Origin of the sequence: Chryseobacterium sp. KBW03 (assembly GCF_003852415.1) — a bacterium.
Classification (GTDB): domain Bacteria; phylum Bacteroidota; class Bacteroidia; order Flavobacteriales; family Weeksellaceae; genus Chryseobacterium; species Chryseobacterium viscerum.
In genome coordinates, this window is record NZ_QAJO01000004.1 from 228,736 (window position 1) to 286,406 (window position 57,671).

At 36.7% G+C, this 57,671-nt stretch carries 49 protein-coding genes (2 of these 49 only partly in view); 32 read left to right on the forward strand and 17 right to left on the reverse strand.

Features of this window, described 5'->3' with window-relative positions; translation table 11 throughout:
* From DBR39_RS09060 to mfd, 5 genes are all read right to left on the reverse strand, one after another.
* A protein-coding gene (locus tag DBR39_RS09060; RefSeq protein ID WP_124532403.1) for a hypothetical protein crosses the window boundary here: on the reverse strand, nt 1-798 show its 5' portion. It extends 78 nt beyond the left edge of the window; 798 of the gene's 876 nt are visible here — the first part of the coding sequence; its start codon is at nt 796-798; its stop codon lies off the left edge, out of view.
* Nucleotides 799-950: 152 nt separating this feature from the next.
* Entirely contained in the window at nt 951-1,688 is a 738-nt protein-coding gene (locus DBR39_RS09065) for a hypothetical protein (RefSeq protein ID WP_124532405.1), read from the reverse strand.
* An 8-nt stretch (nt 1,689-1,696) separates the two neighbouring features.
* Nucleotides 1,697-2,515: a hypothetical protein gene (locus DBR39_RS09070; protein ID WP_228447801.1), complete on the reverse strand. Its 819-nt coding sequence runs from the start codon at nt 2,513-2,515 to the stop codon at nt 1,697-1,699.
* A 2-nt stretch (nt 2,516-2,517) separates the two neighbouring features.
* On the reverse strand, nt 2,518-3,339 hold the full coding sequence (locus tag DBR39_RS09075) for a hypothetical protein (RefSeq protein WP_124532408.1): 822 nt from the start codon (nt 3,337-3,339) through the stop codon (nt 2,518-2,520).
* 375 nt (nt 3,340-3,714) lie between these two features.
* On the reverse strand, nt 3,715-7,083 hold the full coding sequence (gene mfd, locus DBR39_RS09080) for a transcription-repair coupling factor (RefSeq protein WP_124532410.1): 3,369 nt from the start codon (nt 7,081-7,083) through the stop codon (nt 3,715-3,717).
* Nucleotides 7,084-7,328: 245 nt separating this feature from the next.
* Here mfd and DBR39_RS09085 point away from each other — a divergent pair, with 245 nt between their 5' ends.
* The 20 genes from DBR39_RS09085 to DBR39_RS09180 all read left to right on the forward strand — a co-directional run bounded on the left by DBR39_RS09085 (nt 7,329) and on the right by DBR39_RS09180 (nt 33,368).
* The gene (locus tag DBR39_RS09085; protein WP_124532412.1) at nt 7,329-7,724 is read left to right on the forward strand and encodes a hypothetical protein; all 396 of its coding nucleotides are present in this window, start codon (nt 7,329-7,331) and stop codon (nt 7,722-7,724) included.
* A 181-nt stretch (nt 7,725-7,905) separates the two neighbouring features.
* Nucleotides 7,906-8,199, forward strand: coding sequence for a hypothetical protein (locus DBR39_RS09090; protein WP_124532414.1), 294 nt, complete (start codon nt 7,906-7,908; stop codon nt 8,197-8,199).
* A 136-nt stretch (nt 8,200-8,335) separates the two neighbouring features.
* Nucleotides 8,336-9,835 (forward strand): GH3 auxin-responsive promoter family protein, encoded by a 1,500-nt coding sequence (locus tag DBR39_RS09095; protein ID WP_124532416.1) that lies wholly within the window; start codon nt 8,336-8,338, stop codon nt 9,833-9,835.
* A gap of 69 nt (nt 9,836-9,904) precedes the next feature.
* On the forward strand, nt 9,905-10,267 hold the full coding sequence (locus DBR39_RS09100; protein ID WP_103232018.1) for a hypothetical protein: 363 nt from the start codon (nt 9,905-9,907) through the stop codon (nt 10,265-10,267).
* A gap of 92 nt (nt 10,268-10,359) precedes the next feature.
* Nucleotides 10,360-11,595: an MFS transporter gene (locus tag DBR39_RS09105; protein ID WP_124532418.1), complete on the forward strand. Its 1,236-nt coding sequence runs from the start codon at nt 10,360-10,362 to the stop codon at nt 11,593-11,595.
* A 301-nt stretch (nt 11,596-11,896) separates the two neighbouring features.
* The gene (locus DBR39_RS09110) at nt 11,897-12,499 is read left to right on the forward strand and encodes a hypothetical protein (RefSeq protein ID WP_124532420.1); all 603 of its coding nucleotides are present in this window, start codon (nt 11,897-11,899) and stop codon (nt 12,497-12,499) included.
* 103 nt (nt 12,500-12,602) lie between these two features.
* Nucleotides 12,603-14,672, forward strand: coding sequence for a T9SS type B sorting domain-containing protein (locus DBR39_RS09115; RefSeq protein ID WP_124532422.1), 2,070 nt, complete (start codon nt 12,603-12,605; stop codon nt 14,670-14,672).
* Between the two features lie 102 nt (nt 14,673-14,774).
* Entirely contained in the window at nt 14,775-16,922 is a 2,148-nt protein-coding gene (locus tag DBR39_RS09120; RefSeq protein ID WP_124532424.1) for a T9SS type B sorting domain-containing protein, read from the forward strand.
* A 155-nt stretch (nt 16,923-17,077) separates the two neighbouring features.
* Nucleotides 17,078-18,667 (forward strand): replicative DNA helicase, encoded by a 1,590-nt coding sequence (gene dnaB / locus DBR39_RS09125; RefSeq protein WP_124532426.1) that lies wholly within the window; start codon nt 17,078-17,080, stop codon nt 18,665-18,667.
* 66 nt (nt 18,668-18,733) lie between these two features.
* Nucleotides 18,734-19,210, forward strand: a complete 477-nt coding sequence (gene rnhA / locus DBR39_RS09130) for a ribonuclease HI (RefSeq protein WP_124532428.1) — start codon at nt 18,734-18,736, stop codon at nt 19,208-19,210.
* A gap of 164 nt (nt 19,211-19,374) precedes the next feature.
* A complete protein-coding gene (locus tag DBR39_RS09135; protein WP_124532430.1) occupies nt 19,375-21,633 on the forward strand; it encodes a lectin-like domain-containing protein in 2,259 nt (752 codons plus the stop codon).
* Between the two features lie 161 nt (nt 21,634-21,794).
* Nucleotides 21,795-24,053, forward strand: coding sequence for a gliding motility-associated C-terminal domain-containing protein (locus tag DBR39_RS09140; protein ID WP_124532432.1), 2,259 nt, complete (start codon nt 21,795-21,797; stop codon nt 24,051-24,053).
* A gap of 121 nt (nt 24,054-24,174) precedes the next feature.
* Nucleotides 24,175-24,801 (forward strand): NAD(P)H-dependent oxidoreductase, encoded by a 627-nt coding sequence (locus tag DBR39_RS09145; protein ID WP_103232003.1) that lies wholly within the window; start codon nt 24,175-24,177, stop codon nt 24,799-24,801.
* A 31-nt stretch (nt 24,802-24,832) separates the two neighbouring features.
* Nucleotides 24,833-26,404, forward strand: coding sequence for an L-aspartate oxidase (gene nadB, locus DBR39_RS09150; protein WP_103232002.1), 1,572 nt, complete (start codon nt 24,833-24,835; stop codon nt 26,402-26,404).
* 14 nt (nt 26,405-26,418) lie between these two features.
* Nucleotides 26,419-27,051, forward strand: coding sequence for a hypothetical protein (locus tag DBR39_RS09155; protein ID WP_124532434.1), 633 nt, complete (start codon nt 26,419-26,421; stop codon nt 27,049-27,051).
* 10 nt (nt 27,052-27,061) lie between these two features.
* The gene (gene nadC / locus DBR39_RS09160; protein WP_124532436.1) at nt 27,062-27,922 is read left to right on the forward strand and encodes a carboxylating nicotinate-nucleotide diphosphorylase; all 861 of its coding nucleotides are present in this window, start codon (nt 27,062-27,064) and stop codon (nt 27,920-27,922) included.
* 208 nt (nt 27,923-28,130) lie between these two features.
* Nucleotides 28,131-30,725: a TonB-dependent receptor gene (locus DBR39_RS09165; RefSeq protein WP_124532438.1), complete on the forward strand. Its 2,595-nt coding sequence runs from the start codon at nt 28,131-28,133 to the stop codon at nt 30,723-30,725.
* An 86-nt stretch (nt 30,726-30,811) separates the two neighbouring features.
* Complete coding sequence (locus tag DBR39_RS09170) at nt 30,812-31,252, forward strand: hypothetical protein (RefSeq protein ID WP_109737796.1); 441 nt, start codon at nt 30,812-30,814, stop codon at nt 31,250-31,252.
* A gap of 67 nt (nt 31,253-31,319) precedes the next feature.
* Nucleotides 31,320-32,312 (forward strand): aspartate-semialdehyde dehydrogenase, encoded by a 993-nt coding sequence (locus DBR39_RS09175; RefSeq protein WP_103231998.1) that lies wholly within the window; start codon nt 31,320-31,322, stop codon nt 32,310-32,312.
* Nucleotides 32,313-32,369: 57 nt separating this feature from the next.
* Nucleotides 32,370-33,368: a cation diffusion facilitator family transporter gene (locus DBR39_RS09180; RefSeq protein WP_124532440.1), complete on the forward strand. Its 999-nt coding sequence runs from the start codon at nt 32,370-32,372 to the stop codon at nt 33,366-33,368.
* 31 nt (nt 33,369-33,399) lie between these two features.
* Here the strand turns inward: DBR39_RS09180 and DBR39_RS09185 are convergent, their stop codons facing one another.
* The gene (locus DBR39_RS09185) at nt 33,400-33,837 is read right to left on the reverse strand and encodes an exosortase F system-associated membrane protein (protein WP_124532441.1); all 438 of its coding nucleotides are present in this window, start codon (nt 33,835-33,837) and stop codon (nt 33,400-33,402) included.
* A complete protein-coding gene (gene xrtF, locus DBR39_RS09190; RefSeq protein ID WP_103231995.1) occupies nt 33,824-34,354 on the reverse strand; it encodes an exosortase family protein XrtF in 531 nt (176 codons plus the stop codon). The genes DBR39_RS09185 and xrtF overlap by 14 nt, the downstream gene beginning before the upstream one ends.
* Nucleotides 34,355-34,594: 240 nt before the next feature.
* Here xrtF and DBR39_RS09195 point away from each other — a divergent pair, with 240 nt between their 5' ends.
* The 6 genes from DBR39_RS09195 to DBR39_RS09220 all read left to right on the forward strand — a co-directional run bounded on the left by DBR39_RS09195 (nt 34,595) and on the right by DBR39_RS09220 (nt 39,037).
* Nucleotides 34,595-35,614 carry an aminoglycoside phosphotransferase family protein gene (locus DBR39_RS09195; RefSeq protein WP_124532443.1) on the forward strand — a complete coding sequence of 340 codons (1,020 nt, stop codon included), beginning with the start codon at nt 34,595-34,597 and terminating at the stop codon, nt 35,612-35,614.
* A gap of 105 nt (nt 35,615-35,719) precedes the next feature.
* Nucleotides 35,720-36,136 carry an RNase adapter RapZ gene (locus DBR39_RS09200; protein WP_124532445.1) on the forward strand — a complete coding sequence of 139 codons (417 nt, stop codon included), beginning with the start codon at nt 35,720-35,722 and terminating at the stop codon, nt 36,134-36,136.
* Between the two features lie 68 nt (nt 36,137-36,204).
* The gene (locus DBR39_RS09205; protein WP_124532447.1) at nt 36,205-36,918 is read left to right on the forward strand and encodes an NDP-sugar synthase; all 714 of its coding nucleotides are present in this window, start codon (nt 36,205-36,207) and stop codon (nt 36,916-36,918) included.
* 9 nt (nt 36,919-36,927) lie between these two features.
* Nucleotides 36,928-37,680 (forward strand): TIGR00730 family Rossman fold protein, encoded by a 753-nt coding sequence (locus DBR39_RS09210; RefSeq protein WP_124532449.1) that lies wholly within the window; start codon nt 36,928-36,930, stop codon nt 37,678-37,680.
* A gap of 58 nt (nt 37,681-37,738) precedes the next feature.
* On the forward strand, nt 37,739-38,209 hold the full coding sequence (locus tag DBR39_RS09215; protein ID WP_228447802.1) for a DUF6702 family protein: 471 nt from the start codon (nt 37,739-37,741) through the stop codon (nt 38,207-38,209).
* A 276-nt stretch (nt 38,210-38,485) separates the two neighbouring features.
* Entirely contained in the window at nt 38,486-39,037 is a 552-nt protein-coding gene (locus tag DBR39_RS09220; RefSeq protein WP_124532453.1) for an inclusion body family protein, read from the forward strand.
* Between the two features lie 50 nt (nt 39,038-39,087).
* Here DBR39_RS09220 and DBR39_RS09225 read toward each other — a convergent pair whose 3' ends face one another.
* From DBR39_RS09225 to DBR39_RS09235, 3 genes are all read right to left on the reverse strand, one after another.
* On the reverse strand, nt 39,088-39,585 hold the full coding sequence (locus DBR39_RS09225) for a hypothetical protein (RefSeq protein WP_124532455.1): 498 nt from the start codon (nt 39,583-39,585) through the stop codon (nt 39,088-39,090).
* A gap of 160 nt (nt 39,586-39,745) precedes the next feature.
* Nucleotides 39,746-41,152: a DUF5689 domain-containing protein gene (locus DBR39_RS09230; protein ID WP_103234715.1), complete on the reverse strand. Its 1,407-nt coding sequence runs from the start codon at nt 41,150-41,152 to the stop codon at nt 39,746-39,748.
* A gap of 26 nt (nt 41,153-41,178) precedes the next feature.
* Nucleotides 41,179-44,055 carry a carboxypeptidase-like regulatory domain-containing protein gene (locus DBR39_RS09235; protein WP_124532456.1) on the reverse strand — a complete coding sequence of 959 codons (2,877 nt, stop codon included), beginning with the start codon at nt 44,053-44,055 and terminating at the stop codon, nt 41,179-41,181.
* Between the two features lie 252 nt (nt 44,056-44,307).
* Between DBR39_RS09235 and DBR39_RS09240 the strand changes: the two genes are divergently transcribed.
* Both DBR39_RS09240 and DBR39_RS09245 read left to right on the forward strand, forming a co-directional pair.
* Nucleotides 44,308-45,498 (forward strand): endonuclease, encoded by a 1,191-nt coding sequence (locus tag DBR39_RS09240; RefSeq protein WP_124532458.1) that lies wholly within the window; start codon nt 44,308-44,310, stop codon nt 45,496-45,498.
* A 51-nt stretch (nt 45,499-45,549) separates the two neighbouring features.
* Entirely contained in the window at nt 45,550-45,969 is a 420-nt protein-coding gene (locus DBR39_RS09245) for a DUF6146 family protein (protein WP_124532460.1), read from the forward strand.
* 72 nt (nt 45,970-46,041) lie between these two features.
* On the opposite strand, the gene DBR39_RS09250 is transcribed toward DBR39_RS09245, so the two are convergent.
* Together DBR39_RS09250 and rho are read right to left on the reverse strand one after the other, a co-directional pair.
* Entirely contained in the window at nt 46,042-46,638 is a 597-nt protein-coding gene (locus tag DBR39_RS09250) for a superoxide dismutase (protein WP_103234070.1), read from the reverse strand.
* A 196-nt stretch (nt 46,639-46,834) separates the two neighbouring features.
* Nucleotides 46,835-48,658: a transcription termination factor Rho gene (gene rho / locus DBR39_RS09255; protein WP_124532463.1), complete on the reverse strand. Its 1,824-nt coding sequence runs from the start codon at nt 48,656-48,658 to the stop codon at nt 46,835-46,837.
* A gap of 143 nt (nt 48,659-48,801) precedes the next feature.
* On the opposite strand from rho, the gene DBR39_RS09260 reads away from it, so the two are divergent.
* From DBR39_RS09260 to DBR39_RS09275, 4 genes are all read left to right on the forward strand, one after another.
* Nucleotides 48,802-49,191 (forward strand): DUF4293 domain-containing protein, encoded by a 390-nt coding sequence (locus DBR39_RS09260; RefSeq protein ID WP_103234068.1) that lies wholly within the window; start codon nt 48,802-48,804, stop codon nt 49,189-49,191.
* A 169-nt stretch (nt 49,192-49,360) separates the two neighbouring features.
* Nucleotides 49,361-50,281: a M28 family peptidase gene (locus DBR39_RS09265; RefSeq protein ID WP_124532465.1), complete on the forward strand. Its 921-nt coding sequence runs from the start codon at nt 49,361-49,363 to the stop codon at nt 50,279-50,281.
* 235 nt (nt 50,282-50,516) lie between these two features.
* Entirely contained in the window at nt 50,517-52,355 is a 1,839-nt protein-coding gene (locus DBR39_RS09270) for an ABC transporter ATP-binding protein (protein WP_124532467.1), read from the forward strand.
* Between the two features lie 19 nt (nt 52,356-52,374).
* The gene (locus DBR39_RS09275) at nt 52,375-52,722 is read left to right on the forward strand and encodes a DUF1801 domain-containing protein (RefSeq protein ID WP_124532469.1); all 348 of its coding nucleotides are present in this window, start codon (nt 52,375-52,377) and stop codon (nt 52,720-52,722) included.
* Between the two features lie 50 nt (nt 52,723-52,772).
* Here the strand turns inward: DBR39_RS09275 and DBR39_RS09280 are convergent, their stop codons facing one another.
* The 5 genes from DBR39_RS09280 to DBR39_RS09300 all read right to left on the reverse strand — a co-directional run.
* Entirely contained in the window at nt 52,773-54,554 is a 1,782-nt protein-coding gene (locus tag DBR39_RS09280; protein WP_148089913.1) for a hypothetical protein, read from the reverse strand.
* A 235-nt stretch (nt 54,555-54,789) separates the two neighbouring features.
* A complete protein-coding gene (locus DBR39_RS09285) occupies nt 54,790-55,110 on the reverse strand; it encodes a helix-turn-helix domain-containing protein (protein WP_124532473.1) in 321 nt (106 codons plus the stop codon).
* 1 nt (nt 55,111) lies between these two features.
* Nucleotides 55,112-55,525, reverse strand: a complete 414-nt coding sequence (locus DBR39_RS09290; protein ID WP_124532475.1) for a recombinase family protein — start codon at nt 55,523-55,525, stop codon at nt 55,112-55,114.
* A gap of 102 nt (nt 55,526-55,627) precedes the next feature.
* Nucleotides 55,628-56,620 carry a helix-turn-helix transcriptional regulator gene (locus DBR39_RS09295; RefSeq protein WP_124532477.1) on the reverse strand — a complete coding sequence of 331 codons (993 nt, stop codon included), beginning with the start codon at nt 56,618-56,620 and terminating at the stop codon, nt 55,628-55,630.
* A 438-nt stretch (nt 56,621-57,058) separates the two neighbouring features.
* Nucleotides 57,059-57,671, reverse strand: the 3' portion of a protein-coding gene (locus DBR39_RS09300; RefSeq protein WP_124532479.1) for a phosphatidylserine decarboxylase family protein. It continues 44 nt past the right edge of the window; only the last 613 of its 657 coding nucleotides appear in the window; its start codon lies off the right edge, out of view; its stop codon occupies nt 57,059-57,061.

Below are 57,671 nucleotides of genomic sequence, written 5' to 3' on the forward strand. Positions count from 1 at the left end.
CTGAGCTGTATTAACAGGTGCAGCTGGTGACGGTAATTCTATGAACATTGACGTAGGGTTGTTCGGAGAAATTTTGTAGAAATTAATCGGAGTGATCAGACTTCGTGCAATGAAATATACTGATGGAAGGGTAGAATATGGACTTTTCTGAGCATCATAATTTTGAAAGCTGTACTTGCTTACTGCTGCTGTAGTCATATTCGGGTTTCCATTGATATCTAATATTCCTTTGGAACAAACCACCTGGATTACATTGTTTCCGTTATACACAAAACTATAGTCTATAAACCTGTTATAAGCGCTGATACCTCCTTCTTTTCTTTTCTCCAGAATTTTGGTAAGCTTACTCGTTACCGAATCATAAGTAAATGCATAATCACTTACAACAGAAGCTGATGGAGTTGCCCCAGTTGCTGTAGAAGTAGCATTATAAATCTTTTTACCTGTATCATCAGGAACAATATTGAACTCATAAGCAAGACTGGATGTTGCAGAGCTTACAAATTTAATTTTAGTGATATTTTTGTTGGTATATGTTACCGTTCCTGTATAATAAGCACTACTGGAAGTAGATTCATCTTTAAATACTGCGGTCTGTAAATCCCCCGTTCCGGCAGTAGTAACGTATTCTTCCTGAGAAACATTATTTGCAGTGACTTTTGCTAAAACTTTTTTAGGTGGCGGTCCGCCATCCGGATTAGGGACAGATTCTGTAGGATCTGAGGTAGTATTACATGCTGTCAGCAGTCCTAGAAAAGCAATACCGGCAAACATTTTAAGAAAATAGTTTTTTACCATATAGAATTTTTTTAGCTTGTTCAAATATAATTCAATTTTCGATAATACACTTCACTTTATCTGAACAAATTCACAAGAAATAGAGTTAATCAACAAAAAAAATCTAAAAACATAACGTTTTTAGATTCTTAATTATTGTATTATTATGAAAATTAATAAGGCTGTAGTATAGATGTTGTCAAAACAGACTGTGACATATCACTATTGAGGAAAGTAGTATTAACGGCCCTTCCTATTCCTACTGTTGCTTGTGAAATAGCTCTTTTAATACAGGCTACTTTAACGCTGTAGTTATTTTTAGGGAGAAGGTCAGTAAGAGTAGCATTGAGATTAAAAATTTTATAAGCCCCTGCATCTCCAAGCAATACATCCGTCCTTACGGCTCTGAGTTTATCATCAACAAAAACTCCACAGGCAAAACTAGCAGAATTGGCTCCTGTTTTCTGTACAGTTGTTTGGAATGAAAAAGTGGCTTTATTCGTACCATTGGTCACAGAGAAAGTATCCACAGTTCCTGTAAGTACAGTCCAGTTACCCGTCAATGCATCTCCATCATTATAAGGAGTAGTTGCCCCATTATCACCTGAGAAACTGACTCCGGTCTTATCTGCAACGGTATTGATTGAAAACACAGACATACTTCCCTGCCCGTCAGCAATTTTTATCGATTTCCAATCATTGGTATTTAAATCTGTATTATTATGCAGAATATTACCTGCTGTTCCGGCAGATCCTTTCAAGACATCAGTACCTCCCGTTCTTAATTCTTTTCTAATACTAAGATCTCCATTCACATCCAGCATATTGCTCGGAGTTGGAGTATTAATACCCACCTGAGCGGTAGCTGAAACAGCCAATAAAAGAGAGGTTACAAATAGTATTTTTTTCATAATCTGCTTTAGTTTATAATTGTGTTAAACACCTCAGGAACTTCATATACATCTACTTTAAGAGATGACTGTGCAATAAAGTCATTGATATTAGAAAATACATTAATTCCTATCGTAAGTTTATTATTCGAAGCTCCGTAAGAACCCAATCTTGTACAGGCAACATCTACAGTATGATTTCCCTGGGAAAGATTATCTACAATCCCGATTTGGGTATGAGTAAGAAAAGGATATGAGCTCGTAATAGCCTTTAAATTTCGTTGTCTTAAGTTGACCAGTTTATTGTCTACAAAAATACCACAAGCATAGTCTATTGAAGTATCAGTTGTACCTGCTGCTCCAAAATCGGCCTGCACTACGGTTTCAAACTGGAAATAAGCCTTACTCTGGCTGCTAAATACACTTATTTGCTTTGAAAGACCAGTTATTCTTTTAAAATTCGGAAGGCTGTTCAGGTCTTTTCCTTTAGTAAGTGTAGCTCCTCTTGATGAGAAACCTATTGTAGAATCGTCGGCAGATGTAAATGAAATCCCTAATTTATCTGAAAAAGAGTTGTTGTAGATCAGATAAAATTTATTCGGTTCATATTCAGGAATACGAAGTGACTTCCAGATCGGAGCATACCCTTCTCCCTGAGAAACAAGAAGCTGATCATTATTTCCCAGAAACACCGAATTATCAGTAGCATTAAGAACAGCAATTTTGTTTCTGAAATTCACATCTCCGTTTACGTCCAATTTTGCTTTAGGAGTGTCTGTTTTTATTCCTACCTGAGCTGTTGCCAAAAGTCCTATGGTAAAAAGCAGCGTTGATAATAGTTTTTTCATCATTAGTTGTTTTTATAACTCACATATTCAATAACATCCACTTTCATGGTAGATTCCAATGTAAATGCACTGGAAACTCCACTTGAAGTTTCTACATTACGCCCGATTGCAAATTCTGAGGCCAAATTTGATGTATCAATCTTTCTGCATGCAATTTCAATATCATGAACTCCTATGGGAACATTCTGCTCGGTATAATTAAGGGTAAAGATATAGTCCTGAAGACCATTTTTTCCACTATTGTTGTTAGAAGCGATTCTATCCGGACGTACAGCTACCAATAATCCATTTCTGAAAACACCACAAGTAAATCTGATATTCTCTATAGTGGTAGAAGTAGGCGCTTTTATTTCAATTCCTGTCTGAAACTGATAAGTAAGCCTGTTTTTTCCGTTTTTGATCGTAAAAGTATTTTTAAGACCATTAATTTTTTTCCAATTTCCTTTTGTAGCATCAGTGACATTATCTCCAACTTTATTTGTGTAGACGTTATCACCGGCAACACCATTGGTAAGTGATATAACACCCACCTGATCTGATGACAGATAAGAATTGATCAGCTTATACTGTCCCTCTTCCATAAAGGAAACGTTCAAAGATTTCCACACTGGCGGTAAACCTTCACCCTGAGAAACCAAAACCTGGCCGTTTAACCCGGCACTTCCCGCCTGATCTGAAGTCCCGCCTACTCTAAGTTCTTTTCTTAAGGTGGTTTTTCCATTCACATCTAGAATAGATTTTGGTTTCGCAGTGCCAATTCCCACCTGCGCGTTGACATAGAAAGAAAGAAATCCAGCCACGCAGCAATATATAAGTTTTTTCATAATTAAGGACTGCAAAGGTACGCAATGATGCCTTAAAAATTCCAGTTATACATTCATAAACCTATAGAAATAAACACATTAGAAGATAGAATAAATAATACGCAAAAGTAGAATTATTTCTACATAACTCTACTTTTCATGTTTTAAAAAATCAGTTTAACATCTCAAACCCTTACTGTACGGGGATTTACAGGATATTTTTAATCATTAAAAAGTGATTTCACACCCCTCAAAAGTACTATAACTCTCTATTACAGGAGTATTCCCTAATAAAAACATGATAACAATCACAAAAAAAGTCTATGAAAATTTTAAAATTCCATAGACTTTTCATATTTTTTTACAAATTTGTTTACAATAAACAAAAGTTATAATTTAATTATGACCAATAATAGCTTTCAGCAACATATTAACCTCATCTACATTTTTTACTCTTTCTTTCCTCATCATCAGCTGGTTACCTTCTTTCCCTGACTTTTCCTTAAGCTGGGCCTCTGAAGGATTTCGGGTTAAGTAATTAATGATATGCCTGAATCTATCTGTCTGATAGAACTTATCCTGGGGGTTTCCAGGGAAATACCCCAAGAATACTCCGTTTTTCATCACAATCTTCTCAAAACCAATATCTGCTGCAAGCCATTTCAGAGAAACACTTTTCAAAAGGTTTACCGCTTCTTTGGGTAACGCCCCAAAACGGTCTACTAATTCAAGTTCAAATTGATGAAGATCCGCTTCATTATTGATTTCCGCAATTTTCTGATACAACAATAATCTTTCTTCCGTATTGGAAATATAAAAGTCTGGTAACATCAATTCTAAATCAGTATCGATATTGACATCCTTCACAGATTTGAAAAGTTTCTGTCTGTCTTCTTCATTATCAAACAGGTTTTCAAAATCAGCATCATCTTTCAATTCTTCCAACGCTTCCTGCATCAGCTTCTGATAGGTTTCAAATCCCATTTCATTGATAAACCCGCTTTGTTCCGCTCCCAAAAGGTCACCGGCACCACGGATCTCAAGATCTTTCATCGCAATCTGGAAACCGCTTCCCAGATCAGAAAACTGCTCAATTGCTTCCAGACGTTTTCTGGCATCTGAAGTCATCATATCATAAGGAGGAGTAATCAGGTAACAAAAAGCTTTTCTGTTGCTACGCCCTACCCTTCCTCTCATCTGGTGCAGGTCTGCCATCCCAAATCGTTGGGCATCATTGATGAAAATAGTATTGGCATTCGGAACATCCACTCCACTTTCTACAATGGTAGTGGAAACAAGAACATCATATTTCCCTTCCATAAAATCCAGCACATTCTTTTCCAGCTGCTTCCCTTCCATCTGCCCATGCCCTGTGATGACTCTTGCATCCGGAACCAGTCTCTGGATAAGCCCCGCAATATCTTTCAGATTTTCAATCCTGTTGTTAATAAAGTAAACCTGACCATCTCTCTGAAGCTCATAAGAAACGGCATCACGAAGAATTTCTTCATTAAATCCAATCAGCTGTGTATCTACAGGCTGTCTGTTTGGCGGAGGTGTTTTGATTACGGATAAATCTCTTGCAGCCATCAAAGAAAACTGCAAGGTCCTTGGAATAGGAGTTGCCGTAAGCGTAAGCGTATCAACATTATTTTTAAGTGTCTTCAGCTTATCCTTTACCGAAACCCCGAATTTATGTTCTTCATCTATAACCAGCAAGCCCAGATCCTTAAATTTAACAGAACTGCTTACCAATTGATGGGTACCAATAATGATATCTACTTTCCCATCTTTCAGGGCGCTTAAGGTTTCTGATTTCTGTTTAGCCGTCCTGAATCTGTTGACATAGGCAACATTTACCGGAAAATCTTTAAGCCTTTCTTTAAAACTTCTGTAATGCTGAAAAGCAAGAATTGTTGTAGGAACCAATATGGCAACCTGTTTACCATCTGTTGCAGCTTTAAATGCCGCACGGATCGCAACTTCTGTTTTACCAAAACCTACATCACCACAAACAAGCCTGTCCATAACCGTGTCTGCCTCCATATCTTTTTTAACATCTACGGTAGCCTTTTCCTGGTCCGGAGTGTCTTCATAAATAAAGCTGGCCTCCAATTCATTCTGCAGATAAGAATCCGGAGTATAGGCAAAACCTTTTGCTGTTTTCCTCTGGGCATATAATTGAATAAGGTCAAAAGCAATCTGCTTTACTTTAGCTTTTGTTTTCTGTTTTAAGGATTTCCAGCTTGGAGATCCGAGTTTGCTCAAAACAATCTCTTTTCCATCCGGTCCGTTGAATTTCGAAATCTTATGCAAAGAGTGAATACTTACATATAATAAGTCTCCGTTTTTATAAGTCAGTTTAAAGCATTCCTGAATTTTACCATCATTATTTACTTTCACCAATCCCATGAATTTCCCGATTCCATGGTCAATATGAGCTATATAATCCCCTATTTTCAATGACATCAGGTCTTTCAGGGTAAGCTGCTCTGATTTAGCAAACGTATTTTTAGCCTTATATCTCTGATAACGGTCAAAAATCTGGTGATCTGTATACACCAGCAATTTGTGCCCGTTGTCTACAAATCCTTCGTGCAGCTCAGACTTAAAACTCTTAAAAGGAAGTTCATTTTCGAGCTCTTCAAAAATAGATTCCAGTCTTTCTTTTTGTTTTTCTGTTGAAAAGGAAATCCAGGTATCAAATCCTTCGTTCTGCTTCTCTTCAATATCTTCAATCAGCAGTTCAAAGTTTTTATGAAAAGAAGGCTGAGGAATCTGTTCCATTTTAACTTCTGTAACTTCTTTCAACCCTTCAATCATCATTCCTCCAAAATCAACCGTCTTAAATTTTTTATAGTCAAATAAAAATTCCTGATCAGAAATAAAAAGCTCCTGCGGAGTTCTGTGGGCTATATCTTTATTTAATGTATCATATTTCTCAAGAGATTTCTCGTAAAATGTCCTGATCTTCTGCATTCCTATCATTCCGTTTTTGGAAATCACAAAACTTCCTTCAGGCAATAACTGCAGCAGTGATACTCTGCTTCCCGTTACGGAAAAGTTCATATTGGAAACCAATTGAAAATCTTTTACTTTATCTACAGAAAGCTGAGTTTCGATATCAAAGGTTTTGATACTTTCCACTTCATTACCAAAGAATGTTATTCTATATGGCTTTTCGTATGAATAGGAAAATACATCTACAATCCCCCCTCTTATAGAAAATTCTCCAGGTTCGGAAACGAAATCAGCCTGCTGAAAATGATAATGGTTAAGAAGCTCATCTACAAAATCAAAATCCAGCTGATCGCCTACTTTTATATGATGGGAAATGGCTTTAAAATCTTCTTTTTTCAATACTTTTTCAGACAGAGCTCCGGCATAGGCTACAATAACTTTCGGAGATCTCCCGGAATTGATCTTATTTAAAACTTCAGTTCTTAAAACAAGATTGGCGTTCTGTGTTTTCTCAACCTGATAAGGCTCAAGATGGGTTGCCGGGAAATACAACACTTTTTCCTTTCCCAGAAGGTCTTCCATCTCTGTATTGGCATACAACGCATCCTCTTTATCATCTACCAGATAAAGAATATTTTTCTTTTGAACCAAAAAAAGCTCAGCTACAAAAATAGAAACTGAAGATCCGGCACTTCCTTTTACGGCAATATGCTGACTGTTTTCTAACTGGGTAAAAATTTCTTTCCCGAACTCTTTCTGCATAAGATCTGGAAGAAACTTTTCGTTGATGGATTTTAACTGCATAAATAGTAATGGTATAAACGACAAAAGCGATTTCGGGAGTTTTCCGAAACCGTTGATGGTATACAAAGGTACGGATAATTTTTTCTTTGATTAAAAAAGGGAGAGACTTTCAGATTTAAAATGAATGACTTAGCTCAATAATCTTAATTTTTTACAAATTTATGTAATAACCCGTTAAAAAAATTCAATAATTCCCCCATGGCATGGTGTTTGGCCATTTAAACCTAACCAAACATTTAAGTATTATGAAAAAAGCAATGAAAATCCTGGGAGTTATGATGCTGTTCCTATTTACAGCATTATCTTTTTCGTCGTGCAGCAAAGATGACGACCCTGTAAATAACGAATTCTTTGCAGGAACCTATAAAGGAAAGATTTCCTATAATGACGGTGGCTCTACCAATATCAGTACAGATAACGGAAGTGTATTTGTAACAAAGATTGCCAGCGGTACCAAGTATAATTTCGCTTTCTCAAACAGCATTCCGGATCTTAACGGAATAGAGTTTAATCAGGAAGGCGATCATACTCTTGTGATGATAGGTTCTACGGGAACTTCTTATATCAGAATTGACAACAATAATTTAAAAATCCTATTTGCAAAAGATGGCAAAACGTGGACAGCAAACTGTACACGCTAGCCATGTCTATTTATATATTATTACTTAGCCCGTTTTCACTCTGAAGACGGGCTTTTTTATTGTCAATCAACCGTTTTAATTTTTTTTTAAGCTGTAATAAACTTTAGTTAAGGTTAAAAATCTCATTTTTTTAGCCTGCTTTTTGTATATCTTTATTCAGCAAAAAACAAACAGTATTCTTATGAAAAAATTATTATCTGCAATGTCATTAATCTTGGGATTAGGACTTGCAACTGCTCAGCAGACTGCTCCCGCTACAAGCGCCAAAGCTCAACCTCCTGTAAAAACTACAGTGAAAGCCGCTAAACCTGCAGAAGTAAAAGCTGCAAAACCAGCGATGGATGCCAAAGCAGCAAAACCTGCCCAACCCGCTGTCAAAATGAAAAAAGACGGCACTCCGGACAAAAGATATAAAGAAAACAAACACGTAAAAAAAGACGGTACTCCAGATAAAAGATACAAGGAGAACAAATAAGCATAACATTAACATATAGTTGTTATTTTCATAATCAAATTTCGAAAAGCCGATGGAACTTGTTCCATTGGTTTTTTTTATGTGAAGCTTCGCAAAAAATGATTCCAGATTCTCTACTTATTTATAAATTTGACCCATGTTAAACTTCTTCAAGAAAAATGCAGCGCTTATCTGGGCCAAGAAACATGTTCAGAAAGCGGAGGACTTCAAAAAAAATGCTGGGAAAAACCAGGAGGATTTATTGCTTTCTCTAGTGAATACGGCTCAAAAGACACTTTTTGGGCGGGAACATGATTTTGAAAACATCCATTCTGTAAAAGAATTCCAAGACAGAGTTCCTGTTGCCGACTATGAAGATCTGAAACCTTATATTGAAAGAGTAAAAAAAGGGCAGTCCAATATTCTATGGACAGAAACTCCGGAATATTTTGCCAAAACTTCGGGAACGACTTCCGGATCCAAATACATTCCGATTTCTAAGGAAGGAATGCCTTTTCAGATTGCAGGTGCCCAAAGTGCTCTTTTTCATTATATCAGCAAAAAAGACAACGCTGATTTCGTCAACGGGAAAATGATTTTTCTACAGGGCAGTCCTGAACTGGAAGAAGTCTTTGGAATAAAAACCGGAAGATTATCTGGTATTGTAGCCCATCACATCCCCAATTATCTTCAAAAAAACCGACTGCCAAGCTGGGAAACCAATATGATTGAAGATTGGGAAGCTAAAGTGGACAGAATCGTTGAAGAAACAGAGCGTGAAAACATGACCCTGATTTCCGGAATCCCGCCATGGCTGATTATGTATTTCGAGAAGTTGACTGAAAAACATGGTAAAAAGATTAAGCAACTGTTTCCTAATCTGCAGCTTATTGTAACCGGAGGGGTCAATTACGAGCCTTATCGCGATAAAATGGAAGATTTATTGGGCGGAAAAGTAGATATTGTTCAAACTTTTCCGGCTTCTGAAGGTTTTTTTGCTTTTCAGGATGACTATACAAAGGAAGGGCTTCTATTATTGACCAACCATGGAATTTTTTATGAATTTATTCCTCTGGAAGAATATGGCAAGCCTGGAGCAAGAAGATTAACTTTAAAAGAAATTGAACTTCATAAAGATTATGCGCTGATTCTTACTACCAATTCCGGGCTTTGGGCTTATTCTATCGGAGATGTTGTGAGATTTATCAGTAAAGATCCGTACAGGGTTCTGGTAAGCGGCAGGACTAAGCATTTCACTTCGGCATTTGGAGAACATGTGATTGCTTTTGAGGTGGAAGAAGCGATGAAAGCGGCCCTTGAAAAGCATCCGGCACAGATTACTGAATTCCATCTTGCTCCACAGGTAAACCCTGGAGAAGGGCTTCCTTACCACGAATGGCTGATTGAATTTGAAAAGGAACCTGAACATTTAGAAGCATTCAGAGATGAACTGGATCAGCAGCTGAGAGCAAGGAACACTTATTATGATGATTTGATTTCAGGAAATATTTTACAGAAACTACAGATTTCCAGACTCAAAAAGAATGCTTTTCATGAATATGCCAAATCCCAGGGAAAATTGGGAGGTCAAAACAAGACTCCAAGATTGGCTAATGACAGAAACATTGCAGATCTCTTAGAAATTTACAAATTTTAATCACATTTTTTCAATTCCAAAAACGTATATTCGAAAAAAATTATAAATTTGAAAAACTAAAAGAAAATAATGAAAGCATCTGTACTGTTAAAATCATCTTTATTAACGTCTTTATTTGTTATTACATCTTGTGCTACTACAAAATACAGCGATGATATTTCAAAAAACAATTATTCTAATCTGGAAGCCGGCAAGGTATATAAGGTTACGATGAGAGACGGCTCTCCGAAACAGACCATATTATTCAGAAATGTCGTTGGTGATAATCTTGTAGGTACAGCTGGTAAAAAAGACAGTACAGAAGTGGTTATCCCTAAATCGAATGTAGCGGCTGTAAAAGACAGAAGAAAAGCAAGAATTGCTGCTGGAGCTACAATTATCGGAGCTGCTGGTGTTGCAGCCATTGTAATCAGTTCTTCAAGAGCTGACTAAAATAGATTTTATCTTTCAGGATATATTTAATATATCTTTCAGAAATCAACATATGAATAGTCCTAAATAAATTTTTAGGGCTATTTTTGTTCATGATTTCCTTTACCCCGTTACAAACATTACAAAATGTTGAGTTTAGAAATCTTCTCACCGGGAGATTTTTCATTGTTTTAGCTTTCAGAATGCTGGCCACTTTATTAGGATGGTGGGTGTATCAACTAACAAAAGATCCTTTTTCAATAGGCCTTATCGGGCTTTCGGAGGTAATACCTGCTGTAAGCTGTGCGCTGTACGCCGGACATGTTATCGACATGAATGAAAAAAAGAAGCTGCTTCTTATCTGCAATTATGCTTATATTTTTCTGATCGGACTCCTGTTGATTCCTGCGTTTCTGGATGTAAAAATGCATTTCACTGGACATCAGATCACTTACTATATTTATGGGGTCATCTTTTTTACAGGAATAGCAAGAGCTTTCATCGGTCCCATTGTTCCTTCTATGATTCCTAAAATTGTAAAAAAGGAAAACCTTCCCAATGCTGTAACGCTGAATCAGGCAACATTCCTGATATCTTCTGTATGCGGACATGCTATAGGGGGTATCCTTATCGGATATATTGGAGTAAAATGGACCTTAGTTGCTATTTTAGCACTAATATTTGTTGCTTCCTTATTTTTCTGGCAGCTTCACAAGCAGTATTCCGAGTACAAAAAAGAAACAGTCAATGTTGTGGAGAGTATGCGTGAAGGAATTTCCTATATTTTTAAAACTAAAGAAATCTTAGGGGCTTTATGCCTTGATATGTTTGCGGTACTTTTTGGTGGTGCGGTAGCAATGATTCCTGTATTTGCTACGGATATTTTAAGTTCGGGGGCTGAAGGTTTCGGGTTACTGAACGCGGCTTCTGATATTGGATCCATGTGTATCATTACTATTTTATCTATCGTTCCTCTTCGAAAAAATCAGGGCAAGATCCTTCTTGCCGTTGTGACCGGATTTGGGTTTTGCATCATTGGATTTGGCTTATCCAAACTCTATTGGTTATCGTTCATGTTCCTTGTGATGAGTGGAATGCTTGACGGAATTTCTGTGGTCATACGAGGCACCATTGTACAGCTAAAAACACCTGACCATATAAGAGGGCGTGTTCTTAGTGTCAATTCAATTTTCATTATGTCCAGCAATGAAATGGGACAGTTCGAAAGTGGAGTTATGGCGAAATTACTGGGTGTTGTTCGTTCCGTTGTATTTGGAGGATGCATGACTGTTTTGGTGGCACTACTTGTAGGAAGCACCAATCCTAAACTAAGAAAAATGCAATACTAACATAGTATCGGTCAATATGTTTCAAATTTCATTTGAAATTATCCATAATCCGAAATACTTAAAATCAGAATAGAACGTTTTCTATTCTGATTTTTCTTTTATACGTGTTTTTTTCAAATGTATTCAAGGATTAAATCTTAAATATTCAGATAAAACATCAATATCTTTACGATCTTGATATAATTATACCAAAAAATAAAATACAATATTAAAAACCAATACATTAGTTTCATTAAATATATCTTAAAATCTTTAATTTAACGTTAATAATTTTTTATATTTGTTCCATAAAATATCCCCTATGAATAAACTTTTACTAATTTTGAGCTTTTTAGTGACTGGTTCACTAATGAATGCTCAATTTTTTTCAGATCCAACCTTACAGCAAACTGCTTTGCAGCTCGATAACGCAAAGACAGACAGTGACTACGATACTGTTTTCAAAACATTTTCTGAAGCAAAAACTTCTGAAAAGTGGAAAGCTAATTACTATGCTGCTGTTTCTATGTATCTTAAGACACAGTATTTGTTGAAATATACAACAAACAGACCTATGGCTGAATCTAATGAGGCTGCAGGAAAATTTGCAGCACAGGCTCTTGCTTCAGAAAAAAACAACGGAGAAATCAATACGCTTTTGGGGCTTATTAATACCCAAAAAATCAGAATAACGGCTGCTGCAGAACCTCAGAAGACTCTGAAAACAGCTATTGCATATATGTCGAAAGCAGCAACTCAACTTAATGATAATCCTAGACTTACATTCCTGAAAGCTGAGATAGCCGAATTGTCTAACAATAAATTGGAAGCTGTAAAACTGCACCAAAAAGCAGCGAATGAAATTAATGCAGCCAATCCATCATCTACTTCTCCAAGCTGGGGCAAGCAAGTGATTAGCCAATAAAAAAGAGAGCGACATTACGACAATACTATTCTCAAAAATGGTATAAAAGTGATAAAGCTCATTTAATCATCAACGTTTTAATATTTGTTTAAAACCTTATCCTATGAAAAAAACACTACTCATTTTCTTAATAATATTCTCACGTATTCTATATGCGCAGTCTGACTGTGCAACAGCTATGGCTGTCTGTGGTAACACAGATATTTCATACACCCCGAATGGTTACGGAGACACTCTGGAAACCATTGGCGGATGCCTTAGTAACGAAAGATACTCAGTATGGTATACTTTTACCATTGCTACAGCAGGAACGCTTACATTCGAAATTATTCCCAATGATCTGGGCAATGATTATGACTTCGCAGTATTCGGCCCTAATAAAACATGTGCCACCAGAGGTACTCCACTCCGCGGTTCTTATGCGGTATCCCCTGGTATCACAGGACTTAACATGCCTTCTACGGACTTATGTGATTTAGTGGGTGGAGACAGATGGGCAAAATACATCGATGTATTACCCGGAGAAACCTATTATCTGATTGTAAACAACCATAGTGAATCTGCAAATGGTTTTAAGATGTCATGGGGCGGAACCGCTACACTATCTTCTCCTTTCTCTGATCCTAATATACAGCCACATCCATTTATTCCACCAGGAATACCGGCTGCAAACCCAGCAGACCCAAGAGAAGTTGTTATCTGTACAAATCCTGCTACTTTTGATTTTGCTTCATTATCAACAGGAATTCTTAATGGCAATCCTAACTTCACCGTTACTTACCACACAAGCCAAAATGATGCTTTAACGGCAAACAACCCGATCACAGGACCTCAAACAGTAACTACTACAGGCGTATATTATTACAGTATCAGCTATACTGATCCGGCGAATGCAAACAACCCGATCAATAAGTGTAGACAAATGGGCACCTTTAAATTTAAAGATGGAACCATTACAGCTGCAGATGTTACTTTAACCAGCTGTAATAATAACAATGCGGGAACTGCAACTTACGATCTTACAACAGCAAATGTTATTGCAGACCCAACCGTAACAAAAAAATATTACCATACTTTATATGATCTGAATAACTCAATCAATGAGATTACAAACATCTATCAGTTTGTTTCTGCAGAAGGTAAAATATATGTAAAAGTAACTTCTGCATTTGGATGTACTGATATTGCAGAAATTACGCTTAAGTTTTATCCGCAAATCATTGCAAAAGATGCTGAGCTAAGATCATGCTTTATAGAAACTAATCCTTCTACAGCTTTATTCAACCTTAACAGCGCAGCTGTAATTACACCACAAGCTGGTATCACGAAGAAATTCTTCCCTTCATTAACCGATGCAATAGATTCAACTAATGAGATTTTAAATGCAAATTATATTGCACCAAACGGTGTAGTATATGTGAGAGTATCTGACACCAGAGGATGTTATGTGGTTGTGAAAATCGGCTTAACAGTAATTCCTCCTGTGACATCAAGCGTTCTGAAAGATAAGATCATCTGTATGGAAGATACTACAACTCTTGATGCAGGACCTGGTTTCAGCAGCTATGAATGGAGCACAGGAGCAACGACTCAATCCATCAAAAATGTCGGCGTAGGAATTTACTGGGTAAAATTAAAGACCGGAGAATGTATTGCTACTCAAAAAGTAACAGTATATCCTTCTGAGCAGCCGGTAGTAACAGGCATTGAGGTATCCAATACTACATTAACGATTAATGTTATAGCAGGTACACCGGATTACCAGTATTCTATGGATAAAATTGTATGGCAGAACTCCAATACATTCTCTAATGTAGCAAGAGGAACTTACAAGGTATATGTAAAAGATGCTTACGACTGTGAACCTATTGAAGTTACCGTAGTAGTTCCTAACCTTGTCAATATGATTACTCCAAACGGAGATGGTGTGAATGATGTGGTAGATTACTCTGCTATGGCAGACAAACAGAGTCTTGTATTGAGCATTTTCGACAGATACGGAACAAAAATCCACCAGGGAGATAAATCCAACGGATACAAATGGGACGGAACTATCGCAGGTAAGAAAATCCCAACAGGTACCTACTGGTATTCTGTAACATGGAATGAAAATGACAAAAAGAATACTCCTTTCAAGTTTTCAGGCTGGATTGTTGTAAAAAACAGAGAATAACCAAATAATAATATTAAAAGCCGCTTTGGCGGCTTTTTCTTTTACAAAATGTGATAAAAATTTATTGATCTTCAATTTTGTTTAACAAAAATAGTTTTAACAATGAAAAAAATACTACTTCTTTTTATTTTATTGGTAACACAAATGGCTTACTCCCAGTCGGATTGTGTCACAGCAATTCCCATCTGTGGTAACTCTGACATTTCTTACACCCCTTCAGGGCCTGGAAATATTATAGAAATTCTTAACCAAAACGGAGGGTGTCTTAGTACCAATGAAAGATATACCGTTTGGTACACTTTCACAATATCCACACCAGGTACACTTGCATTTAAAATAAAACCTAACGACCAAACAGATGATTATGATTTTGCAGTCTATGGGCCAACCGCAAACGGATGTGCATCCTTACAGAACGCGAGTCATGTCTTCATACAGCCAATAAGATGTAACTATAGCGGAACTCCAGGAGATACAGGTCTGGATCTTGCTCTTGCTCCACCTGCAGTATTCCCTACCAATCCTCCCGGTAATACAGCCAGTATGAACAATGGTAAATGGAGCCCTTATATGGATGTGTTAGTAGGCCAGACCTATTATTTGGTCATTGACAACTTCAGTAGATCTGTGAATGGTTTTTCTTTAGAATGGACAGGTACTGCAAGCTTAAGCTCTGCATTTAACGATCCGGTTCTTTCTCCTTACCCATTCATCACTCCGGGAATTCCAGGAGCTACTCCTAATGATCCTAGCCAGGTGATGGTTTGTGCGCTACCTACGCAGTTTGATTTTTCAACACTTACTGCATCTATCATTAATGGCAACAGTTCTAACTTTAAGGTTACTTATCACAAAACGACCAATGACGCTCTTACAGGAGAAAACCCTCTTACAATAGCAACTGTAGACGCGGTAACAACATACTATTACAGAATTGTATATAAGGATCCGGATAACCTGAACAACCCTATCAACGGATGTTTCATAACAGGGAAATTTAAGTTTGTTAATGTAGGTATCTCAGCAAACGCGGCTACTTTATACTCTTGTAATAATAACGGAGCAGGTACTGCAAAATACAATTTGACAACAGCCAATGTATTTGGAGGAACCGGAGCAACGATTAAGTACTATGCTACTGTTGCTGACATGAATGCAGGGATCAATGAAATTACTGATCCTACCAACTATATTTCTCAGGAAACAACAGTATATGCAAAAGTAGTTTCCACTTTCGGATGTATAGCAACGACTACAATCAGATTATTATTCTTCCCAGCGGTTGTATTAAAAGATGCAGTAATTGAAAACTGTTATATTGATAAAGATATTACTCGTTCAACATTTGACCTTTCTAAGGCAGATATCGGAATAGCCGTTCCTACACCTACAGGGATTATCATTAAATATTATACATCAGTAGCTGATGCTAAAACTCAAACCAACCCAATTGCTACACCATTTAATTATCTTTCAGAAAGTAAAACGGTATATGCAAGAGTAGACAATGACAAGCAGTGCTATTCAATTTCTAAAATAGACCTGAAAGTATTACCTCCTGTAAAATCAACTGTATTAAAAGACAAAACGATTTGTGCTGAAGGCAAAACAACTTTGGATGCAGGACCTGGATTTGTAAGCTACGAATGGAGCACTGGTGAAACGACACAATCTATCAGCAATGTAGGAGTGGGTGTATATTGGGTAAAACTTCAGACCGGAAAATGTTTCACTCTTCAGGAAGTACGTGTACATGCGAGTCTTCAGCCTGTGATCTCAGGGATAGAAATTACCAATAACAGCATTACTGTTACTGCTACAGGAGGAGTTCCTCCTTACAAATATTCTGTGGACGGTGTAAAATGGCAGGATTCCAATGTATTCACAGGACTTCCTAGAGGTGAGAATACAGTGTATGTAAAAGACACTTACAACTGTACTCCTATCCAGGTGACTGTGACGGTTCCTAACCTTATTAATGCCATTACTCCAAACGGAGATAATGTAAATGATGTGATTGACTATTCAGCACTGGCATATAAGAAAAACCTTATCTTCATCGTGTATGACAGATATGGAAATAAACTTCATGAAGCCAACAAAATGAAAAATTTCACATGGGACGGAACAGCCTTTGGTAAGAAAATTCCAACCGGAACTTACTGGTACTCTATCTCTTGGAATGAAAACAATAAAAACAGTACCGAAACCAAGTATTCTGGATGGGTATTGGTAAAAAATAAAGAATAAGTTGTACTACATCTTTTTTGAAAAATCACCTCAGACTGAGGTGATTTTTTTTATCAACAGGTCGAACCTCCTGTTTACAGTATTTTCCAAAAGACTGCTAACAATTTGTTGAATACTATTTTTTTATTATTTTTTAAATAAACTATCTTTGCACCATGGCGCAGAAAGAAACATTATCATCCCTTACACACGGAAACTTTGCAAAAGAATTGTCTATTGCGGATGGAAAAATGCCTCCCAATGCAGTGGATTTTGAAAGACTTGTTATCGGAACTTTTTTGATTGACAAAAAAGGTCTTGACCATTCCATTGACCTTCTTACTCCAGAAGTATTTTATGATCCGAGACATCAGGTCATCTTTTCTACCATCCTAAAGCTTTATGAAGGAAACCAACCGGTAGACTTAATGACCATTATTCAGAATTTAAAAAAAGAAGATAAACTAAGCCAGGCAGGCGGTGACCACTATATCATCGATCTGACAATGGGAGTAAGCTCATCTGCCCATATTGAATATCATGTACGTGTTATTCTTGAAAAATATATCTTAAGAAGCCTTATTAATGTTTCTGCCAATGTTATTGATTCTTCATACAAAGAATCTACCGACGTTTTTGAACTTTTGGATAAAGCTGAGCAGTCTTTCTTCGAAATCACTAACGGAACGATTAAAAAAGGATTCGACACTGCCAATTCATTAGTAAAACAGGCTATTGATACGATTAAATCTTTAAAAGATAAGGAAGGACTTTCAGGGGTTCCCTCAGGATTCCGAGATGTAGATAAAGAAACCGGTGGATGGCAGAATTCTGACCTTATCATTATTGCCGCACGTCCGGCGATGGGTAAAACGGCATTCCTTCTTTCCATGGCAAGAAATATTGCAGTAGGACACAAAGTCCCAATGGCTCTGTTCTCTCTCGAGATGGCATCTGTACAGCTGATTACCAGAATGATCGCTTCAGAAACAAGGATTTCTTCTGAGAAATTAAGAAAAGGAACTTTGGATGATGAAGAATGGCAGAGACTATTCTCCAATGTATCTGAATTGGAAAATGCTCCTTTATATATTGACGAAACCCCTTCCCTTTCCATATTCGACTTCCGTGCAAAATGCCGAAGACTTGTAATGCAGCATGGAGTAAGAATTATCATGGTCGACTACCTTCAGCTGATGACAGCAGGAAGCAGCGGCGGAAAAGGAGTCGGGAACCGTGAACAGGAGATCTCCATGATTTCACGTTCATTAAAAGCGATTGCAAAAGAACTTAACGTTCCGGTAATTGCCCTTTCTCAGCTTTCAAGAAGTGTGGAAGCGCGTCCGGGAAAAAGACCTCAGCTTTCAGACCTAAGGGAATCCGGAGCAATCGAGCAGGATGCGGATATCGTATCTTTCATCTTCAGACCGGAATATTATAAAATTACCGTTTGGGATAATGATGAGGAAGGACAGGAAACTTCTACTGAAAACCAGGCCGAGCTGATTATTGCAAAGCACAGAAATGGTGCTACAGCAGATGTCAGATTATCTTTCTTAAAACATTTTGCAAAATTTGCTGATATTGAAGCAGCATTTGATGGAGGTGCCGGAGGTGGATACCCTTCCAACTTTAGTGAACCGAGCGGCTTTGATAAAATCAAGACAACCATTCAGCCAGGGGCAGCATTTGACCTTCCGGACAGCTCAAAACTTTCCGGTTCCTCAATGAATGACTTTGATGACGACGACGATTTTCCATTTTAAATAAAGACTGAAGTTTAAGAAAGTTCAGTTCAATTTCACAACCAGCAATTCAATTAAAAAGCAGATTTGAGAATCGAAATTTATACCGATGGGGCTTGCAGCGGAAATCCGGGAAAAGGCGGATATGGAATTCTCATGCGTGTTCCGGAAAAAAATTACCAGAAAACATTTTCCAAAGGTTTTCGAAAAACCACCAACAACAGAATGGAGCTTCTGGCTGTCATCACCGCATTGGAAAAACTGAAATCCACAGAAAATGATATCCATGTGTATACAGACAGCAAGTACGTCTCTGATGCAATCAACCAAAACTGGATCGCCGGATGGATCAAAAGAGGCTGGAAAAATGTAAAAAACCCCGATCTCTGGAAAAAATTCGTTGAGCTATACAATAAGCATACGCCTAAAATGCACTGGATAAAAGGTCACGCCGGGCACTTTGAAAATGAGCTTTGCGACAAATTAGCCGTAGCTGCAGCCGCTTCTTCAGATCTCGAAATTGACACCTATTTTGAAGGTCTTGACAGCAATTCTCTCTTTTAATTTTAATTAAAACAAATACAAAGCTCCTGCGCTATATTTATTATTTCATCAGAAGAAGCTCTGTTTATTAAAATATAATTAAAACTTTTAACAGAATTAACGTTAAATACATATTATTTGATCGGGATTTAATATCTTTACATATTAATCTAAGTCCCATCTACATGAATAAAAATCTATTATTGTATTTATCTGTTTTTTTACTCTGTATAGTCGGGAAGTCCTTTGCCCAGACTTATCAGCTTATCGGAAACCCAGTGACTACTACTGGCTGGACGATGGTTTCCCCCACGCAAGTAAACACAGATTTTATTCAGCTCACTCCGGACACCAACAACCAATCCGGTTCTATCAGGCTGAACGACCCTATTAACTTAAAGTATTGTGACAAATGGAGAGTGGAATTCGATTTCAGAATGGATTCCAATCAAACCTCCAACGGAGATGGTATCGCCTTCTGGTATCTGGCCAATCCGCCTGTTGCAAGTGTATTGGGATCTGGCCTTGGAGTATCCCAGAATGCAGTTGGTCTTGTCGTAGGACTTGATACCTATAACAATACTACGACTGCTACGATGAGCAAAGTACACGTTGCTTATGGACAGGTCCAAAATACCTCTGATACCAATAACGTTGAATTCTTCAATGTTCCTGGAAGTTCATTCCATTCTCCGGATCTGAATACAACCCAACCTTTTCAGGGAACTACATTCAAGCACGTTGAAGTAACGGCACAGGTAGATCCGGCCGCTCCTACCAGCTGGATCTTAAAAATAACAATAGACGGTAACGTCATCTGTAACCAATCTTTTGCTCCTTCAGGAACAGCTGCTGCAATGACTGTAGGATATTTCGGATTTTCGGCTTCTACAGGAGGTGCAAGATCAAGACATTCTATTAAAAACGTAAAGATTTATACTGATAAAGTTCCTATTTTGCAGAATTCAGCAACTCAGTCTTTCTGTCCAAATCCTACTACTGGATACGGATCTGTAAACCTGACTTCTTTCAATTCGCAATTTGTCAGTAATCCTTCAAATTATACATTTACTTATTATCCATTCGGAAGTTCAACGCCTATTGCAACTCCTACCAATTATCAATTCAACGCGAACGCAACCGTTACCGTTGTTATTAAAGATAATGCGGGACTGCTGTGTGATAACCCCGATGGTAAGATTTTATTGGTTCTTGCTCCTTTTAAAGCGGAAGATAAAACCATTACGGTATGTAATAATAACAAGGCAGGAACTGCCGCTTTCAATCTGAATACAGCACCTGTTACAAGTGTTCCGGGAGTTACTAAAAAATATTATAAAACGTTAGCAGACCTCAATGCAGATACGAATGAAATTCAAAACCCTGACAATTATATATCTGCTCCCGGAGTTGTGTATGTAAAAGTGACAACGCCGCAGGGATGTACTGGTTCAGCAAAAATCACATTGGCGTTCTACGCGGACACTCCCGTGAAAGAAGCGACACTAAGATCATGTTTCATTGAAAACAATATTTCCAGTGCTATTTTTAATTTGACCACAGCAGATGTGACTACCTTAACTACCGGTGCTGCCAAAAAGTATTACACATCGATAGCGAATGTTCTGGACGGAACCAATGAGATCATGAACCCTCTTCAGTATTTGTCAACAAGCACTGCAGTATACGCAAAAGTGACGGATGCCAACGGATGTTTCAATATTGCTAAAATCAATCTTATTGTATTGCCTCCTGTAAAATCTTCTGTACTGAAAGATAAAATCATTTGTATCGGTGAGAAAACAGATCTGGACGCAGGTCCCGGATTCAACGGTTATGAATGGAGTACCGGAGCCACAACGTCATCCATTAAAGATGTAGGAGTAGGTACTTATTGGGTAAAACTTAAAACCGGAAACTGTATCACTACACAGATTGTCAATGTAAAAGCATCTGCCAATCCAGTGATTTCCAGTATTGATATTGATAATAACAAGATTACGGTCAATGTATCAGGAGGAACTCCTCCGTACCAGTTTTCTCTGGATGGAGCGCATTGGCAGACCAGCAATATATTCACCGGACTTGCAAGAGGAGAAGTAAGAGTATATGTGAAAGACTTTTATAACTGTACTCCTGTTGAAGTTCAGATCACCGTACCAAATCTGATTAATGCAATCACTCCAAACGGCGATAATGTAAATGATTTCATTGACTATTCAGCACTCGCCTACAAGAAAAATCTGGTATTCATTGTTTATGACAGGTACGGAAATAAATTGTATGAGGCTGGAAAAATGAGAAACTTCACATGGGACGGAACAGCTTCCGGGAAAAAAGTTCTTACAGGGACTTACTGGTACTCTATCTCATGGAACGAAAATAATAAAGACAATACTGAAACCAAATACTCAGGCTGGGTATTGGTTAAAAACAGAGAATAAACTTTACCATCAGAAACTACCTCATTTGGGGTAGTTTCGGTATTAAAAAAGGCACTGCTCAGTCAGAGATTGACACCTCGCGTTGCCTTTTAAGACCCTTTTAAAATATTAAAAAAAACAATTTTATATCTAAGAACAAATAACATCACAATCCATCCACTATGAAAAAAGATATACTCATTTTATTGCTGGCTATCTTATTATGCTTGCCGGGAAAAACACTCTCTCAAACATATCAACTTACCGGAAACCCTGTAAATATAACGGGCTGGGATCTTGTCTCTGATGCTATAGTAAGCGGAGACTTTGTAAGACTTACCACCGATCAGACCAGCAGATACGGGGCTGTAAAATTATCCACTCCTATCACTCTAAGCTATTGTGATAAATGGAAAGTGGAATTTGATTTCAGAATTGACGGAAATGGAACTACACAATTTGGAAAAGGAGACGGCTTTACCTTTTGGTATCTGGCCAACCCTCCTACAGGATTCGTTTCGGGAGGAGGACTGGGTATTCCCGCCAATGCTTCCGGACTGATGGTTGGTTTTGATATCTTCAACAACACCACCGAAGGCCAGATGAGTAAAGTTCATATTCTGTATGGAACCAATAATACAGCAGGTAACAATATCGAATACAATACTACTCCAGGAAGTACATTCCACTCTCCGGACCTTATTGCCACTCAGCCTTTTGTAGGAGATACCTACAGACATGTTGAAGTAAATGGAGAAACAGACCTTACCAACCCAACAAACTGGATCATCAAAGTAAGAATAAACGGTGTACTTATCGCAGATCAGTCTTTTGCTCCTTCAGGGGGTGCAGTAGGAATGTCACAGGGATATTTTGGTTTCTCTGCAGCAACCGGAGGTGCCAGCGCGAGACATTCTATTAAAGATGTTAAAGTATTCGTAGATAAAGTTCCTATCTTAAGCAATACACTCACTCCATTCGTGTGTACAAATCCTGCTACCGGAAACGGTACTGTAGATCTTACTTCTTATAATTCCCAATTTGTAAATAATCCAGGAAATTATATTTTCACTTATTATGTATTGGGAAGCTCTACTCCTATCGCCAATCCTACGAGTTTCCAGTATTCAGGAAATACAACGATTAAGGTGGTTGTAAAAGATCCTACTTCTACTCTTTGTGACAATGGTGACGGGGTTATTCAGCTTAATCCTACTCCATTTGCAGCAACGGATGCCAGCCTTACCGGATGTAATAATAACAATGCAGGAACAGCAACCTTTGATCTTAATACAGCCGCTGTAACAACTGTTGCCGGCGTAACCAAGGAATTCTATCCTACATTATACGATCTTAATAATGACACCAACAAAATTACAAACCCTTCAGCCTATGCTTCTGCAGCAGCGGTAATATATGTAAAGGTAACCACTCCTCAAGGTTGTGTAAGCACATCTAAAGTTACCCTGAACATTTATCCCGTTGTTGTTGTCAATGATGTCGAAATAAAATCATGCTTTATTGAAAGCAACCCATCTATGGCTTCTTTTAATCTTGTAGCAGCGGTAGTTTCTCAGGGCGGGCTTACAAAAGAGTATTACCCATCATTGACCGATGCTATCACTGGAACAAACGCTATCGCTACTCCAACTGCCTATATTGCCCCTAACGGAGTTGCATATATTAAAGTATTCAGCGCAAACGGATGTTATTCTATCGCTAAAGTTACATTAACTGTAATAGCTCCTGTTTACTCAAGAACCTTACTTGACAAAACTATCTGTATAGAAAATACAACCACATTAGATGCAGGAGCCGGCTTCAAAAGCTACGAATGGAGCACGGGAGCAACTACACAATCAATCAAAAATGTGGGGGTAGGTACTTACTGGGTAAAACTTAAAACAGGAGATTGTATTGCTACACAAAAAGTAACCGTATACCCTTCCGACAATCCAGTGGTTACAACTATTGATATTTCAGGAAGTACTGTTACTGTATATGTGAATGGAGGAACCCCTCCTTACCAGTATTCTATGGATAATATCAGCTGGCAGGATTCTAATGTCTTTACCAATATTGCAAGAGGAGAAGCAAAAATATATGTAAGAGACGGTTATAATTGTATTCCTGTTGAAATCAACATTACTGTACCTAACCTGATTAATGTGATCACTCCAAATGACGATGGTATGAATGATTTTGTGGATTATTCTGCTCTTGCCAATAAACAGAATCTGGAAATAGCCATCTTCGACAGATATGGTTATAAAATGTTCCAGGCTGATAAAACAAATGGCTACAAATGGGCAGGTACTACCAATGGAAGTAAAAAAGTTCCTACAGGAAATTACTGGTATTCTGTTTCATGGAATGAAAATAATAAAAACAGCACTCCGATAAAATTCTCAGGCTGGATTGTTGTAAAAAACAGAGAATAATTACACTTTCCATCACATCAAAAGAATCACTCCGCCAGTCGGGGTGATTTTTTGTATTAACAAGCGGGAGATATTTCATTTTAACGGCTCTTTATTCATATTCAATTCTTAAATTTGTCATATGAATTATTTGGAAGCTTTAAGCAGAAGATATTCTGTAAAAAAATTCAATCATCAGATTATTCCTCAGGAAACTCTTCACAACATTCTTGAGTCAGGAAAGCTGTCTGCCAGTTCTCTGGGACTTCAGCCCTATAAAATTGTCATTGTTGAGAGTGAAGAAATGAAGCAGAAATTGATTCCCGCTTTCTATAATCCATCTCAGATTTCCACCTGTTCTCATCTTGTTGTCATTATTTCAAAGAAAATCATCGAAGAGAATTATATCCGAGGCTATTTTAATCATATTTCTGAAGTAAGGGATACTCCTGTAGAAAAGCTGGATCCTTTCAGAAATAGCATTAATCAGCATATCATCCAAAAAACACAGGATGAAATTTTCAACTGGGCAGAAAAACAGTCTTATATTGTATTGGCTAATCTTATGTACGCTGCCGCTATTGAAAGTATAGACTCCTGTCCTATGGAAGGCTTCCGTCAGGATCTTATAGAAGAAATTCTGAATATTGATCCCGAAACAGAGAAAGTAACTGTTACCCTAGCTTTAGGTTACCGTTCTGAAGAAGACCACTTCCAGCACATGAAAAAAGTAAGAAAACCAAACGAAAAATTGTTTAAATTTATTTAATATTTTAAACGATTGTACCTAAAGTAAGCATATGATAAAAGCGGATGTATTAGTAATCGGTTCCGGTATTTCCGGACTTTCCTATGCCATTAAAGTTTCTGAACAGCTCCCTGATGCCAAAATCATTATTGTAACCAAATCTGACGAAGACGAAAGCAACACCAAGTATGCACAAGGCGGTCTGGCTGTCGTTACAGATTTTCAAAATGATAATTTTCAAAAACATATTGATGATACCATGCGCGCCGGAGACGGAGAAAATAAGCGTGATGTTGTAGAAATGGTGGTAAGAGAAGCTCCCGCAAGGTTCAATGAAATTGTAGAATGGGGTGCTCAGTTCGATATGAAGAACGGCAAATTCGCTTTAGGAAGAGAAGGAGGCCACACTGAAAACAGAATCGTCCACCATAAAGATATTACAGGTTTTGAGATTGAAAGAGCTTTATTGGAAACAGCCAAAAGCAGCCCGAATATTGAAATTCTCGACCATCATTATGTAATTGATATCATTACACAGCACCATGTTCCCGGAAAAGAACTTAATGAAGGAGACATTCACTGCTACGGTGCCTACATTCTGGATGAAAAATCCAAAACAATCAAAAAAATCACTTCTAAAATAACACTGGTTGCTACAGGAGGAGCAGGGCATGTTTATAAAAACACAACCAATCCTACCATTGCTACAGGAGACGGAATTGCTTTCGTAGCCCGTGCCAAAGGAAAGGTTTCCAATATGCAGTATTATCAGTTCCACCCAACAGCTTTGTATAGCAAAATGGATGGGATGTTGTTTTTAATTTCAGAAGCAGTACGTGGAGACGGCGCCAAATTAAGAACAAAAAGAGGCGAAAAATTCATGCATAAATATGACGAGCGTGAAGAATTAGCATCCAGAGACATCGTTGCAAGAGCTATCGATGCCGAAATGAAAATTACCGGAGACGAATTTGTCGGCTTAGATTGTAAGGAAATGAATCATGAAAAATTCTTAGAACATTTTCCAAATATTTACAAAAAGTGCAGAGATGAAGGAATTGATCCGTTCACTCAATTGATTCCTGTTGTACCCGCCTGCCATTACTTAATGGGTGGTATTGAAGTAGACAGAGACGGACAGTCTTCCATCAGAAATCTTTTTGCTGTAGGAGAATGCACCAACTCAGGACTTCATGGTGCCAACAGACTCGCTTCCAACTCATTGCTTGAAGGCTTGGTTTTTGGGCACAATGCTGCCATGAAAACGGTTGCACTTCTGAATGAAAACAGCTTCAACTTTGATGATCTGAAAGCCGTTCCGGAATGGAATGAAGAGGGAATGAAAATCATGGATGAAATGGTCATCGTCAGCTACCTCAGAAAACAGCTTCAGGAAATGATGAGTGACCTGGTAGGTATCGTAAGAAGCAACAGACGTCTGAATATGGCTTTACAGAAACACCAGGAGATTGCAGCAGCAGTGGATGAAATCTACCACTACTCTATTCTTTCTCCACAACTTTCAGAATTAAGAAACTTAACAACCGTTGCCCATCTCATCATTAACCAGTCCATGGAAATGACCGAGAATAAGGGAGCGTTTTATAATAAAGATTTGGTTTAATTTTAATTAAACTAGTGAAAACCCTGAATTTAAACATCCTTACAACAGTCAATATTTTATTCTATTCAAGAATGATACTTTCATTGATTTGTGGTTTTGTATTATTGAATTTTTGGGTGAAAAATGGAAAAAATGATGATTTTCCAAATATAGTCATTCTTGCAGGAATACTATTTTCAGGACTGGCTTTGGGATTATATGGAATAACTTTATTAAAAAAAATTATTGTTCCCAGATCCAAATATCCTTTAGTCTTAAATCTTTTATGCAATATGAAAGGTTTAGGAAAACCAGATTATTATGGAAGTTTAAAATTTGATTTAAATAATATAATTAAAGATAATAAGCTACACTTAACTCTTTATTATATCAATAATCCTCAATATCCAATTTTAACATTCAATAAAGAAAAAATCATTTACTACACTCAAGAATATGATTGGGATAATTTTAAATGGAGCTATAAACTTATACCGCAAGGGCGAAAAGAAAAACAAGTATTAGAGTTTCAAGGTATTAATCAAAATAATATAAAAATAAAAGACATTATAGATTTTGAAAAAATAGATGCTAAGGAAAATGAAGTCCTTTTGCTCTTTATCATTCATGACATATTGTTCGGAAAAAGATCTTCCTTTTATTACTAAAATCAAAAATATGAAAAGACCAAGCTACGTAACCGATAAAGCATTAAAGACATTCATAAAAAATGCACTTGAAGAAGACATCCAGGATGGTGATCACTCTACGCTGTCTACCATTCCTCAGGATCTTGTACAAAGTGCAAAGCTTTTAGTAAAACAAGACTGTATTCTTGCAGGTGTTGAGCTGGCAGAAATCATTTTCAATACTTTTGATAAAAATCTGAAAGTTGAAGTTTTTATTAAAGACGGAACTCCTTGTAAATTCGGAGATGTCGCACTTATTGTAACAGGAAGCGCAAGATCGATCCTTTCCACAGAGAGATTCGTTCTTAATTGCATGCAGAGAATGAGCGGTATTGCCACTCTTACCCATGACTGGGATTCAAGATTGGTAGGTACAAAAACTAAACTTTTAGATACCAGAAAAACAACGCCAAACTTCAGAATGTGTGAAAAATGGGCGGTTGCAATAGGAGGTGGAACCAATCACAGATATGGTCTTTATGACATGATCATGCTGAAAGACAACCATATTGATTACAACGGAAGCATCACCAATGCCGTGGCAATGGCAAAGGATTATGTTAAAAAGAATAAGAAAAAGCTAAAAATAGAGGTTGAGACAAGAAATCTTGAAGAAGTTCAGGAAGCTATCAAAGCAAAAGTTGACAGGATCATGCTTGATAATATGGATGTGAAAACAATGGAGCAAGCTGTAAAAATGATCAACGGTTCATGTGAGTCTGAAGCTTCAGGGGGAATTACCCGTGAAATGTTAAAAGAAATCGCGTCAACAGGAGTCACATATATCTCTGTAGGAGCCCTTACACACTCAGCTGAGAATATAGATTTGAGTCTCAAAGCAGTGAAATAGCGTTGAATTTTTAACAAAAACACCCCCACTTTATTAAAAATACAATAACATGACTTTTTTCATATTAAAATTCGGTTTTTAGCCAAAACACTGAAAAACAACAAATTAACATTATTAAGACTGAGTAAAAATTAACATTGAGTTAATAATAGTTAAATTTTATTTTGCGAATTTTGCAGAAAATTAAATCTAACTATTACTAACGATTATGAAATTAATCAACAAATCGATACTAACTGCGGTTATTACTTTATCTACAGCTAGTGTTTATTACGCTCAACAAGTTCAGGATACAGCTCAAGCTAAATCCAAAGATATTGATGAGGTAATCCTAAGAGGTGTTACGGATATCGCTAAAGATAGAAAAACACCTGTTGCTGCATCTACCATTAAAGCAGCACAGCTTGCAGAAAGATTAGGTAACCAAGAGCTACCTGAGATTTTGAACACTACTCCATCTGTTTACGCTACAAAATCCGGAGGTGGTTTTGGTGATGGAGGTCTTACAATAAGAGGTTTCGAATCAAGAAACATCGCTGTAATGGTAAACGGTATGCCAGTTAACGATATGGAAGGTGGTGCTGTTTATTTCTCAAACTGGACTGGATTATCTGATGTAACAAGTACATTACAGGTTCAGAGAGGTTTAGGTTCTTCTAAATTAGCTATTGCTTCTGTAGGAGGTACAGTAAACTTCCTTACCCGTTCTGCTGATATGAAAAAAGGAGGGGTAATCAGATTAGGTGTTGGTAACAACGATTATTTAAAAACTTCTTTCTCTTACAATACAGGGAAATCTAAAGATGGTGTTTCTGCATCATTCTTAATGAGCAGACAAGCCGGAGGTACTTATATTGAAAATACTGATTATGAATCTTATGCATATTTCTTTGCATTAGGGTATGAAATCAATAAAAAACATAACTTACAGTTTACTGTAACTTCTGCTCCTCAGTGGCACGATCAAAGAACTTTTGCTCCAACTATTCAAAATTACATCAACTATAATCCTGATCACGATGGATCACCTTACAGAAGATATAATTCAGATTTTGGATACTACACTGATGCTTCAGGAAATAAAGTTGCTTTAGCTAACAGATCAAACTATTATGCTAAGCCGGTAATGATGTTGAACTGGGACTGGACAATGAGCGAAAAGTCTAAGTTAAGTACAGTTTTATACATGTCTAACGGTAGAGGTGGTGGAACTGGTGAACTTGGTAGAGTAGGTGGAAAAGGAATTACTGATTTCTACGATACAGCAGGTCACTTCAACTATGACGCTATTTTTGCAGCTAACGCAGCTGTTAATTTAAATACTGCAGGTGCAGGAAGTACTTTGGTTCGTAGATCAAATATCAACTCTCACAACTGGTATGGTATCTTAGCTAACTTCCAACATAAAATCAACGATAACTGGAACTTCTCAATAGGGACAGATGATAGATATTACTATGGTTACCACTATCAAGTTCTTACAGATCTTTACGGAGCTGCAGGATACAAAGATAATGCGAACAAAAACATAGCAGCACCAAGAATCGTAAATGCTCTTTATGATTACAAAAAACTTGCTTGGAATCCTTTCGGAGGTAAAATGGCTCCAGCTGAAGATCAGGTAGGATACAGCAACGACGGAGAAGTACTTTGGTACAGTGGATTTGCACAGGTAGAATATACTAAAGATAACCTATCTGCATTCTTACAAGGTTCCGTATCAAACCAAGGATATCAGAGAATTGATAACTATGTAGTAGACGGAAGTACATTAAAAGGTCAAACTGTAAATACTAAAACAGGATTTAAAAACCTTTTTGGATATAATATTAAAGGGGGTGCTAACTATAACATTAACGAACACCACAACGTTTTTGCTAACTTAGGGTACTATAGCAAGCAGCCTTTCCTTAACACAGTTTATCCAAGTAACCAACAACTTGTAAATCCAAGTCTAACTAACGAGAAGATTTCTTCTGCTGAAATTGGATATGGATTCAGATCTGGACAGTTCAGTGCAAATGTTAACGTATACAGAACACAATGGAAAAACAGATGGTTGAGAAAAACTAGTCAAACGTTTACATTACCTGACAATACAACAACTACAGGTTATGCAGAAATCAACGGTATTACTGAGGTTCACCAAGGTGTAGAATTTGATGGAGTATACAAACCTAACCGCTTCTTAGAAATTCAGGGGATGTTCTCTTGGGGAGATTATTATTACAAAGGAAATGCTTCTGTAGCTGCATTTGATGATAACAACAACCCGCTTACTTTATCTGGAGCTTCAGGTAATGAATTATATTTGGATAAAGTAAAAGTTGGAGGATCAAGCAACAACAGTATCCCTCAAATGACTGCTTCATTAGGACTTACTGTAAAACCAGTAAAAGACCTTAATATCTTTGGAACATGGAGATATGTTGGTAAATTATACTCTACAGTTGATGTAGGAGCGTTCACCAATGTTTCTGCACAAGAAAGAGGAGTATTGAAATTACCCGATTTCAACTTATTTGATGTAGGTTTCTCTTACAAAATCAGATTACAAAACGAAGCTCAGTATTTCACTATCGGAGCTAACGTTTACAACCTATTTGATAAAATTTACATCTCTGACTCTGCTACAAGTATTTTTGCTAATGATGTTCCGACTAAACTTGCAGACGGATCAAACAACACAGCAAAGAAGACATATGAGCAACTTGGTATGATGTACAATGGTATTGCAACTGGTAACCGTGCTTATTTCGGTTTCGGAACTACTTGGGCTGCAACCTTATCATTCAACTTCTAATAATATCATAATATTAGATTTTATAAATATCAATCCCGGCTTCGAGCCGGGATTTTTGTTATCTTTGTGTACAAAAAAATAGGATTATGGATTTTTACAAGATTTTTCTTAGTGCACACAAAGGATTTGGATATTTAGAACTTCTTTTGGTTGCATTATTTATCATTGCACTTTTAGCTACCATGTTTGGCTTCAGTGGAAAAGTGAACAAATTTCTAAAGAAGACAACGCTCTTCACGATGATTTTCTTCCACGTTCAGTTTTTATTAGGAATATGCTTGTTATTCATATTTTCTCCAGGTTTCAAAGCTGCTTTAGATGCAGGAACATTAATGAAAGACCCTTACAGCAGACAAACATTTGTTGAGCACCCTTTCTCTATGTTAATCGCAGCAGTGTTGATGACCATTATTAACAAAAAAGTAAAATCCAACGACACGATCTCTCTGGGAATCGTTATTATGGGATTGATCGCAGCAGGTTTATTTGCATTTGCGTTCCCTTGGGTAAGAGTCTTTGGAGCTTAAAATAGATAAAGAAATTATATATGTTATAATTTATAAATAGTTTAATCTTAAATTTTTAATTAAATCAATGAAAGTAGCTGTAGTAGGTTCAACAGGAATGGTTGGACAAGTTATGCTTAAAGTTTTGGAGGAGAGAAACTTCCCTGTAACAGAATTAATCCCGGTAGCATCCGAAAGATCTGTAGGCAAGAAGGTGAAGTATAAACAGAAGGAATTTACTATTGTAAGCATGAAGGACGCTATAGCTGCCAAACCGGATATTGCAATCTTCTCTGCAGGTGGTTCTACTTCTCTTGAATTCGCTCCGTTATTTGCAGAAGCAGGAACAACAGTAATTGATAATTCTTCTGCATGGAGAATGGACCCTGATAAAAAATTAGTCGTTCCTGAAATCAATGCTGATGTTTTGACTAAAGAAGATAAAATCATTGCAAATCCGAATTGTTCTACCATTCAGTTGGTAATGGTTCTTGGACCTTTGAACAAGAAATATGATTTAAAAAGAGTGGTTGTTTCTACTTACCAATCTGTAACAGGAACAGGTAAAGCTGCTGTAGACCAGTTAAATGGTGAGATCAGCGGAAATGACTCTATCGAAAAAGTATATCCTTATCAGATCTTCAAAAATGCATTGCCACACTGTGATGTATTTTCTGATGATGATTACACAAAAGAAGAGATCAAACTGATGAAGGAACCTAAGAAAATTCTAGGAGACGATACCTTCAACTTAACAGCAACCGCTGTAAGAGTTCCGGTACAGGGAGGACATTCTGAAAGTGTAAATATTGAATTCGAAAATGAATTTGAACTGGATGAAGTAAGAAAGATCTTAGCTGAAACCCCTGGTGTAATTGTAATGGACGATGTGAAAAACAACCATTACCCGATGCCACTGTACTCAGAAGGGAAAGATGAAGTTTTTGTAGGAAGAATAAGAAGAGACCTGTCACAGCCCAAAACGCTCAACCTCTGGATCGTAGCAGACAATCTGAGGAAAGGAGCAGCAACAAACGCTGTACAAATCGCAGAATACCTTGTAGCAAACAACTTAGTATAAACTAACAAAATAAAAAAGAGTCTCAGAATTGAGATTCTTTTTTTTATCAAACACTTTATGAATACCCAGAAAAATACCCACAAAGAGAAAATAGGATTTCAAAAGCTGATTGCAGCATTTGGAATCATCCTTTTCGTAGGAAAGATTATTGCCTGGAAGCTCACCAATTCTGACGCTGTATTTTCCGATGCTATGGAAAGTATCGTCAATGTCATCAGTGCATTCATGGGGCTCTATTCCCTTCATCTTGCTGCCAAACCCAAAGATGAAGACCATCCGTACGGCCACGGAAAAGTAGAATTCGTCACCTCCGGGATTGAAGGCGCCCTGATTGCTATTGCCGGCATTATGATTATTTATGAAGGGATTCACAGTCTTATCGTAGGAAAAACGCTCAGCAAAATAGATCTGGGTATATGGATCATTGCTGCCACTGCCGTTATTAATTATCTTCTGGGATATATTTCCATAAAAAAGGGAGAAAGAGAAAATTCTCTGGTTTTAATTTCATCAGGAAAACATCTGCAGTCTGATACCATTACAACCCTTGGTGTGGTAGCCAGCTTAGTGATTGTTTATTTCACTAAAATCTATTGGCTCGACTCTGCAGTAGCATTAACTTTTGGGCTTTATATCATCTTTGTAGGCTATAAAATCGTCCGAAAATCGTTGAGCGGTATTATGGATGAACAGGATCCTGAAATACTAAACCAGGTGATCAGAATTCTTGAAGAAAACAGACACGTAGAATGGATTGATGTACACAATATGAAAATTCAGCAGTTTGGTTCTTCTCTTCATATTGATGCTCATATTACCCTTCCGTGGTATTATGACCTTCGGGATGCTCATGGTGAGATGGAAAAAGTAATTATCCTTCTTGCTAAAAATATGAAAAGAAGTATTGAGTTCAATTTTCATATGGATGACTGTAAACCGATTTCATGCCCGGTCTGCCAGATCAAAGAATGTCCTGTCCGTGAAAAAGACTTCGTAAAACGTGTAGAATGGACTCCGGAAAATATCACCAGTGTTGATAAGCACACTGCAGAATAGGTCACGCAAATTGGTTAATTTGTAAATCTTCTCAGCTGCCTTTACCAATCATCTGCTTTCTGTAATAAAACATCGGGACAATCAATAGGATAATCAGGGGCTGAATTACAAATCTTCTCATATAAAAAGAAAAAAGATACCCTATTTCAAATTGATCATGAATACAATACAGATAAATCGGCAGAGCAATTGCAAAGACAATTAGCATCATCACGGCTCCCTGTACTGCCCATTGTTTGTTTTTAAATAAGCCATAGATAATCAGGCATGAAAACAGGAGATTTAAAACAAACCTGAAGACATGTCCAAGAATCAGTTTTCCCCATTCAAATGCAGGGAATTCAATATTTTTATTCGCTTCATGAAAGTAAGTAAGGAAAGGATCATAAAAAAGACGGTCCTCCAGAACTCTTACACTTATCAATCCGCAGATTCCTGCAATAATCAGAAGCCAGTTAAGAATTTTCATGTTTTAACGCAAAAAGTTTAATCCAGATCAGCCAAAGTACAACAACACTCCCATAAATGATGGCAGGGAAAATAAAATCATGAAACATTTTACCATACTCTTTATAATCTGACATTACGATATTCAATCCGATGATTCTTAGAAGATTCATTATATACAGGATAACCAATCCTACCCCAACAAAGACAAAAGTCTTCATCCCTTTATAAAAAGCAAAAACAAATGAGACAAATAGAATGATGACAGAAACAGCATTGCACCCCTCTACCATTCTCGTCTCATAGCGTTGGTTAACATAAAACCAAACCTGTTCATTCTTTACATCATCATAAAGTTCCGTAGGATAGCCTATGGCATTCTGCAGAACAACTACCTGATTGGCAATGAGTCTTGAAAAAGAATCCAGCCCGGAATCTTTACCACTATTCAGGTAGAACTGATAAGCAAAAAGCAGCACCAGATAAATAATAATAAAACGCAGTAAAATACCTAAAACAGGTTTAAAGTCTTTCAGCATAGTACAAAGATAAAAATTAGACTGTAATATCCTGAATTTGAATCAAGAAAGTTAATAACCAAGGATAATATCCCATTATCACGGGATATAAAGTTGAAATTTTTCTTAAAAACCTGCAGTAAAATTAATATTCAACAATCCATTTTATATCATCAGGATAACATTCTTTTCCTCATATTTTCTACTTCTTTAAACTATAATTTCCAACTCATGTTAATTTAGTATATTTGTTTCCATATTATGACTTCTGAAAACGCAAAACGATTTTTTGAAAACCATTTGGGTAAAAAATCTTCCGAATTCGTCACATTAGCTCAAAGCGGTTCTGCGAGGGTAAACTTCCTCGCCACTGTCACTTCTGAAAAATATATCATTACTTACAATGAAAATATTCCGGAAAATGAAAGCTTTCTTTACTATTCCAAAATATTCTCAGAACTGAGCCTTAACACTCCTTCCATTCTTGCTGTTTCTGAAGACAGAAAAATGTATATCCAGGAGTTTTTGGGCCAACATACCCTTTCAGAGGTGATCGCCAAGGAACAACTATCTCCCACCGTAAGATCTTTGGTAAAGCAGACATTAGAAAAGCTTTTCCGGATGCAAATACAAACTCAAGGGAAAATTGATTTTTCCAGAACGTTTGAATATGAAAGCTATGATGAACTTCCCGTGATTCATGATCTTTATTATTTTAAAAACTTTGTAGCCGATGTCCTTGAGCTCGAATACAACAAATCTACTCTTCTGAAAGAATTCAAAAAGATTGCAATACTCATTGAAAACATTGAACCTAAAGGAATTATGATCCGTGATTTTCAGGCAAGAAATATCATGGTAGATGAAAAAAATGAAGTTTCTTTCATCGATTATCAGTCTGCAATGAAAGGACCATTACTATATGATGTCATCTCTTTCCTTTTCCAGGCTAAAGCCAATTTCCCGGAAGATTTCAAACAGGAAATGCTGGATTTTTATATTCAGCAGTTTGAAAACCCTGAAACGAGAATCCAGTTGAGAAATGCAGTTATGCCTATTCAAATGATGAGATTTTTACAGGTTTTAGGAGCATATGGGTTCAGAGGATTGATTCAGAGGAAACAACACTTCATGACCAGTCTGGAGAAAGGAATTCAAAATATAACACAGTTTGCCGACTCCTGGGAACAGATGAATAACTATCCAGAGCTGAAAAAAGTAATCCAACAGTTGACATCAGAGAGAGCAAAACAAAAAATTGAGGAAATATTAAATAACTAAGTTTTCGGCTCCGCTCAGAATTACAGATTGAAGTATTTGAGCAAAGTAGAAAGTACTTATAACATCACTAAATAAACCTTAATGGTTTAAAAATTAAAAAAGAATATGCTACACATCGAGATACACAGTTTTTCATACAAGAAAGGAGGAATTCCTAAAGACAATTCAGGAAACGGCGGAGGCTTCGCTTTTGACTGCCGTGGAATTTTAAATCCCGGAAGAATTGAAGAATATAAAATCCAGACCGGAAACGATATAGGAGTTCAGGAATATCTGGAAACAAAAACGGAAATGCCAACGTTTTTAGAATTGGTAAAATCTCTTGTTTCCATTAACATTGACGATTATCTTGAAAGAGGCTTTGAGCACCTGCAGATCAATTTCGGGTGTACAGGAGGACAGCACAGATCGGTATATTCAGCAATAAAAATCGCCGAATTTATCAGAGAAAAATATCCTGAAGGAACTGAGATCACCCTTCATCATGATGAACAACCACAACTGAACATTAGTAATAAGTAGTGAGGCATAAGTAATTTTCTTCTCATACTTATATTACTCATTATCAATCACTCATTACTTATAATATTATGAAAGCTCTAATTTTCGCAGCAGGGAAAGGTACCAGGCTTAAACCTTTTACAGATCATCATCCGAAAGCATTAGCAAAGGTGAATGGTATTCCACTCCTTGAAAGAAATATCAATTACCTGAAAAGTTTCGGGATCACAGATTTTGTGATCAACATTCATCATTTTGGGAACCAGATTGTTGATTTCTTAAATAAAAACAATAATTTCGGATGTAAGATTGAGATTTCTGATGAAACCAATGAACTTCTTGAAACCGGTGGCGGCTTGATTTTTGCAAGAAAATTTCTTGATCATGGAGAAGATTTTTTAATCATGAATTCTGATATTCTAACCGGGCTGAACATCAATGCTTTGGTAGAATACCACAAAAAGATAAAAGATTTTGCTACTTTAGCGGTTTCGGACAGAGAAAGTTCGAGAAAACTCCTTTTCAACGATGATATGGTTTTGAGAGGCTGGCTGAATGTACAATCAGGAGAACAGAGACTGGCAGAATTCAACAAAGGTTTTAAAGCTCTTGCTTTCAGCGGAATTCATTGTATCAATCCTGTCATCTTTGAAAAAATAAAAAGAACAGGCAAATTTTCTGTTATGGAAGAATATCTGGATCTGATGCAAACCGAACATATACACGGATTTGTACATGACAGCATCCTTATCGATGTCGGAAGACCGGCATCCGTAACAGAAGCCGAAAAACATTTTAAATAAAATTTTGCAATGGAAATTGACGGAACTAGGGATGAAAGTTTAGTAAATCCAGAACTTGACATAAACGAAACAAAACTACATAATAGCTTCAGACAAAAAACCTGGGACGAAACCATCGCTAAAGACAGCTGGATGGTTTTCAAGGTGATGGCTGAATTTGTAGACGGCTATGAAAAACTGGCCAAAATTGGCCCATGTGTTTCTATATTCGGGTCAGCACGACTGAAGCCGGAGAATAAATACTATGAAATGGCTGTAGATATTGCTGAAAAGATCACTAAATTAGGTTTCGGAATCATTACCGGAGGCGGTCCGGGAGTGATGGAAGCTGGAAATAAAGGAGCATTCAATGCTAAAGGTAGATCTATCGGACTTAATATTGACCTTCCTTTTGAACAGCATTTTAATCCTTACATCAATAAATCCTATTCTATGAATTTTGATTACTTTTTCGTGAGAAAAGTAATGTTTGTAAAATATTCTCAAGGTTTCGTGGTTATGCCGGGAGGTTTCGGGACATTGGACGAGCTGACTGAGGCGATGACCCTGATTCAGACCAACAAAATAGGAAAATTTCCAATCGTTTTGGTAGGAAGTGAATTCTGGGGAGGATTATTAGATTGGTTCAAGGCAACGCTCTTGAAAGAAGGGATGATTGCTGAAGATGATTTAGATCTTTATCGTGTGGTAGATACTGCTGATGAGGCTGTAGCACATATTAAAGCTTTTTATGATAAGTATTCTGTGAATGTAAATTTTTAATTGGCATATTATTTGTGACTTATAACTAACAAGTATGATTGTAAATCTATTAATTAAGATGAAAAAACTTTTATATATATCAGGTATTTTAACATTTTTTGTGTTAACGAGTTTTATGTATGTAGACTTTTTCTCTTCAATGACCAAAGTTGACTATATTGATGGAAGCAAAACATTGAAGTTTACCACAAAAATGAATACAAGCCATATCTCTGACGCTATTAAAATTAACCCTAATACGGCTGGATTTGAAGCAGAGGTGAAAAAATATGTGAACAATAATTTTGATGTATTTGTCAATGGGTCTCCTAAAACGATTACCTTCACAGGAAGTCAGGTCAGTGGAGAAACTGTATGGGTGTATTTTGAGACCGGAGGCGTTTCGGATATCAGCACCTTAAAGATTAAAAATACGATCCTTTTAAGCGCTTTTCCTAAGCAGATCAATCTGGTGAACATTGCCTACAAAGGCAGCCAGAAAACAATGAATTTTCAAAGAGGAAAAGAAGTGAACGAGGTTTCTTTTTAAACGTGAATTAGATTTAACCATTATAAAATGGGTACCCTGGAAAGTTGAACTTTTCAGGGTATTTTTTTTGCATTCCAAAAAATCACATCCAGGAGATAAGCTAAGTACAAATACCTAATCTCAAATTTCAGCATTTACACTCTAATATTTTCATTTTCAGCAATGTACATTTGTATTGTAATTACAACCAAATACGTGAAGCCGTATCACTTTAATAACGGGGCGAAATCTGAAAAGCCAAATGAGTAAGAAAACACCAAACTAAAACTAAGTATCATGGAAGATGTAGAACTTAAATCATCCAGCCAGGCAATAGATGTCCTGATTGTAATAGACACGGATTATGTACGAGCAAATTATAAAAGTCCTAGTACGGATCCTAATAAACCTGTAGGAATTGATCATAACAGCCAGCACATGATCGTTTCCAACGCCAACGCTATTTCCGGGCAGGGTTCAGCTGATCTGAACTTCAGCGCAAGAGCCGGAGATACGGTTTCTTTCAGAGGAACTTCAATCTATCAGAATTCGGATGACGCAGTTATTATTTATAATATTAAATACTGGTCCGGAGATCAGGTTTTTAATAATTTCGTATACAATTCTGTTAGAAGAAAGCAAGCTGCTGTACCGGATGTAAATTCTCTAAACGGCCTCCCTGCCACCTCTGCAGATATCACTTTCGCCAGTATCGACTCTAAGGTAAGATCAACAGGGAAAGAGAACTTCTATGTACAGTTCGGACTTTATATTTTAGATCCAAATGACAGTAACAAACAGATTCTGTACGGTTACTTTTACTGGGATCCAACAATTACAGTTAAATAAAAGAAAATAAAAAACCACTGCTGATGCGGTGGTTTTTGTTTTTAAATAACTTAGAATCCTGTAGACCAGAAAAGGATATCAAGATCTAATTCACTAATATCAAAATCATCCTGATAATCTTTAAAACCAGACTTGTTTTTCAGTTCCTCAATAGCATTTTCTGCTTTTTCTAAAGATGAAAATACTCCAATATATCTTTCGTCATCCAGAAAGGTGTGTATTGTATAATAATGACTGACACTAAAAACAGTATTCAAACCTAATTCCTTAACCGAAATACAGTTTTCATCTATCACATCACCTTTCTCAATATAATCACGTCCCATTTCCCCGATAACCTCCTGAAATCCTTCATTCCAATGTACTTTATCCATAATATAACAATCCGTAACAAAACATTCAGGATAATCTCTGAATCCAGGGAGAATAACCGCTTTGGATTTTAGCTTCTCCAAGCCTTCAACACTATTGCAAAAACCAAGAAATTTGGAAGCTGTATGGGACTCATCGGTATAAGTATGATTTAAGGCATAAATGAAATATTTCATTTTAAATATGTATTCTCTATTTTAATATTATTTTCAGAAATAAAAATATAAAATTTTCGGCTTCTTTAAAATCAAAATTGTTATTAAAATAAAATCAGGCAGATCTTACGAACTGCCTGATTTTTATAAAGTATATTAGAAAGATATTCTATCTAATGTATTACTCAATTTTGATGTTATCAATCTGAAGATCGTAATTTCCACTTGTTCCGGTTTTGATAGCGAACATATCTTTTCCGGCTGTTGTGTTAATATCAGCAATACCTGTAAGGGTAAGCTCAACTAATCTCCACTGTCCGTTTGTATTGATAGATCCTGTATAAGAGTTGGCACTTTCTACCCCTAAAGTAGCACCTGTAGAGAATGTACCTAAGTTAAATACATAGAAACCTCCACCTGCTTTATATACGTTGAAAGAAAGAGTTTTTCCTGTTGCAGTACCTTTGATATACATAGTGATTCTCTTCGGAGTAGCAGGGATTCCTGTAGTAGCGATAGATGTAAATACATAATCGTTAGCAGTAGGTGTTCCTTTGATCTGAAGTGAGTTTGTATTGTTGTATCCTAAACCAACACCTTGAGTTGCATAAGGCTTAAGTCCGAAAGTGTTTACACTGGTTAAGAACGTTGCCCAGTTTTCAAAATCAGATCCTGCGAAAAGATTTACAGCACTTGCAGAAGGAGCTTCAGGCTCACCTGGGTTGAATCTGTCGTTAGGGAAGTTCATATCATCAAGAGTTCTGATATAAGCCTGCTCTGTATAAGTTGTCGTGTTGCTTGTACCTGTATAACGGCTTAAAAGAAGAACGATATCACCACTTTTTGCATATTTAGGAGAGATAGGAGACTTCGCAAATGTTGCATAGTTGCTGAAACGAAGGTCTAATCTACCTGCTTTTTTATCCGTAATATAACGGTCACCTGTAGCTGATTCGTCAGCAAAAGTTTTTGTCAATTCAGGATCTTCATACTGAACATTCTTAATTTTTACAAGCTGGTTGATGTGAGCACCATTTTTAAGAGCATCAGCGATAGAGTTGAATTCTAATGGCTTGATTGCAGTGACTACAGCCTTTTGTCCATCACAAACTCTTGCCATGTAATTTGAAACCTTATTTGGGTTGATTCTACCGATAGGATAGTTAGGATCAAAAGAACCTACTTTAATATTCCCGTTAACCCCCTGAACGATCAATCCTTTTAGGTTGATTCTAACTAAAGATCCAGTTGGGAAATCAAGATATTGGTTTCCTCCGTCGATATCAATTTCGATACCTTGTGTTGGGTTTTCAGGCTTATCCTGAAGGAACATCATTTTGTAGATGTTTCCAGACTCATCACTTGAAGATACATATGCTTCAACGATATAATCTTCCTTAATGATATCAGCTTCAAGCGGTTTTACTTTTGCAATGGTTGCAAGGTCTGATAATTTATGGTTAGCTGCTGCAAATTTGTTGGTACATTTGATTTCCGGCACATCATAATCATCGGTTTTTACACAAGACGAGAACGCCAGCATTGAAATGGCAGTAAAGATCGCCGCTTTAAAATATATATTTTTCATTGTTTTCGATTTTTAATTTAATTTTTTTAGAATCTGAATTGAAGGTTCACAAAATAAGATCTACCCTGGTTATACCAATATTTAGGAGCGAATACCATGTTTCCGCTGTCATAATCATTAGCATAGTCAGTATAGTTAACGTTTCTTGTCTGCTCAAATCCGCCTGTAATAAAGTTTCTGTTATTAAGGATGTTATTTACAGATGCAGACACCAATACATAATACTTACCAATCATCCAAGACTTACCTGCATTCACATTGAAGAAGAATGCTGAAGGTAGTTTTGTAGGTGTAAGAACTCTTGCAAGCTCTTCATCATTTACGTTGTCATAAGGTACTCCCGGTGTATTAGGGTTTGTGTAGAATCTAGCAGTTCTGGTTACCGGAGACGGATCTAAGAACGAATGTCCGAAGTAATTCCATGTAGCTCCTAACCACCAGTATTTAGGGCTGCTGTAACGAAGACCTAAAGTATATGCCTCCTGAGGAGTTCCACCCTGTCTGTAGTTTTTAAGAGTAGCTTCACCCATGTTGGTATAAGATCTTGATACTACATTTCCATTTCCGTCAAGTTCTCTGAATGTTCCAACAGCATCAGATGCAAAATAAACGGTAGGATTATTAGTATAAGTATACTGTCCTAAGCTTAATAATCCACTTGCTGTCAAAGTTGGAGTAACTTTCACCTGTGCACCAAGTTCAATACCCATATTTCTCTTGTCTGCTCCTGCCAGTACCTGAGTAATAAAAGCACCGTCCTGAATAGGAGCCTGATCTCCGCTTTCAGTAAGAGTAGTCAGCTTAACTCCCTGTGCGAAATATCTCTGTACACTTGTTTCATTTTGAGTATTAACAAGGTAACCTGTCAATCTAAGTTTAACAATCGGAGTAGAGATTACGTAGCTCAAGTCGTTTGCATCAACAACAACGTTCTTGATACCCGGAGTCGTAACACCACTTACTCTTGTATTAAAATAAATATCATTCAAGAAAGGAGACTGAGAAAAGTAAGCCCCGTTATAAACCAGGAAGTTTCTACCATTGATTTTATACGTAACCTGACCTTTAACACCTACATTCCAGAAGTTTTGATCTCCTCCTTTTCCGTAAGATGACTCATACAAATAGTGCTGGAACAATCCTTCTCTGCTGTTTGTTGTATAACCGAATAATCCGGAAATAAAAACATCAAATTTCCCTGTTGCGAATTTGAAAGCAGGGTTTATTTTAAATTCCTGTCTTCTGAAAATATAGCTGTATCCGATTTTGTCACCTTCTCTTTTGGCAACATCGGTGTCACTTTCTCTTGTATTGAATTTCCCCCAAGCGCTTCCTGCAGTTGTATTGGATGCAAATGCGTCCATATTCAGGGCAAAATCAGCACCTAAAAGATCATTTACTTCTCTGTACTGTTCAGATCTGTAGTTCTGGTAAGATAAGTTTAAAATGAAACGGGAAGTATCATTAAAGTTATACGTATAGTGCGTAGCAAAATTCCATACTTTATCATCTTTCACATCATCCACAAGATAATAAGCCGCTCTTCTTCCACCAAGCGTAGCATTATATTCTATGTTCCTGTTGGCATTATAAAGATTATCCCAGTTGATCTGTGTGTGTGATTGGTCATCATTCGTCCACCAGTCTCTTGTGATTCCAACATTGGCTGCTTGTTCCGGAGCTGGATTTTTATAGTTTAACCAATAACTTGGTAAATTACGGTAATACGTTGGCGAAGGGTTATTCGCTCTGTACCAATCTAATCTTGAGCTGTATTCTTTACCGAACTGGTAAGAAACAGACGTCCATAATTGAGAGTTTTTATTGATTTTCCAGAAGTCCTGTAATTGAATCATTGGCTGGAAACCTCTTTTTACTCTTTCATTTCTTTTGTCTCCGTTCTGCCATCCCCAGTAAGAGTTGTAATGAACTCCTCTGAAGTCATATACTTCCTGAGTACTTGGGCTTGAAGAGCTTCTTGCATATTTAGATCCGATAGCATTTAAAGTCATCGTATGGCTATCACTGAATTTCTTCTCAATACCAACATATCCACTGTATGCATCATAAGCAGTACCATCCTGGATCCCTTCCTGTGCCCATCTTCTCGCGATCATTCCTGTAAATGCCCATCCGTTCTTATTCATTCCGGAAGAGAATCTGTAAGATAATCTATTCGTATAATTTCTGTTGGTCAGAGAGTACGTCAACTGGCTTCCTTTTCTGTACTCACTCGCTTTTGTATTCTTATAAAATACACCCGTAGTTCCTCCGAAAGCATATTCTGAAGGCGCATGATTAGCGGAAATTTCCGGGTAACGGGTAATTTCGTTCAACCCTCCCCAGGTACTGAAGTCTACGTCTCCATTATCTGCAGCGGCCATAGAAACCCCGTTGATCATATTTTCACCTGTTCTGCTATCAATCCCTCTTGGGCGGAACCAGTATGGTCCTAAATCGAAACTTGCAATTCTGTTGAAAACATCCTGAGAAGACTGTAGTAATCCTACTGTTGCAGTTTGCTGTGCACCACCGCTGTCACTTTCTCCGGAATCTTCTACAATAGCCAAACCCTGATCTGCACCATTCAATGCGGAATAAAGAGTAATTACTCCAAGATCTTTTCTTTTCTCATCACTAGCTACGTCAAATTCGAAAATTTTAGTTTCAAAATTTGGTTTTGTAACCATAATCTGATAATGTCCGGGCATCAAATCCGCAAATTGGAAATATCCGATTTTGTCTGCCTTTGCATCATTTCCTGCTCCTTTTAAATCTACACTTGCTTGCTCAACAGGCTTACCGTCTGCATCCTTAAGATACGCAAACACTGTTGTCTGCGCATAATAATATGACGCAGGCAGCAAAGTAAATAAAGAGATCAATGATAGTTTTTTAATCATGAGTATATTATATTTTTTTAAATACTTTTCTTGTTAATTCTCAACAGTTTAAAAGTTGGGGGCACAAATTTAGTCAAATTTTGTAATTCCCAACTTTTTTAACATTATTTTTTCTTAACATTGCAAACTTTTAAGAATCATTATATAAAAAATGTCGGATTACTGCTTTTAAATTTACAAATATTTAAAATGCAGTGAATTAAAAAAAAGTAAATTTGCAAATTAAATAGTATTAACAATAACTCTAAAGAGATGAAAAGATTTTCGACTCTGTTTGCCATCGTTATTTCGATCATGGCATTCTCACAACAACAAGGAAAACTGAGAAAAGTTGCCACCGTAGGTTTCTTGAACGTAGAAAACCTATGGGACACTATTCGTTCAGCAGATTATATCGACGGAACCAAAGACATTAAAAACCCTGCTTTCCACAGAAGTATTCCTATAGATTCTATCAAGTTTCTTGAAGCTGAAAAATACGACGGTCCATGGAGCGATGGTGCTTTAAAAGGAAAAAAAGCAGTAAGAGAACAAAGTGGTTCTGAGGAATTTACTCCAAAAAGTGCAAAAAACTACGGAAGTAAAATTTATAAAGCAAAACTAGCCAACGAAGCTAAAGTAATTTCTGAAATGGGAGCACAATACACAAAGACAGCTCCTGCGGTAGTAGGCTTAATTGAGGTTGAAAACAGACAGGTAATCCAGGATCTTGTGAACGAACCTGCTTTAAAAAAATATGATTACGGAATCATTCATTACAATTCTTATGACTACAGAGGAATTGATGTTGCATTGATCTATCAGAAAAGAAGATTCACCCCTACCAATTCATTGAAAAAAGAATTGGTAATCTACGGCGACAACGGAAGAAGAGAATATACAAGAGACATCCTTGTGGTAACAGGATTTTTAGATAATGAAAAAGTAGCATTTTTTATGAATCACTGGCCTTCAAGAAGAGGGGGTGAAGCTATTTCTTTACCTAAAAGAAATGCAGCAGCTGCCTTATTAAAAAAACAGATGGACAGCGTAAGAGCGGCAGACCCAACGACAAAACTTTTTGCAATGGGTGACTTTAACGATGATCCTGTAAGTCCAAGTTTAAAAAATCATCTGAAAGCTCAGGCAAGCCCGAAAGATTTAAGCGAGGAAACGCCTTATCTTAATCTGATGTATCCTTTATATAAGAAAGGAGTGGCATCTCTTGCTTATCAGGATGCACCGAACCTGTTTGATCAGATCATTGTTTCTAAAAACTTAATTTCAGATCAGGTCGCTAAAGAATATTCTGTATATAAAGCAGAAATCTTTGCCCCAGCTTACCTTGTGAATAAAGAAGGAAATTATAAAGGGTATCCTTTCAGATCCTGGAACGGAGACCAGTTTACAGGAGGCTACAGTGACCACTTCCCGGCATTTGTAGTTCTTCAGAAAGAACCATAAAAAAGTTAGGCACTCTTATTGGAGTGCTTTTTTTATGTAAATACCTCAATCATGAAAAATATTGTTTTACTCGTATTGATTGCCTTGATTCCTTTCAGCTGTTTTTCTCAGGAAACCACAAAGAAAGATAAAGAGCAAGCAGAGATGAAGCCTTCTAAAAATGAAGACGGGGAATGGGATCTTACGGTTATTGATACTCAGTTCGATTATTTTCTGAGTGCTGTTGCCAAACCTATCAGCCAGTATACAGAATCTTATCTGAAGACAAAAAACACGTTTTTGGTCAACGAATGGAACAGTTATTATAATTCCGGCCGATATAGAAACATTATAGAATCCGGAATAGATTATGATCCTCAGGAAAATTACGGGATCAAGTTTGAATATAAATTATACCAGGTTTTCGTGTATGTGAATTGGAAGTATAAACTAAGAATGAACGGATTATCCGGCAGTGATGCTATAAGATAACTTTACAATAACACCCAATAAAAAAAGGTTCAGAATTGCTCTGAACCTTTTCATTTTTATAATAGCTGAAAATTATTTATTGAATAATTCCTCTACTTTATCCCAGTTTACTACATCAAAGAATGCAGAAACATAATCAGGTCTTCTGTTTTGGTAGTTTAAATAGTACGCGTGCTCCCAAACGTCCAATCCTAAAACAGGAGTTCCTTTAACGTCTGCTACAGGCATTAGTGGGTTGTCCTGGTTAGGTGTAGATGAAACAGATACAGAACCGTCAGCATTTTTTACTAACCAAGCCCATCCTGAACCGAATCTTGTTTTAGCAGCATCAGAGAAATCAGTTTTGAATTTCTCAAGACCTCCGTAATTTTCAATAGCAGCTTTTACATTTCCTACAGGCTCTTTGCTTCCTCCAGGAGTTAAAATTACCCAGAATAAAGAGTGGTTGAAGTGACCTCCTCCATTATTTCTTACCGCTGGTTTGTCAGTTCCTGTCTGGCAGATTTCTTCGATCGTTTTTCCTGCTAGCTCAGTTCCTTCGATTGCTTTATTTAAATTGTCAATATATGCTTGGTGGTGTTTTGTATGGTGGATTTCCATAGTTTTTGCATCGATAGTCGGCTCTAATGCATCATATGCATATCCTAGTTTTGGTAATTCAAATGACATAATCTTTATTTTTAATGTTATACCCAAAAATAGCCAATATTTAAGGTACTATCAAAGATTGGGGATTACTTTAATAAATCTTTAACATTGATATATTGATTTAGAATGATTTAAATTTTAAAATACTTATCTACAGAGCAAGAAAAAGCACGAACCCTAAGGTCCGTGCTTTCTATTTAACAATAATTAAATTAATTTATTTATTCATAGACATCAGGAATTCTTCATTATTAAGAGTTCCTTTGATGTTCTTATTTACAAATTCCATAGCTTCTACAGGATTCATTTCAGAAAGATATTTTCTAAAAATCCACATTCTCTGAGAAGTCACTTCATCTAATAGAAGATCATCTCTACGAGTGCTGGAAGAAATCAAGTCGATAGCTGGATAAATTCTTCTGTTAGCAATTTTTCTGTCTAACTGAAGTTCCATATTACCTGTACCTTTGAATTCTTCAAAGATCACTTCATCCATTTTAGATCCTGTATCAATCAATGCTGTTGCAATGATCGTAAGAGAACCTCCTCCTTCAATCTTTCTTGCTGCTCCAAAGAATCTTTTTGGTTTGTGAAGTGCATTAGCGTCTACCCCACCGGAAAGAACTTTACCTGATGCAGGAGTCACTGTATTGTACGCTCTTGCCAATCTTGTAATAGAGTCCAGTAAAATGACTACATCATGACCACATTCTACCATTCTCTGTGCTTTTGCAAGAACAAGGTTGGCCACTTTCACATGTTTTTCTGCTGCTTCATCAAATGTAGATGCAATAACTTCTGCATTTACACTTCTTTCCATATCTGTAACCTCTTCCGGACGTTCATCGATCAAAAGAACCATCATATATACTTCCGGGTGATTGGATGCAATAGAGTTGGCAATATCTTTAAGCAACATGGTCTTACCCGTTTTAGGCTGGGCAACGATCATCGCTCTTTGTCCTTTTCCAATAGGTGCGAATAAATCTACAATTCTCGTAGAAAGCGTAGATCCGTTTCCTGCTAAATTGAATTTTTCTTCCGGGAAAAGTGGAGTAAGGTATTCAAAAGCAACACGGTCCTTGATGAATGCAAGGTCACGCCCGTTAACTTCTGTAGGCTTTAATAATGAAAAATATTTCTCACCTTCTTTTGGAAGTCTTACAATTCCTTTAACAGTATCTCCGGTTTTCAAACCATAATTCCTGATCTGTGCTGTAGACACATACACATCATCCGGAGAAGAGATATAGCTAAAATCTGAGGAACGTAAAAATCCGTAGTTATCTGGCAAGATCTCCAAAACACCTTCAATGCTTACCAATCCATCGAAATTAAATTCTTTTTTATGGTCGTGCTGTTCCTCTGCCTTTTCAGAATGTCTGTTCTGATTTTGGTTTTGGTGCTGATGTTGGTTCTGGTTTTGATTTTTATGTTGGTTTCCACTGTTCTGTGGATGGTTGTTTCCTTTTTGAGGTCTGTTAGCCTGTGATTGTTGAGGGGGAATATTAGGCTTTTCTTCTGCCTGAACAGGCTCTTGGGATTCTGTGTTTTTTGGAGCTTCTGGTTTTTCCTGGGCTACTTCTGTATTACCTGTATTGGGAGAAACTCTTTTTCTTTTCTTTTTAGCTTGAGCGGCGGCTGATGTGTCTTCAGTTGCAGTTGCTGTTACAACGGGTTCAGCTTTGGGCTCTTCCTGTTTTATTTCTTCAGCAGCTGGAACCTTTTCTTCTACCTTAGTTTCTTCCGGAGCTTTTGCATTTGTATTTGCTTTTGGCTTGGCTGCTGGTTTTTTTGGAGCAGCTTTTCTTACCGGAGCTTTAGCAGGTTTTTCTGCTAAGGCTTCTTCAGTATTTACACTGGCGGGTTCTGTGGCGTTGAAATAATCTTTTGCAACTTTAGGGTTAGAAGCCTGAAAGTCAAGAATAGCAAAGATCTTGTCATTTTCATTGCTGGTTCTTGCAACTTTAACGCCCAAATCTTTTAAGATTTTAGTCAGTTCCGTTACGGATTTTGACCTTAACGTTTCTATGTTAAACATATTTATGTAAAAATGTAATTAATTGTGAGTAAGAAAAGTAAGTCCGGTGACTTTGGTTTTCAAGTACATTGTATAATGCAAATCTACACTTATTTTTGAATTGTGCAAAATTTATGTTATTTTTGCCAAGAATTTAATATTCAATGCTACAGAGAATACAAACCATATGGACATTATTAGCAGTTTTAGCTGCTGTTTTCCTTTTTATAACAGGACAGGATGTTGTCATTTCCGACAGTATTCCTTTACTTAATATCGGGTGTATAGCGCTTGTTATTGTCGGCGCATTAAGTATTTTTAGTTTCAAAAACAGAAAAAGACAAATTTTGCTGAATACCATCAGCATCATTATAAACGTTTTGTTGATTGGTGTATTGGCGTATTGGTTACTAAACTTATCCGGAGGAATTCATTTTCCTGAGAAGGGTATTGAGCCGGTTTTCCCATTGATTGCTGTAATCTGTCTGCTTATTGCAAACGTTTACATCCGCAAAGATGAGAGGCTCGTAAAATCTGTAGACAGACTTCGATAGCCTTACAACGATTTTTTGAGTGAGAACAGCTTCTTTTAAGGAGCTGTTTTTTATTGAGCATATGCTCCTGGTTTATACTGCTACTCTGTTACATCAATTAATTTATGTAAATTCATTGCAACTTTTCGGTCGAAAGCACGACAGATTATATAATTTTTAATTAAAGACAATGAAAAAGCTAACTTATCTTACTTTATCACTTTTTTCAATATCCATTTTTGCTCAGCAGGTTTCAAAAGAAAGAATCCAAACAGTACTTTCTACGTTAGCATCTGATGAAATGAAAGGCCGCGAAATAGGAACTCAGGAAAATGAAAATGCAGCCAATTATATTGCTAAGCTTTTTAAAGAAAATAATCTTGAATATTGTACCGGAAACTCTTATCTCGTACCATTTGACTATAATGGGAAAACTGTGTACAATGTTTGTGGAGTCAAAAAAGGAAAAGCAGATCAATATCTGGGCTTCTCCGGGCATTTTGACCACATTGGAACCAGTGATAAGAGCGGAGACAATATTTATAACGGAGCTGATGATGATGCCAGCGGAATTACCACTCTGGTAGGTATTGCTGATTATTTTAAAAACAAAAAACCTGAATTCTCTATGGTCTTTATGGCATTTAATGGAGAAGAAAAAGGAATGCTGGGTTCAAGAGCTATTTCAATAGATAAAAACTTAGATCCTATTTATAATAAGATGACTGCGCTTTTCAATTTTGAAATGGTAGCTACAGAGTCTCAATGGGGGAAAAATGCGTTGTATATGACCGGAGACGGGTTATCTGATCTTGATGAGCTGTTCAACCAAAATGCAGTCAATGGATTAAAAATCAATGCGGATCCATATGCAAAACAACAGCTTTTCTACCGTTCAGACAATGTGAGCTTTGTCAAAAAGAAAATCATTGCTCATTCGTTTTCTACTGTTGATATGACGAAAGCATCTCATTATCACCACGAAAATGACGATATCAACATTGTTGATTTTGATAATATGACTCAGATCATCAATAACTTCGGAAAAACACTGGATAAACTGAATCCTAAAAATTTTGCTCCGAAATATAATGATAAGGTGAGATTTTAATGAAATCCTCATAAAAAGAACTGCTGCTTCAGCGGTTCTTTTTATTACCCTGCCATACGCCCGTGTCCCCTATCCTATGGCTTTACTCTCGCTTATTTATTCTAAAGTTAAAGTATAATAGCCCTGAGTTGTAACAAAAAGACATTTTTTGAAACTTATCCTTTAAAGTAAAACAGGATTAAGAACGTCTTATCTTTTAATTTTACGTAATTTTGCTATCCAATTTTTTCATTGAATGAACCAATATATTAAAATACTCAAGTTCGCAAAACCTCACCAAAAATACATCTACGGAAGTTTGTTTTTCAACCTTATGTACTCTGTTTTTCAGATTGCTTCCTTAGGAACTATTCTACCTGTTTTGGGAATGCTTTTCGGAACCATTGAGTCTAAGAAATACAGCAAAGCTCCTGTTTATTCGGGAGAAATTTTAGATTTTTTCTCTTATGCAAAAGAATATGCCAATTACTATGTTCAGAGTTTGGTAACGGAGCATGGCGCACTTACCGTATTGGCTTGGCTTTGTGTAATAACGGCTTTTATGTTTTTACTGAGAAACCTTTTCAGATATTTAGGCTCATTCTTATTGATCAATTATCGTGTAGGTGTTACTAAAGACCTTCGCGGAGCCATGTATAGAAAGATTCTTTCTTTGCCTGTTTCCTTTTTTACAGAAAGCAGAAAGGGAGATCTGATGTCCCGTATGTCAAATGATGTGGGTGAAGTTGAGGGTAATATTTTGGGAAGCTTAGTTGAGTTAATCAATGCCCCTTTTATGCTGATCAGCACACTGGTGACTCTTTTCTTTTTAAGTACAGAAATGACTCTTTTTTCACTGCTAGTATTGCCTGTGATGGGAACTATGATTGCTTTAATAGGAAAAAGCCTGAAAAAAGACTCTCACCAAGCTCAAAATGAGATGGGAAATATTTTCTCGATTGTAGATGAAACATTAAAATCTACAAAGGTGATTAAGATTTTCAGTGCAGAAAAAATAATGGACAACCGTTTTATGCAGTCTATGCAGAAATGGATTAACAGCTCTATAAGTTTAGGGAGAAAAAAGGAATTGGCATCTCCAATGAGCGAATTTTTAGGTTCGGTTACATTCTTAATTATCGCTTGGTACGGTGGAAAACAGATCATTGTAGAACAAAGTATATCCCCTGCGGACTTCTTGGTTTTCCTGGGTATTTTCTTCCAGATTTTACCTCCTGTGAAAAGTTTATCTCAGTCCATTTCGAATGTGCAGAAGGGAGAAGCTTCTCTTGAAAGAGTTCTAGAAATTCTTGATGCCGATGTGAAAATTGACGAAATAGCAAATCCTGTTTCTATATCAACATTAAATAGTTCAATCGAGTTTAATAATATTGGCTTTTTCTATGATAAAGATCATACGATTCTTAAAAACTTCTCACTTTCTATTCCAAAAGGAAAAACAGTTGCCCTTGTTGGGCAAAGTGGAAGCGGAAAAACAACCATTGCCAATCTTTTAGCAAGATTCTACGATGTTTCTGAAGGAGAAATCCTGATTGACGGGACCAATATTAAAAATTTAAAATTACAGGAATATCGCAAGCTTTTAGGTATGGTAACGCAGGAATCTGTATTATTCAATGATTCCGTTTACAATAATATCCTGATGGGTAAACCTGATGCTACAAAAGAAGAAGTGATTGCTGCCGCAAAAATTGCCAATGCAGACGCATTTATTACAAGACTTCCTGAAGGATATGATTCCAATATCGGAGATGATGGCGGTAAGCTTTCCGGAGGTCAGAAACAAAGGGTTTCTATTGCCAGAGCAGTATTGAAAAACCCACCCATTATGATCCTTGATGAAGCAACTTCTGCCCTGGATACAGAATCTGAAAGATTTGTACAGGATGCACTGGAAAAAATGATGGAAAACAGAACTTCTTTAGTCATTGCCCACCGTCTTTCAACCATTCAGAAAGCAGACTGGATCGTAGTGATGGAAAAAGGTGATATTGTAGAACAGGGAACTCACCATGAACTGATTGCTAAAAAAGGAATGTATAACAAGCTTGTTGAACTTCAAAACTTTGACTAATTTTTTAATTTAATTAAAAATGAACCCTATACAAGAGTATTTCTACAGAATTAAAGAACCTGAAAGAAGTACTCTTTTATTTTTACGAGATACGATCTTAGCTTCAGATCCTGAAAACATTACAGAGACCTTTAGCTTTGGGCTTCCGTTTATCAAATACAAAAAGAAAATGCTGTGCTACTTCTATTACAGCAAAAAATACGAAAAGCATTATCTGAGTTTTTATCATGGTGACAGACTGGATTATCCGGAACTGATCCAGGATGGAAGAAAGAAGTTTAAAATCCTTCTCATTGATATGGAAGAAGATCTTCCTGTAGAGTTTATATTAAAGCTGACCGAGGAGATTAAAAGATATATAAAATAAAAAACTCCGGTACGAATAATCGTACCGGAGCCTTCTTTAAAAACCCTTTATCATTTTGTGTTTATTCCACTGAATTCTGCCTTTTTAATCGCCCAGGCAAGAGCGTTGGCATAGAATATTGAGTTGTATACATTCATTTCATAAGCTGCAGCCCCGTTTCCATAATTGGGTTTTGCGATTGGCTTATAATTCGTATCCGCATAGAATGGGCATATCGTATCTGAGGTATTTGGAGAAGCCACTGTTCCACATTGTGAGTTGAATCCACCATCTCCTACCCAGATGAAATTTAGAGTATTATGCTTAAATGCAGTTACACGACCTACCGTTCCTGATGGCGCAGCTGTAGAGATATTTGTATCTCCTGAATATACTGTAATTTCAGTTGAAGGCAGCCCTGTTGCATAGGTAGTAGCAGAAGCATCTTCCCCCCACTGCAATCCTCTTATGTCTCCGAAAGGTCCGTTCAGGATTTCATCATTGGTCATTGGCAGTTTATAAATAGCTCCTGCACTGTTTACACTTCCGGTGTTTACAGATCCGTCAAAAACATTTCTGAACAGGTTCTGCATTCCACTATTACTTTCAGAATACGCAACGATGACACCTCCTTTTGCCAGATAATTTCTTAGTACCTGTGCTTCTGCAGCATTCATACCCCACGCATATCCTATTACAATAATATCTACAGGATTGGCTCCGGTTGTCCAGGTCGTTAGCTGTGTAGCATTCGGGCTGTCTGTACCGTCTATGATCTGATCCCATCCTTCATATTTTACAATACTGTTGGCCAATGTTCCAAAATTAGCAGCAGCTTTAGTCACCATACCTGATGGAGAAGTCCCTGATACATTATATCCACAACCGTTTGGCGCAGTCCCGATTGTTAAAAGTTTTTTCTTCGGAACAACTACAATCACATTTACAGAGCATGTTGTAGATACTCCTCCCTGACTGTCGGAAGTAATGGTCATTGTTTTCACTGTCGTGGAGGAAGGTGTTCCCGTTCCTTGCAGCGTAACATTCTGATTTCCTGTAGCCGTAAATGTTCCTGAGCCGCTGAAAGAAATTCCATCAACGCTATTGGTTGTAATGGTATAACTTCCCAATGCTGCAACATTCACAGGCAAAGTAATTGTATTGGAAGCTGCAAGAGCTGTTCCTACTTTGTACACTCCATTTACGGTTGCACTTCCACAGCTCATCGTATAGGTTCCTGCAGGACTTAGTACCGTAATCGAGATCGCTGGTGTACAGGTTACAGCAGTTCCATTGGCTTCCAGTGACACATTATCTATCTGGATATTCTGAGGGGTTCCCTGCCCCGGAATCTGTATTGTTTGTACTCCGGTATTAAGAAATACTCCAGTTCCATAAAAGTTATATCCGTTGGTAGTAGTTCCTGAAATGGTATAATTACCCGGTTTTGTAACATTCACAGCGATGCTCAGGTAATTCGAATTGGTAAGTTCTTTTCCTTTTACATAGCTTCCCATTACTTTGGACGTGGAACAGTCTATTGTAAAAACAGCTTTTCCCATCTGTCCGCAGACACTTTTCCATTCGTTATCTGCAAGACTCCAGTAATTAAAACAATCTTCTGTGGTATTGTAAATTGTCAAACCATCATCTTTGGATTGGTTGATTACAATAGCGTTTCGTTGTGCTTCAGTAAGCCGTGGAATAAGGATTCCTTTGTTATTATTTGCTGAGACAACATCCAAAACGGAATTAGCATTAGGGGTAGTAGTATTAATCCCTACTGCACCATTATTAGTCTGTGAATAGGATTTCCCAAAAACAAAGAGCATTGCTATTAACAATACTTTCATTGAGGGCATCGTAAATTTTGTTTCCATCATTTATAAATTATAATTGTTTTTTTTTAATGATTAAAATTTTCAGCTAAGTCATTTAACCGCTACAAAATTATCACCCTCAGACAATTACAAATTAATTCTACCTACGTAATACTACTCACGCGTAATAAAACTCACAAAATCTCAATAGTTTATCTCTTTAAAAAGGATAAATCAAAAAGTGAACTATCAAAAATGCACAATCCTTTCATATTTTAAAAATAGCTTTCCATTTGGTAATTGTATTTCGGCTTATTTTAAAATGATTGCTAATCTGAAGATTATTAAGTTTATTCTTTTTCTGATAACTAAGAATTTTCAAAATAGATTCTTCATCATAAGAACGAAGTCTTTGATTGCTAAATCCCACAGCATATTCCGGTTCTCCAAAAATCAATTGATTAAAATTCAGAACATCTATGGCCGAATGCAATCTTTCCAACCGGTGCTTAATGGTATTATCAATTAATTTTTCCGGAAACTTTTCCTTAAGAATATCGGTATAAATCTGTTTGTAATCCGGCGTCATATTATATTTTTTTCATCCATTTATAGAGGGTGGTTTTGGGAATATTATACCTTAGAACCACCTCATTTGTCGTCATCACTCCATTTTCTATTTTCTCAAGTATAAAATCCTTCACCTCCTGTGTATAGATATTTTTCCTAAAGACCATCGTGCTTTTCTTTTGGCCGTCCTTATTATCCATTCTTGACTGGGGAGCGTACAAAATGAGATGACCGGTATAAAATCTAAAGAAATCGAACTTTAAAAGCTTACTCCACTTCAACAAAACATCAGTATCAATGCTCTGCTCATGATACATCTTTTCGATATCATCTTCCGTCCTGTCTAAAAACTTTGAGATTCTTTCTATTGGGATCTGATACTCTTCCACTTTGGACCTGATCAGACTTCCAATATGAATGTTCTTAATATTCATCGAAATATATTTGGGTAAAAATATTGACAATAAATACTATCAGACATCACTCAGCATTACTTAATGCTACGCATAAGTAGTAAAACTCAGTATTGTGGATATTTAAATTTTAATCAGAAAGCTGTTGATGTTTATTTCTGAAGAAATATTCAGTTTTTTTCGGATCCTGTATTTTTTACTTTCTACAGCGCGAATACTGTTATTGGTACATTGTGCAATTTTTTTGGTATCAAAATCAAGTTTCATTAAAGCACAGAAATAGAGCTCAGAATGAATAAGATTAGGGTTTATTTTCAAAATAGCCGGGATAAAAAGAGGGAAAAATACCTGAAATTTTTCAAAAAATATAGGAGAATTGGTTTCTGCCAAACTTAAAATCTCCTGAACATTTTCTTCTGAAAGATGATTGATAAGCATCTGGTGTTTCATCAGTTCTGTATTTGTTTTCACGAGATCCTTAATTGTAGAGTCTTTCACTTTTGTATCTGTAATAAGCCCATGAATCAACTGATCTTTCTGGGTAATAAAAACAATATCCATCAGAAAAGAAGTGATAGAGAATAAAATATTCAACAACCTTATTGTTTTAAAATCCTCTTTTTCTATAAATCTGCTTTTAGGCAGGAAATCAAAATCAAAGTACAGACATACGATAAAATTAATACTGATGATGAAAGTAATGAAAAAGATAGAAAAGGATTTTTTTTTATAATTTAAAAAGAATGGAACTGCAAACAAAAGACAAAAATAAAAATACTCTACCCCTGCATTTTTGTAGGTATAAATATTGAAAAAACTGACTATAAAAGTCAACAGGACAAATATAAACATAACAGCCCCTTTCAAGGTATTTCTGAACCGTTTCATCTTCCCTTTTATTGCCATTAAAAACAACCAGAAAAAGGTAATAATGGTAAGAAATATTGAGATAAACATATCTCCGAAAAAAGTAATAATAAAAATGGAATAAAACAGGAATATGAAAAACAACAAAAGCAGATACCTATTAATAAGATGAAGATAACTACTTTCAAAATCATCATCCATGTTCTCAGCTTCGTCGTTGATCACCTTAAAGAAAAACTTATAAATCATCTGGTTGTTTTTTTATACTCTCACAAGCTTAAGTTGGTATTTGTACTCCTGAAAGCAAAAATTCTCCCATATTATTAAAAGCTTCTTATGCAAATAAAAACCTACAAAACGAGATATGTCAGTCTTTTTTTCAGCATTAAAAGGATATGATTAAGGTGTTTTTCTAGTTACAATTTACTAAAATTCAACATTAAAATTATCAAACAAAATACCATTTCTGATAAAAATTTAATAAGCATTTACCTCACATCACTTAAAAAGCATAGCTTGTGTTTTTAAACTGCAAAATTATTAATCCAAATGGAAAAGTATTAATCTTTAAATACGCAATATTACTCATGCGTAATTAAACTCAAAACGATCAAATGAGCTTCAATTCATCAAATAAAAAAAGAGAGCTCTAAGGCTCTCTTTTTATCTTTATATCAAATAAGAATTTTAATTTTCTTTCAATTTGGCAATAACATCCAAACCTCCTTTTGTAATATCTCCGATCTTACAGATAATTTCAGTATCCAGAGGAAGGAATACGTCCATTCTGGAACCGAACTTGATAAATCCGAACTCATGTCCCGCTTTTGCTTTATCCCCTTCATTACAGTAGAAAACAATCCTTCTGGCCACATATCCGGCAATCTGTCTGAAAACAACTTTATGGTTGGTTAACGTTTGTACCGCCATAGTCGTTCTTTCGTTTTCCGTAGAAGACTTTTCGTGCCATGCTACAAGGTATTTTCCAGGGTGATACTTTTTGTAAATCACTTCTCCTGAAACAGGATATCTACAGATGTGTACATTCAATGGAGACATAAAAATAGAAACCTGAATTGCTTTCCCTTTTATAAACTCATCTTCTTCCACTTCTTTGATCATTACTACTTTTCCGTCCACCGGAGCTATCACGTTTTCTCTGTGCTCCAAAACATTACGATCCGGAACTCTGAAAAACCAGAAAACTAAACTGTAAATAACCAACAAAGGTAAAATGATCAACAGGGACCACATTTTAAGGAAATAAATAGCCAAAACCCCAAGAATGATAAAAAGCAGG

Coding starts and splice junctions, on each gene's coding strand:
- DBR39_RS09070 (WP_228447801.1), bottom strand. CDS start 2,515: ATGAAAAAACTATTATCAACGCTGCTTTTTACCATAGGACTTTTGGCA.
- DBR39_RS09110 (WP_124532420.1), top strand. CDS start 11,897: ATGAATAAACTTTTACTAATTTTGAGCTTTTTAGTGACTGGTTCACTA.
- DBR39_RS09205 (WP_124532447.1), top strand. CDS start 36,205: ATGAAAGCTCTAATTTTCGCAGCAGGGAAAGGTACCAGGCTTAAACCT.
- DBR39_RS09225 (WP_124532455.1), bottom strand. CDS start 39,585: ATGAAATATTTCATTTATGCCTTAAATCATACTTATACCGATGAGTCC.
- DBR39_RS09185 (WP_124532441.1), bottom strand. CDS start 33,837: ATGAAAATTCTTAACTGGCTTCTGATTATTGCAGGAATCTGCGGATTG.
- DBR39_RS09285 (WP_124532473.1), bottom strand. CDS start 55,110: ATGACGCCGGATTACAAACAGATTTATACCGATATTCTTAAGGAAAAG.
- DBR39_RS09120 (WP_124532424.1), top strand. CDS start 14,775: ATGAAAAAAATACTACTTCTTTTTATTTTATTGGTAACACAAATGGCT.
- DBR39_RS09165 (WP_124532438.1), top strand. CDS start 28,131: ATGAAATTAATCAACAAATCGATACTAACTGCGGTTATTACTTTATCT.
- rho (WP_124532463.1), bottom strand. CDS start 48,658: ATGTTTAACATAGAAACGTTAAGGTCAAAATCCGTAACGGAACTGACT.
- DBR39_RS09075 (WP_124532408.1), bottom strand. CDS start 3,339: ATGAAAAAACTTATATATTGCTGCGTGGCTGGATTTCTTTCTTTCTAT.
- DBR39_RS09170 (WP_109737796.1), top strand. CDS start 30,812: ATGGATTTTTACAAGATTTTTCTTAGTGCACACAAAGGATTTGGATAT.
- DBR39_RS09230 (WP_103234715.1), bottom strand. CDS start 41,152: ATGAAAAATATATATTTTAAAGCGGCGATCTTTACTGCCATTTCAATG.
- DBR39_RS09085 (WP_124532412.1), top strand. CDS start 7,329: ATGAAAAAAGCAATGAAAATCCTGGGAGTTATGATGCTGTTCCTATTT.
- DBR39_RS09180 (WP_124532440.1), top strand. CDS start 32,370: ATGAATACCCAGAAAAATACCCACAAAGAGAAAATAGGATTTCAAAAG.
- nadC (WP_124532436.1), top strand. CDS start 27,062: ATGAAAAGACCAAGCTACGTAACCGATAAAGCATTAAAGACATTCATA.
- DBR39_RS09265 (WP_124532465.1), top strand. CDS start 49,361: ATGAAAAAGCTAACTTATCTTACTTTATCACTTTTTTCAATATCCATT.
- DBR39_RS09145 (WP_103232003.1), top strand. CDS start 24,175: ATGAATTATTTGGAAGCTTTAAGCAGAAGATATTCTGTAAAAAAATTC.
- DBR39_RS09295 (WP_124532477.1), bottom strand. CDS start 56,620: ATGATTTATAAGTTTTTCTTTAAGGTGATCAACGACGAAGCTGAGAAC.
- DBR39_RS09270 (WP_124532467.1), top strand. CDS start 50,517: ATGAACCAATATATTAAAATACTCAAGTTCGCAAAACCTCACCAAAAA.
- DBR39_RS09280 (WP_148089913.1), bottom strand. CDS start 54,554: ATGAAAGTATTGTTAATAGCAATGCTCTTTGTTTTTGGGAAATCCTAT.
- DBR39_RS09175 (WP_103231998.1), top strand. CDS start 31,320: ATGAAAGTAGCTGTAGTAGGTTCAACAGGAATGGTTGGACAAGTTATG.
- dnaB (WP_124532426.1), top strand. CDS start 17,078: ATGGCGCAGAAAGAAACATTATCATCCCTTACACACGGAAACTTTGCA.
- DBR39_RS09065 (WP_124532405.1), bottom strand. CDS start 1,688: ATGAAAAAAATACTATTTGTAACCTCTCTTTTATTGGCTGTTTCAGCT.
- nadB (WP_103232002.1), top strand. CDS start 24,833: ATGATAAAAGCGGATGTATTAGTAATCGGTTCCGGTATTTCCGGACTT.
- DBR39_RS09200 (WP_124532445.1), top strand. CDS start 35,720: ATGCTACACATCGAGATACACAGTTTTTCATACAAGAAAGGAGGAATT.
- DBR39_RS09115 (WP_124532422.1), top strand. CDS start 12,603: ATGAAAAAAACACTACTCATTTTCTTAATAATATTCTCACGTATTCTA.
- xrtF (WP_103231995.1), bottom strand. CDS start 34,354: ATGCTGAAAGACTTTAAACCTGTTTTAGGTATTTTACTGCGTTTTATT.
- DBR39_RS09245 (WP_124532460.1), top strand. CDS start 45,550: ATGAAAAATATTGTTTTACTCGTATTGATTGCCTTGATTCCTTTCAGC.
- DBR39_RS09100 (WP_103232018.1), top strand. CDS start 9,905: ATGAAAGCATCTGTACTGTTAAAATCATCTTTATTAACGTCTTTATTT.
- DBR39_RS09195 (WP_124532443.1), top strand. CDS start 34,595: ATGACTTCTGAAAACGCAAAACGATTTTTTGAAAACCATTTGGGTAAA.
- DBR39_RS09240 (WP_124532458.1), top strand. CDS start 44,308: ATGAAAAGATTTTCGACTCTGTTTGCCATCGTTATTTCGATCATGGCA.
- DBR39_RS09235 (WP_124532456.1), bottom strand. CDS start 44,055: ATGATTAAAAAACTATCATTGATCTCTTTATTTACTTTGCTGCCTGCG.
- DBR39_RS09090 (WP_124532414.1), top strand. CDS start 7,906: ATGAAAAAATTATTATCTGCAATGTCATTAATCTTGGGATTAGGACTT.
- DBR39_RS09135 (WP_124532430.1), top strand. CDS start 19,375: ATGAATAAAAATCTATTATTGTATTTATCTGTTTTTTTACTCTGTATA.
- DBR39_RS09105 (WP_124532418.1), top strand. CDS start 10,360: ATGATTTCCTTTACCCCGTTACAAACATTACAAAATGTTGAGTTTAGA.
- DBR39_RS09210 (WP_124532449.1), top strand. CDS start 36,928: ATGGAAATTGACGGAACTAGGGATGAAAGTTTAGTAAATCCAGAACTT.
- DBR39_RS09260 (WP_103234068.1), top strand. CDS start 48,802: ATGCTACAGAGAATACAAACCATATGGACATTATTAGCAGTTTTAGCT.
- DBR39_RS09140 (WP_124532432.1), top strand. CDS start 21,795: ATGAAAAAAGATATACTCATTTTATTGCTGGCTATCTTATTATGCTTG.
- DBR39_RS09220 (WP_124532453.1), top strand. CDS start 38,486: ATGGAAGATGTAGAACTTAAATCATCCAGCCAGGCAATAGATGTCCTG.
- DBR39_RS09250 (WP_103234070.1), bottom strand. CDS start 46,638: ATGTCATTTGAATTACCAAAACTAGGATATGCATATGATGCATTAGAG.
- DBR39_RS09275 (WP_124532469.1), top strand. CDS start 52,375: ATGAACCCTATACAAGAGTATTTCTACAGAATTAAAGAACCTGAAAGA.
- mfd (WP_124532410.1), bottom strand. CDS start 7,083: ATGCAGTTAAAATCCATCAACGAAAAGTTTCTTCCAGATCTTATGCAG.
- DBR39_RS09095 (WP_124532416.1), top strand. CDS start 8,336: ATGTTAAACTTCTTCAAGAAAAATGCAGCGCTTATCTGGGCCAAGAAA.
- DBR39_RS09290 (WP_124532475.1), bottom strand. CDS start 55,525: ATGAATATTAAGAACATTCATATTGGAAGTCTGATCAGGTCCAAAGTG.
- DBR39_RS09215 (WP_228447802.1), top strand. CDS start 37,739: ATGAAAAAACTTTTATATATATCAGGTATTTTAACATTTTTTGTGTTA.